The sequence below is a fragment of the Rhodococcus sp. ACS1 genome, assembly GCF_002300155.1.
In the GTDB taxonomy this organism is placed as follows: domain Bacteria; phylum Actinomycetota; class Actinomycetes; order Mycobacteriales; family Mycobacteriaceae; genus Rhodococcus_F; species Rhodococcus_F koreensis.
Window position 1 is genome coordinate 344,918 of the sequence record NZ_NSDZ01000003.1, and the last position, 56,215, is coordinate 401,132.

At 67.6% G+C, this 56,215-nt stretch carries 45 protein-coding genes and 2 pseudogenes (1 of these 47 only partly in view); 21 read left to right on the forward strand and 26 right to left on the reverse strand.

Translation table 11 applies throughout. The features are described 5' to 3' along the window. A protein-coding gene (locus CJ179_RS12120) for a FadR/GntR family transcriptional regulator (RefSeq protein WP_095861651.1) crosses the window boundary here: on the reverse strand, positions 1–579 show its 5' portion. It extends 237 nt beyond the left edge of the window; 579 of the gene's 816 nt are visible here — the first part of the coding sequence; it begins with the start codon at positions 577–579; its stop codon lies off the left edge, out of view. Between the two features lie 845 nt (positions 580–1,424). On the opposite strand from CJ179_RS12120, the gene CJ179_RS12125 reads away from it, so the two are divergent. Continuing rightward, positions 1,425–3,755: a LuxR C-terminal-related transcriptional regulator gene (locus CJ179_RS12125; protein ID WP_095861652.1), complete on the forward strand. Its 2,331-nt coding sequence runs from the start codon at positions 1,425–1,427 to the stop codon at positions 3,753–3,755. A gap of 122 nt (positions 3,756–3,877) precedes the next feature. Here CJ179_RS12125 and CJ179_RS12130 read toward each other — a convergent pair whose 3' ends face one another. The 8 genes and pseudogenes from CJ179_RS12130 to CJ179_RS12165 all read right to left on the reverse strand — a co-directional run bounded on the left by CJ179_RS12130 (position 3,878) and on the right by CJ179_RS12165 (position 9,944). After that, on the reverse strand, positions 3,878–4,567 hold the full coding sequence (locus CJ179_RS12130) for a bifunctional 2-polyprenyl-6-hydroxyphenol methylase/3-demethylubiquinol 3-O-methyltransferase UbiG (RefSeq protein ID WP_257015454.1): 690 nt from the start codon (positions 4,565–4,567) through the stop codon (positions 3,878–3,880). Between the two features lie 56 nt (positions 4,568–4,623). Beyond that, positions 4,624–5,853: a cytochrome P450 gene (locus CJ179_RS12135; RefSeq protein WP_095861653.1), complete on the reverse strand. Its 1,230-nt coding sequence runs from the start codon at positions 5,851–5,853 to the stop codon at positions 4,624–4,626. Positions 5,854–5,927: 74 nt separating this feature from the next. Beyond that, positions 5,928–6,773 (reverse strand): DUF4097 family beta strand repeat-containing protein, encoded by an 846-nt coding sequence (locus CJ179_RS12140; RefSeq protein ID WP_095861654.1) that lies wholly within the window; start codon positions 6,771–6,773, stop codon positions 5,928–5,930. A 299-nt stretch (positions 6,774–7,072) separates the two neighbouring features. Beyond that, a pseudogene (locus tag CJ179_RS12145) lies at positions 7,073–7,951 on the reverse strand (FAD-dependent oxidoreductase). A 56-nt stretch (positions 7,952–8,007) separates the two neighbouring features. After that, entirely contained in the window at positions 8,008–8,301 is a 294-nt protein-coding gene (locus CJ179_RS12150; protein WP_072946740.1) for a putative quinol monooxygenase, read from the reverse strand. Positions 8,302–8,547: 246 nt separating this feature from the next. Further along, the gene (locus CJ179_RS12155; protein WP_095861655.1) at positions 8,548–8,793 is read right to left on the reverse strand and encodes a hypothetical protein; all 246 of its coding nucleotides are present in this window, start codon (positions 8,791–8,793) and stop codon (positions 8,548–8,550) included. A gap of 88 nt (positions 8,794–8,881) precedes the next feature. Beyond that, the gene (locus CJ179_RS12160) at positions 8,882–9,211 is read right to left on the reverse strand and encodes a branched-chain amino acid transporter permease (RefSeq protein WP_072946742.1); all 330 of its coding nucleotides are present in this window, start codon (positions 9,209–9,211) and stop codon (positions 8,882–8,884) included. Then, on the reverse strand, positions 9,204–9,944 hold the full coding sequence (locus tag CJ179_RS12165) for an AzlC family ABC transporter permease (RefSeq protein ID WP_371851583.1): 741 nt from the start codon (positions 9,942–9,944) through the stop codon (positions 9,204–9,206). The genes CJ179_RS12160 and CJ179_RS12165 overlap by 8 nt, the downstream gene beginning before the upstream one ends. An 80-nt stretch (positions 9,945–10,024) precedes the next feature. On the opposite strand from CJ179_RS12165, the gene CJ179_RS12170 reads away from it, so the two are divergent. The 6 genes from CJ179_RS12170 to CJ179_RS12195 all read left to right on the forward strand — a co-directional run bounded on the left by CJ179_RS12170 (position 10,025) and on the right by CJ179_RS12195 (position 16,286). Beyond that, a complete protein-coding gene (locus CJ179_RS12170) occupies positions 10,025–10,465 on the forward strand; it encodes an Lrp/AsnC family transcriptional regulator (RefSeq protein WP_005254660.1) in 441 nt (146 codons plus the stop codon). 49 nt (positions 10,466–10,514) lie between these two features. Continuing rightward, entirely contained in the window at positions 10,515–11,489 is a 975-nt protein-coding gene (locus CJ179_RS12175; protein WP_095861656.1) for a histone-like nucleoid-structuring protein Lsr2, read from the forward strand. Between the two features lie 167 nt (positions 11,490–11,656). Further along, complete coding sequence (locus tag CJ179_RS12180; RefSeq protein WP_095861657.1) at positions 11,657–13,024, forward strand: hemolysin family protein; 1,368 nt, start codon at positions 11,657–11,659, stop codon at positions 13,022–13,024. Continuing rightward, positions 13,017–14,030, forward strand: coding sequence for a hemolysin family protein (locus CJ179_RS12185; RefSeq protein ID WP_095861658.1), 1,014 nt, complete (start codon positions 13,017–13,019; stop codon positions 14,028–14,030). The genes CJ179_RS12180 and CJ179_RS12185 overlap by 8 nt, the downstream gene beginning before the upstream one ends. Positions 14,031–14,085: 55 nt before the next feature. Then, complete coding sequence (locus tag CJ179_RS12190) at positions 14,086–14,616, forward strand: hypothetical protein (protein ID WP_174705544.1); 531 nt, start codon at positions 14,086–14,088, stop codon at positions 14,614–14,616. Between the two features lie 218 nt (positions 14,617–14,834). Further along, positions 14,835–16,286, forward strand: a complete 1,452-nt coding sequence (locus CJ179_RS12195; RefSeq protein WP_095861711.1) for a PepSY domain-containing protein — start codon at positions 14,835–14,837, stop codon at positions 16,284–16,286. 30 nt (positions 16,287–16,316) lie between these two features. Here the strand turns inward: CJ179_RS12195 and CJ179_RS12200 are convergent, their stop codons facing one another. Continuing rightward, complete coding sequence (locus CJ179_RS12200; protein ID WP_095861659.1) at positions 16,317–16,985, reverse strand: AIM24 family protein; 669 nt, start codon at positions 16,983–16,985, stop codon at positions 16,317–16,319. A 21-nt stretch (positions 16,986–17,006) separates the two neighbouring features. After that, positions 17,007–17,483 (reverse strand): Lrp/AsnC family transcriptional regulator, encoded by a 477-nt coding sequence (locus CJ179_RS12205; protein WP_072946749.1) that lies wholly within the window; start codon positions 17,481–17,483, stop codon positions 17,007–17,009. A 135-nt stretch (positions 17,484–17,618) separates the two neighbouring features. Here CJ179_RS12205 and pdhA point away from each other — a divergent pair, with 135 nt between their 5' ends. The 5 genes from pdhA (at position 17,619) to CJ179_RS12230 (ending at position 22,900) form a co-directional block, all read left to right on the forward strand. After that, entirely contained in the window at positions 17,619–18,755 is a 1,137-nt protein-coding gene (pdhA, locus tag CJ179_RS12210) for a pyruvate dehydrogenase (acetyl-transferring) E1 component subunit alpha (protein ID WP_072946750.1), read from the forward strand. Positions 18,756–18,758: 3 nt separating this feature from the next. Then, the gene (locus CJ179_RS12215; protein WP_095861660.1) at positions 18,759–19,763 is read left to right on the forward strand and encodes an alpha-ketoacid dehydrogenase subunit beta; all 1,005 of its coding nucleotides are present in this window, start codon (positions 18,759–18,761) and stop codon (positions 19,761–19,763) included. After that, positions 19,760–20,983: a dihydrolipoamide acetyltransferase family protein gene (locus CJ179_RS12220; RefSeq protein ID WP_095861661.1), complete on the forward strand. Its 1,224-nt coding sequence runs from the start codon at positions 19,760–19,762 to the stop codon at positions 20,981–20,983. Before CJ179_RS12215 ends, CJ179_RS12220 begins: the two co-directional genes overlap by 4 nt. After that, positions 20,984–22,357 (forward strand): dihydrolipoyl dehydrogenase, encoded by a 1,374-nt coding sequence (gene lpdA / locus CJ179_RS12225; protein WP_095861662.1) that lies wholly within the window; start codon positions 20,984–20,986, stop codon positions 22,355–22,357. 108 nt (positions 22,358–22,465) lie between these two features. Next, entirely contained in the window at positions 22,466–22,900 is a 435-nt protein-coding gene (locus CJ179_RS12230) for a VOC family protein (RefSeq protein WP_095861663.1), read from the forward strand. Between the two features lie 12 nt (positions 22,901–22,912). On the opposite strand, the gene CJ179_RS12235 is transcribed toward CJ179_RS12230, so the two are convergent. Continuing rightward, complete coding sequence (locus CJ179_RS12235) at positions 22,913–23,752, reverse strand: nucleotidyltransferase domain-containing protein (RefSeq protein WP_095861664.1); 840 nt, start codon at positions 23,750–23,752, stop codon at positions 22,913–22,915. Between the two features lie 38 nt (positions 23,753–23,790). On the opposite strand from CJ179_RS12235, the gene CJ179_RS12240 reads away from it, so the two are divergent. Beyond that, positions 23,791–24,186, forward strand: coding sequence for a VOC family protein (locus tag CJ179_RS12240; protein WP_095861665.1), 396 nt, complete (start codon positions 23,791–23,793; stop codon positions 24,184–24,186). 9 nt (positions 24,187–24,195) lie between these two features. On the opposite strand, the gene CJ179_RS12245 is transcribed toward CJ179_RS12240, so the two are convergent. Continuing rightward, entirely contained in the window at positions 24,196–25,341 is a 1,146-nt protein-coding gene (locus CJ179_RS12245; RefSeq protein ID WP_095861666.1) for an aromatic acid exporter family protein, read from the reverse strand. 275 nt (positions 25,342–25,616) lie between these two features. Here CJ179_RS12245 and CJ179_RS12250 point away from each other — a divergent pair, with 275 nt between their 5' ends. Next, the gene (locus CJ179_RS12250; protein ID WP_373560138.1) at positions 25,617–27,980 is read left to right on the forward strand and encodes an arylsulfatase; all 2,364 of its coding nucleotides are present in this window, start codon (positions 25,617–25,619) and stop codon (positions 27,978–27,980) included. A 50-nt stretch (positions 27,981–28,030) separates the two neighbouring features. Here CJ179_RS12250 and CJ179_RS12255 read toward each other — a convergent pair whose 3' ends face one another. Further along, the gene (locus CJ179_RS12255) at positions 28,031–29,143 is read right to left on the reverse strand and encodes a M48 family metallopeptidase (protein WP_095861668.1); all 1,113 of its coding nucleotides are present in this window, start codon (positions 29,141–29,143) and stop codon (positions 28,031–28,033) included. Positions 29,144–29,364: 221 nt separating this feature from the next. Between CJ179_RS12255 and CJ179_RS12265 the strand changes: the two genes are divergently transcribed. Both CJ179_RS12265 and CJ179_RS12270 read left to right on the forward strand, forming a co-directional pair. Further along, positions 29,365–31,821, forward strand: coding sequence for a pyruvate dehydrogenase (locus CJ179_RS12265; RefSeq protein ID WP_095861669.1), 2,457 nt, complete (start codon positions 29,365–29,367; stop codon positions 31,819–31,821). Between the two features lie 17 nt (positions 31,822–31,838). Next, the gene (locus CJ179_RS12270) at positions 31,839–33,011 is read left to right on the forward strand and encodes an FAD-binding oxidoreductase (RefSeq protein WP_095861670.1); all 1,173 of its coding nucleotides are present in this window, start codon (positions 31,839–31,841) and stop codon (positions 33,009–33,011) included. Positions 33,012–33,052: 41 nt separating this feature from the next. On the opposite strand, the gene CJ179_RS12275 is transcribed toward CJ179_RS12270, so the two are convergent. Further along, the gene (locus CJ179_RS12275; RefSeq protein ID WP_095861671.1) at positions 33,053–36,517 is read right to left on the reverse strand and encodes a serine/threonine-protein kinase; all 3,465 of its coding nucleotides are present in this window, start codon (positions 36,515–36,517) and stop codon (positions 33,053–33,055) included. Positions 36,518–36,633: 116 nt separating this feature from the next. Beyond that, a complete protein-coding gene (locus CJ179_RS12280) occupies positions 36,634–37,884 on the reverse strand; it encodes a LuxR C-terminal-related transcriptional regulator (RefSeq protein ID WP_095861712.1) in 1,251 nt (416 codons plus the stop codon). A 191-nt stretch (positions 37,885–38,075) separates the two neighbouring features. Here CJ179_RS12280 and hxlB point away from each other — a divergent pair, with 191 nt between their 5' ends. After that, positions 38,076–38,657 carry a 6-phospho-3-hexuloisomerase gene (gene hxlB / locus CJ179_RS12285; protein WP_095861672.1) on the forward strand — a complete coding sequence of 194 codons (582 nt, stop codon included), beginning with the start codon at positions 38,076–38,078 and terminating at the stop codon, positions 38,655–38,657. A 42-nt stretch (positions 38,658–38,699) separates the two neighbouring features. Beyond that, positions 38,700–39,329, forward strand: coding sequence for a 3-hexulose-6-phosphate synthase (hxlA, locus tag CJ179_RS12290; RefSeq protein WP_095861673.1), 630 nt, complete (start codon positions 38,700–38,702; stop codon positions 39,327–39,329). Between the two features lie 128 nt (positions 39,330–39,457). Here the strand turns inward: hxlA and zwf are convergent, their stop codons facing one another. Next, positions 39,458–41,002 (reverse strand): glucose-6-phosphate dehydrogenase, encoded by a 1,545-nt coding sequence (zwf, locus tag CJ179_RS12295; RefSeq protein ID WP_257015455.1) that lies wholly within the window; start codon positions 41,000–41,002, stop codon positions 39,458–39,460. A 47-nt stretch (positions 41,003–41,049) separates the two neighbouring features. Between zwf and gnd the strand changes: the two genes are divergently transcribed. Together gnd and pgi are read left to right on the forward strand one after the other, a co-directional pair. Then, entirely contained in the window at positions 41,050–42,105 is a 1,056-nt protein-coding gene (gene gnd / locus CJ179_RS12300; protein ID WP_095861713.1) for a phosphogluconate dehydrogenase (NAD(+)-dependent, decarboxylating), read from the forward strand. A gap of 3 nt (positions 42,106–42,108) precedes the next feature. Beyond that, positions 42,109–43,776, forward strand: a complete 1,668-nt coding sequence (gene pgi, locus CJ179_RS12305; RefSeq protein WP_095861675.1) for a glucose-6-phosphate isomerase — start codon at positions 42,109–42,111, stop codon at positions 43,774–43,776. A 161-nt stretch (positions 43,777–43,937) separates the two neighbouring features. Here pgi and CJ179_RS52685 read toward each other — a convergent pair. The 4 genes and pseudogenes from CJ179_RS52685 to CJ179_RS12325 form a co-directional block, all read right to left on the reverse strand. Further along, a pseudogene (locus CJ179_RS52685) lies at positions 43,938–44,264 on the reverse strand (LysR substrate-binding domain-containing protein); the annotation flags it as partial. After that, complete coding sequence (locus CJ179_RS53985; RefSeq protein WP_095861677.1) at positions 44,224–44,610, reverse strand: LysR family transcriptional regulator; 387 nt, start codon at positions 44,608–44,610, stop codon at positions 44,224–44,226. The gene CJ179_RS53985 and the pseudogene CJ179_RS52685, both read right to left, overlap by 41 nt. Further along, positions 44,597–45,979, reverse strand: coding sequence for an L-serine ammonia-lyase (locus CJ179_RS12320; RefSeq protein ID WP_095861678.1), 1,383 nt, complete (start codon positions 45,977–45,979; stop codon positions 44,597–44,599). Before CJ179_RS12320 ends, CJ179_RS53985 begins: the two co-directional genes overlap by 14 nt. Positions 45,980–46,240: 261 nt before the next feature. Continuing rightward, positions 46,241–47,599: a folylpolyglutamate synthase/dihydrofolate synthase family protein gene (locus tag CJ179_RS12325; RefSeq protein WP_095861679.1), complete on the reverse strand. Its 1,359-nt coding sequence runs from the start codon at positions 47,597–47,599 to the stop codon at positions 46,241–46,243. 98 nt (positions 47,600–47,697) lie between these two features. Between CJ179_RS12325 and pabB the strand changes: the two genes are divergently transcribed. Further along, on the forward strand, positions 47,698–49,797 hold the full coding sequence (gene pabB, locus CJ179_RS12330) for an aminodeoxychorismate synthase component I (protein WP_095861680.1): 2,100 nt from the start codon (positions 47,698–47,700) through the stop codon (positions 49,795–49,797). 115 nt (positions 49,798–49,912) lie between these two features. On the opposite strand, the gene CJ179_RS12335 is transcribed toward pabB, so the two are convergent. The 5 genes from CJ179_RS12335 to glyA are packed head-to-tail and all read right to left on the reverse strand — an operon-like array spanning position 49,913 to position 56,208. Then, complete coding sequence (locus tag CJ179_RS12335; protein ID WP_095861681.1) at positions 49,913–50,506, reverse strand: sarcosine oxidase subunit gamma; 594 nt, start codon at positions 50,504–50,506, stop codon at positions 49,913–49,915. Continuing rightward, the gene (locus CJ179_RS12340) at positions 50,499–53,375 is read right to left on the reverse strand and encodes a 2Fe-2S iron-sulfur cluster-binding protein (RefSeq protein WP_095861682.1); all 2,877 of its coding nucleotides are present in this window, start codon (positions 53,373–53,375) and stop codon (positions 50,499–50,501) included. The genes CJ179_RS12335 and CJ179_RS12340 overlap by 8 nt, the downstream gene beginning before the upstream one ends. After that, on the reverse strand, positions 53,372–53,650 hold the full coding sequence (locus CJ179_RS12345; RefSeq protein WP_074933911.1) for a sarcosine oxidase subunit delta: 279 nt from the start codon (positions 53,648–53,650) through the stop codon (positions 53,372–53,374). Before CJ179_RS12345 ends, CJ179_RS12340 begins: the two co-directional genes overlap by 4 nt. 30 nt (positions 53,651–53,680) lie before the next feature. Continuing rightward, positions 53,681–54,934: a sarcosine oxidase subunit beta family protein gene (locus CJ179_RS12350; protein ID WP_095861683.1), complete on the reverse strand. Its 1,254-nt coding sequence runs from the start codon at positions 54,932–54,934 to the stop codon at positions 53,681–53,683. Further along, positions 54,934–56,208, reverse strand: coding sequence for a serine hydroxymethyltransferase (gene glyA / locus CJ179_RS12355; protein WP_095861684.1), 1,275 nt, complete (start codon positions 56,206–56,208; stop codon positions 54,934–54,936). The genes CJ179_RS12350 and glyA overlap by 1 nt, the downstream gene beginning before the upstream one ends. Positions 56,209–56,215: the final 7 nt, after the last annotated feature.

Consider the following 56,215-nt stretch of genomic DNA (forward strand, 5'->3'; position numbering starts at 1 on the left):
AAGGAGGGTGAAGAGATCATTCCCCGCTGCGGTAGCGATCGCAGCGTGGAACCGGTCGTTTTCCGCGCGAAAGTTCTCGTCGTTGTCGAGGAAGGCTTCCATCCCAGCTATGGAGTCCGCGATGAGCTCTCGGATTTCCTCTGACGCACCTACGGCGGCCCGCCCTGCCAACTCCGGCTCGAGAATCTCGCGGGCTGCGATGATCTGACTGAAGGGCACGGCTCGAAGCTGCAGGAACAGTCCGAGGGAGCCGGCGAGATCGTGGGCATCGGGATCCGCAACAAAGGGGCCGCCTTGGGGCCCAGCTTTCATTGTCAGAACCCCGCTCATCTCCAGGAATCGCAGCGACTCACGTAGCGTTCCGCGACCCACCTCGAAGCGGGCGACCATGTCTCGTTCGCTCTGCAACCGTGTTCCCGGCGCCAGTCGGTCATCGGTAATGTCATCGACGATGAGCTGGGCGATTTCAACGGCAGCCTTGTGGGATCGCCGGCTCTTGGTTCGCCGACGAGGGACTCGGTCTTCGTGAATACCTTTGCGGACAGGCGTGGCCCGTGAATCGTCGGCGTTAGCGGGCATGGCGTCGCCTCCGGGGGCGCACAACGATGCCAGGTGCCTGTCCAATCATAGTATTAATGGTACCGCAGGCCCATCGTGAGTTCGGTAGCGGTCCAGGGTGCTGTCCCCATCCATCGCCTCCCTACGGACCGCGGAGCGTGCGGGTACCTTCCGGCAGGTTGCGGGGATGTCGCAACCTACGGGGTGGAGACGCTCCCTGACGGATGCGGCACTGCTCCACTCCGGCCTCCGCGGTGGTGCTGATCGCGACGTTGTAGTTGGCCCTACGAACGATCGCGTCGAACCGTTATCCATGGTCTGGCAGTCATTGCCCAGGATCGACTGACTTTGAAAGCGAATCCTCATGATCGGCAGTCACCTACTCCACTACCGGCGATCCGCGGCGGAGTATTGCTGTTCAGCAACGAAAGTGGGTGAACGGCAACTTCGTCGACCTGGCGTGCTTGCCGGCGATTTCGCGCTGCTGTTGTTCCAGGGCTGACCCATGATCTGGATGTCTTCGTCAAGGCGGCTGAGCCGTACCACCCCGGAGGGAAACAAGCATGTACGCCCGCTACGCGCCAGCGCAAGGACGGTTTGGGATGGTCCTAGATTCAAGGCGAATCCCAGGACGAACGGGGTCGACGCGCCACACGAGGTCGCGCATCACCGACCAATGATGTAGGCGGGCCGATTCACACGAGATCCAACCGGCGCCGGTGGGGACAATCCGATGCGCAGGACGGAGATTTCCAGCCGAGTCAATAGGGACTGTAATTCCGGCGGGCACAGTCCGACAACCCATGCCAGGTGAAGGCGCCAACGGGTACCGTTGTGTGAAGAATCTCGACGAGAGTGACGATGGGATGGCAGCCGGCGTTCGGAGCAATTTAGGAAACTTGCCCCTAGAACTGACTAGTTTCGTCGGTCGTCGCCATGAAGTAGCAGAGGCAAGACGGTTGCTGTCCTCCTCCCGCCTGTTAACACTGACAGGAGTTGGAGGAGTCGGTAAAACAAGGTTGGCTTTGCGGGTTGCGGCGGAGGTGAAGCGCGCATTCCGTGACGGAGTCTGGCTGGTAGGACTCGGCGACCTGCGAGACCCCGTTCTCGTGCCGGACACCATCGCTACCGGTCTGGGACTTAGAGAACAATCATTTCGCCCGACGTTGACAATGCTGGCCGAGTATCTCAGGGACCGACAACTTCTGTTGGTCCTGGACAATTGTGAGCACCTCGTTGACGAGGTCGCGAAGTCCGTCGAAACACTGCTCACATCCTGTTCGGACCTGCGTATCCTGGCCACGAGCCGGGAACCGCTCGGTATCGGCGGCGAATCCGCAATGAGAGTTCCCCCGCTGGCGGTACCGGATCCGTACCGTTCAGTTTCCTTACGAAGTCTTCCGCGATACGAATCCGTGACCCTCTTCGCCGAGCGGGCTGCAGCCGCACTCCCGGGTTTCGAGCTAACTGAGGACAACCAGCTGGCGGTCGCCCAAATATGCTCCCGCTTGGAAGGCCTCCCGCTACCCATCGAGCTGGCGGCGGCGCGGCTCAGAGCGATGTCGGTAACGCAGATCTTGCAGCGTCTCACGGACCGATTCAAATTGCTAACAGGTGGCAGCAGGGTTGCGCCAGGCCGTCAGCAGACTCTGCGCCTTTCCATGGACTGGAGCTTCGAACTGTGCACCACGCATGAACGACAACTGTGGGCCCGATTGTCAGTGTTCGCAGGAGGATTCGAACTCGATGCGGCGGAGGAAATCTGCGCAGACGAATTGAATTCCGGACGATTGCTCGATCACGTAGTTTCGCTCGTCGACAAATCAATTCTCATCCGTGAGGAGCCCGGCAAGGTCGTGCGGTACCGGCTTCTAGAGACGTTGCGCGAGTACGGACGTGAGAAGTTGCAGGAGGCAGGGGAGGATTCGCAGCTTAGGCGTCGCCACCGCGACTGGTACAAAAGGATGGCGCTGCGGGCGGAGGTGGAATGGATTAGCCCGTCACAAGTGGAGCTGATAACGCGATTGCAGCGAGAGCAAACGAATCTTCGTGAGGCACTCGAATTTTCGATGACAGATCCGACTGAATCGGAGTCGGGCGTGGAGATCGCCGCTGCCCTCTATCCGTTCTGGCGTTTGCGTAGTCCTTTGGGTGAGGGAAGACATTGGCTTGACCTCGCCCTCGCCAGTCAGGGCGACCAACCAAGTACCGGACGAGTCAAAGCGCTCTGCGCCGACAGCATGTTAGCCGGAGTACAGGGGGACCTCCGCGCAGCTGCGGCTCGCATCGAAGAGGCGCGCGTCGTCGCAACCAAGATCGGCGGTGACGAGATGGGTGCGCTCGTCACCTCCGATGAAGGGCGCCTGTCGCTGTACGCCGGGGACCTCACTCATGCCGTCGCCTGTTTCGAGTCCGCTGTCAACTTCTTCCGCAAGGTCGGCAACATTCACAGAGTGATTGGCGATCTGCTCGGACTCGGACTGGCCTGCGGACTGAACGGGGACATTGAACGAGCGGTCGCATGTCACGAGGAGGTGCTTTCACTCGCCGAGCCTCGCGGCGAATCTGTGTACCGGTCATATGCACTGTGGATCCTTGGAATGCTGGTTGCACAGCAAGGTGACCCTGTTCGCGCCACCACACTGCTCGAACAAGGCCTGCAACTCACGCGAGTCGTGGATGACCCTCTTACCTCTGCATGGTGCTTGGAAGCGCTGGCGTGGATCGCTGCGGGTGATCAAAGGGCGCAACGCGCCGCCATACTGTTGGGAAGCGCCGAGTCCCTCGGGAAGAAGGTCGGCGGCCGCACCGCCATTGTTCCGAATCTTCTTCTTTACCACGAGGAGTGCGAACGCCGCACACGTCGAGTGCTCGGTGACCGGGCATTCCAATCGGCCTACGCGCAAGGCGAGGCTTTCGGCTACGAGGAAGCCCTTGCTTATGCGCTCGACGAGCAGTTCCCGACAGCGTCGCCAGCTTCAACCTCAGATTCGACGACTCTGACCAAACGGGAGCTGGAAGTAGCCGCTCTCGTTGCACAGGGACTCACAAACAGAGCAATCGCCACGAAACTCGTGATATCCCAACGCACAGCACAAGGGCACGTCGAGCATGTCCTTGCAAAACTCGGATTCACCTCGAGGGCGCAGATCGCGGCGTGGATGGTCGAGCAAACACATGACGAACAGAACTCCTAGTTCTTCCCGGGCGTTCTCGCAGCGTCACGCGTAACGACGAGACAGGTCGGGAGTTGTACGCGTTCGCCTCAGGCCTCCGTACCGCACCACTGACGTCGAACCTGCGCACCAGGTCCCCGCATTCAGCGACGACTTGACGATGGCCTGCGCGCGGAGTCTGCGGGTGCCGGATCAGAAACTGACCGCGGCGGAGCAGGAGGACGTGGTGTGGGCCGCGCGGCCTTTGGTCTCGGGGCTGGTTGGTGTGATGGTTGCCCACCGCGCCTGTGGGCGCGCAGGACCACGTCGTGGGTGTGGTGTGCGCCCGCGCCGCCGCTGATCGAGCGTTCCCGCACTTCGTTGACGTCGGTGTGCCAGCTGTCATCGAGTAGCGCTGCCACATCACCGGGTGTGACCCACTCATCGGGTTCGAAGCCGTGCTCGCGTGCCGCGGTCGCGTCGCGGATGTCGTGGTGCACGATCAGCAGGGTGCCGCCCGGTGCGACGGCGGAGATCAGCGCGCGTTCGGCGGCACGGTCGGCGGTTCTGCGCAGGGCGGGGTACTGGGCGGAGACCAGGTCGAAACCACCGGCGGGTAACTCGGCATCGAGCAGTCCGCTCAGCACCCAGGTGATGTCCACGTTTTCCCTGTCTGCGTGGGCCCGGGCCCGGTGGAGGGCGATGCGCGAAATGTCCAGCGCGGTGACGGCCCATCCCTGGCGGGCGAGCCAGAGTGCGTCGGCGCCTTCACCGCAGCCGACGTCGAGGGCGCGTCCCGGGCGTGCGCCGGTCATCTCGTCGACGAGTGCGCCGTTGGGTTCTCCGCTCCACACGCGATCGCGCTCGCTGTAGCGCGCATCCCCCGTGAGTACTTATTAACCGCCCGACGTTAATAAGTACTCACGGGCCGAAGGCACACTGGAAGTTCGTGCACGCCATAGATGTTCATGTCGGACTTGAGCTTCACCTCGCCCGCCGGGACGGCGAGTTCGAGATTCGGGAAGCGGCGCAGCAGTCCCTCGAAGCCGGCGCGCATCTCGAGGCGGGCCAGTTGCTGGCCCAGGCACAGGTGGACGCCGTGGCCGAAGGACAGGTGACCGCGGGCCTTGCGGTGGATGTCCAGGGCATCGGGGTTGTCGAAACGCAGGGGGTCGCGGTTGGCGGCCAGCAGGGAGACGACGACGGTCGATCCCTTCCCGATCGTTTCGCCGCCGAGTTCGATGTCCTCCGTGGCGTAGCGATAGAAGATGTCGGCGACGGCCAGGTAGCGCGTGAGTTCCTCGACGGCATCGGGCATCAACTCCGGGTCGGCACGGAGTTCGGCCAGCTGCTCGGGGTGCTCCAGGAGCGCGAAGGCGCCCAGTGCCAGCATGTTGGCGGTCGTCTCGTGGCCCGCGAGCAGCAGCAGGAATGCGATGCCGATCAGCTCCTCGACGGTGAGGTCGTCGTTGCGGGCCAGGTCGGACAGGATGTCCTCGCCGGGTGCGGCACGTTTGAGCGCGACCAGTTCGGCCAGGTACGTGGTCAGCGCACCGTACGCGGCCATCTTCTCGTCGAGCGCCTGGTCCTTGACCAGGAACTTGGCCGTGTTGACCTGGAAAGTCTCCCGGTCCGCGTAGGGGACGCCGAGCAGTTCGCAGATCACCAGTGACGGCACCGGCAGTGCGAACTCCTTGACCAGGTCGACCGGCTGGGTCAGGCGCGCCATCTCGTCCAGTTGCCGCTCGACGACGTCGACGATGTGCTCCTCGAGTTGCTTCATGCGTCGCACGGTGAAGGCGCCGGTGAGCTTGCGCCGCAACCGGGTGTGGTCCGGCGGGTCCATCGCGATGAACAACCCCGGGACCTGCGGGGACGGCTCGGTGGCGGCGGGCATGCCGGGCGTCTCGTACGGCACGTGCAGAATGCCGATGTCCGGGCGCGAGCTGAACCGGGTGTCGGCCAGAAGCCGGCGGACCGCGTCGTAGCCGGTGACGAGCCAGCCCTCGTGACCGTCGGGGAAGACCAGCGGACTGACGGGTCGAGCGTCGCGCAGCCGGGTGATTGCGCTGGGCGGGTCGAACGGTCCCGCATCGCGATCCATCGGGAGGCCGTGCGGGACGGGAACGGTTCGGCTCATCGGATGTCCTTCTCGTGCCGGGTGAGTGTGCTTGACGGTCATGGGTTCTCCTGTACTCCAGGGTCGGAAATGGATCAGGAACGGCGGATCGTGATGCCGCCGAACGAGGTGTGCGCACGCACCTCGGCCGTCCTGTCGGACGCCGCGGGCCGGGTGATGTCGTCCAGCGCGTTGTGTACCCGCCCGAACTTGGACTTCACGTCCAGCCGAGCGGCGGTGCCCTCGGCGATGCCGATCTCCAGGTCGCCCATCGCGGTCCCGACCTCGACCGAGCCGTGGGCCACCTCGGCGATGCGAATGCTGCCGTTGGCCGTCTTCGCCTCGACACTCGCGCCGGCCCGGTCGACGGAGATGGCGCCGTTCGCCGAGCGCACGCGGACGTCCCCGGTGACCGCGGCGATCGTGGTGTCGCCGTTGGAGTTCTTCACGACCACGGAGCCCGCGGTCTCGCCGATGCGTACCTTCCCGGAGCCGGTGCGGATCTCGGCGTTGCCCGCGACGCCGTCCGCGGTGACGTCACCGGCCGCGGTGTTCACGCGCAAGGAACCGGTCCGCTCGAGTCGGACGTTCCCGGCGGAGGTCTTGAACGTGCACTCCCCGAGCCGGCCCGTGCCACTGAGGTTTCCCACCTGCAACGAGCCGGATACCCGTGAACCGCTAGGTAATTCGATCGACACGTTCACCGACCGGGTCTTGCGGGAGAAGTCGAAGGCGCGCGCCTTCGGTCCCGTGACCTGAAGAACGCCGTCCGCGTAGTCGACGCGGACGTGCTGGGCGGCCTGGACGTCCGACTCGTCGGAGTCGTCGCTCGGATGCACATCGACGACGGTGTCGGTCCGGTCGCTCGCGGTGATCCACACATTGCCGACGCCGAGGCCGAGCGTGACGGAAATCGGTTCGGGTGTCTCGAAATTGGGCATGGTTGTCCCCTTCGTCGTGGGTAGGTGGCACGTCTCGCAGGTCGGGGACGTGGTGTAGCGGGATGCATTGGCCGCATCCTCGATCGGCTCAGCCGGTGGTGCGGTCGCGATGTCTCTCATACGAGATCAAGTGCATGGCACCACTATGGCACCATGATGGCATCAACGCAAGGCCTAAGTGGCTCACCACGGGGATGGCGCGGCACCACGCAGTGGCTATCGACTGAAAAGCTGCTGGTCAGGAAGCGGCCGGGTCAATCGGCGATGGCTGCGGCGAAGTCCTCGGAAGGTCCGGACGGTCACTGTCCGGGATCAGGCCGTGCCTGCAGCGTCGGCGCGGCGGCGGCCGGCAGCGCGTCGCGGTCGCGGTTCAACGGGGGATAGACGCGTTGGGTGTTGATGGTGATCTTCGTGGCTTTGGCCTGCGCGCCGCGCGTCACCACCTGGCGATCCCACCCCTCGGTGTACACCGCGCCGGCCGGTCCGAGGTCGAGAATCAATCGTGGCGTACCAGGGGATCCGGAGCGGCAACATCGGCTCCCCGAGTAGATCGCCGACGACGTTGTAGCCCGCGTAGCGGCCCATCGGGCGCCCGTGCTGGCACGACATCACCGACAGGTGGCCCTCGTCCACCCGCGCCGCGGCGACGTCACCGGCGGCGAACACTCCGGGCGAGCCGATCACGCGCAGATAGTCGTCGACCGCCGCGGTCGCCGCGCCCACGCCCGCTCGACCGTTGGACAGTGTGGCCAGGTGGCGCTGCAACTTCATCGCGCCGTCGTACGTGTCCACGTCGAAGTCCAATTCCCGCAGACCGGGGATGTCGGGCTTCCTTACCCGACTGCCCAGCGCCAGGACCAATCGGTTGTACCGCTGCGTGCCCCTGCCCCGTCGCCCGAGACGGTGACGGTGCGCGCCGCGGTGTCGATCGCCGTCACCTCGGCGGCGATGTGCCCGACGCCGACGGGGTCGAGCAGGTCGCTCAGCGGGATGCGGCACGCGCTGAGGTCCGCCTCGTAGTTGCGGACCCGGATGTCGTGGAAGGGCTTCGCGCTGATCACCGTGACATCGACGGTGCTGGCTGCGCCGAGTTCGTCGAGCCGCCGCGCGGCTCCCAGCGCGGCCCACGAACCGGCGAACCCCGAGCCGAGGACGAGGACGCGATCGGAATCGGTCACCCCGCCATCGTGCCAGGTCTAGGCCGCGACGACTGCCGGATCGCGATCGTGCGCGATCATTCGCCGAACAACGCCCGCTCGTCGGCGACGTCGTACTCGGCTACCGACGCCGTGAGCATTGCCGCGCCCTGCTCGTCGCTGGGGCCGCTGCTGCGGAAGGCGTCGACCGCCGCCTGCGACTCCCAGCGCTCGAAGATGTTGATGCGGCCAGGGTCGATCAGGTCGGCCGAGATGGCGAAGTCGAGGCAGCCGGCCGCGCCGCGCGCCTGTTCGACGACGCTCACGCAGCCTGCGAGGTAGGACTCGCGCTGCTCCGGTTCGACGGTGATGTGTCCGGCGACGATGACCATGGCTTCGCTCCCGGTTCGGGTAGTCGGACGCTTGTTCCGGAGTCGGGGTGATTCCGGGGGCACGGAATATCGCGGAATATCTCCGAGGACGGTACTGTTGAACACGCTGACGGTGTCGGACATACCCCGGGTACCACATTAAATTCGTCGCCGAGAGCGACCACTTGCCGAGAGGCGATATGACGGCACCGTCGCAGAAGCCGCCGGCACCCTCGGGTGCCGGCGGTTTTCGTTGTGCGGTGGACCTTACTGTTCCTTCTTGTCCTTCCCGAGGCGGGCGGCGAGCATCGCCTTGCCCAGATCGCCGCCCTTCCGGCTCACGGCCTGGGCACGGCGGAAGAAGTCGGCCAACTCGGCATCGCCGTCCATGTCGGCGTCGGAGATGTAGCCCTCGAGACGCAGAGCGTTGCTCAGTGACGCTTCGACGAACCAGATCAGGTTGTAGTCCTTGTCCCGTAGACCCGTCACCGAACCAACTTCTTGTTCACTCATCAGTGCGTCCTTCCCGAGAAACGGCCGACTGTCTTGTGGTTCCTGCCTACCCGTGTGGTTGCATCGTAGAACGTGAGGCGCGCCGGGCTCAGGCGAATGCCCAGTTCATCAGGACGACGTACAGACCGGTCCCGACGACGATCGAGAGCACCGCGTTCTTACGCCACAGTTGTACCGCGGCCGTGGCCCCCACCGCGATCAATTCGGGGATCCCGTGCGACGGCGCGGTGACGGAGACGTTCTTCAGCGAGTACGCCACCAGGATCAGCATGATCCCGGCAGGCATGTAAACACCTAGGTAGCCGACGAGTGCGGACGACCGCAACGGCATGACGATCGCGAACGGGACCGCCCGCAGGGCGAACGTGACCACCGCCATGATCGCGACGGCCGCGAGGATGTAACCGGGGTCAGGCATCGGCGGGCACCTTTCTCCGCGTGACGAAGTATCGGACGACGAGCAGGCTCACGAATGCGCCCATCGCGATCGGCAGCATGTGTTCGGCGTCGACGAGTCGCGCGGTCAGGGCGCATGCCACGGCGATCGTGGGAACCGCGAAACCGCTCTGGGCCCGGATCGCCTCGATGGACAGCACGACGAACAGTGCGGTCAGCGCGAAGTCGAGTCCGACGATGTTCTCCGGGATCCACTGCGCTGCAGTCGCTCCGAGGATCGCCCCGCCGATCCAGTACGCGTGGAGGTACAGCTGCGAGTACACCATGACCCGGCCGGTCATCGACCTCCGGTCGCCGGTGACCGACATGGCGTACGCCTCGTCGGTCAGCGCGAACATGCTGTAGAACCGGGCGAGCCGGCCCTTGACCCTGTCGAGGGGAAAGCTCAAGGCGTAGAACACGTGCCGGAAGTTCACCAGCAGCGCGGTCAGCGCGATGTAAGGGAGGGGCGTCAGGGTGGCGACCATGCCGACCGCGATGAATTCGAGGGAACCGGCGTAGATCAGCGAGGTGAAGACCATCGCCCACCAGGGGTTGAGTCCCTGCTGGACCACGAGCACCCCGAGGGCGATCCCCAGCGGAATCAGTCCGATCCCGACGGGGAGGGATGCCTGCAGGGCCCGACGCCATTCCGGCGTGTGCCGGTGGTCGGGGTCGACGACTGCGGTCGCGGCAAAGGGGGCTGGATCGATCACCACGCAAATCTATAGCAACTATCCCGGTGCGCGATTGCGAGCGAATGCCCATAATCGGCCCTGTGCGCAATAATAGTGCGATGGATGATATCGATCACGCAATTCTCGACCACCTGCGCAACGACTCCAGTCTGACCAACACCGAATTGGCGGATCTCGTGGGTCTGACTCCCTCCCCGTGTCTGCGCAGGGTCAAGAAACTCGAGGCGGACGGCGTCATCACCGGCTACCGCGCGATCGTCAGCCAGGAGGCGCTGGATCGGGGATTCCAGGTGATCGTCACCGCCGAGATCGGCGTGAACGATCAGGCGACCATCGAACAGTTCGAGTCCCGAGTCGCCGCCTTCGACGAGGTGATCGAATGCAGGAGGCTGTTCGGGATCCCCGACTATTTCATCCGGGTCGCGGTCCGCGACCTCGCGACGTACGAGAACTTCATGGCCACGAAGCTCAGCGGGCTCCCGGCGGTGTCGCGGGTGACGTCGCTGATCACGATGAAGACCATCAAGAGTGCTGACTGACCGGCCGCGAATCGGGTTTGTCCCGCGTCTGGTCCCCTATCCTGGCGATATGCCCGACGACCTGCTGATCGCGCGGAATCCGGAAGCCGGCTCGACGCTTCCCTATCTGGTGCGGGTTCCGCTGGGACCGGGCGGCATCGTCGTCAAGGCGAAGCAGCCCTGGCCCCGCGAATCCAAGGTCTACTGCCACCGGGCCGACGAATGGCCCGCCGACGCCGAAATCCTGGAGCGGCTCGAGGTTCGTTCGTGCACCCGGCGAGGCCCCGCGATCGACCTGGTGCTCACCCGTGCCCGGGAGAACCGCTCCCAGTTGGTGATGACCCGTGCGCGGGGCCGGGAGATGATCTTCTGGCAGTCGCCGCGCACCGCGAAGCAGGCGAGGCCCGCGGTCACGGTGCCGACGGCGCGGGCCCACGGCCGCGTGCTCGACATCGTCGTCGACACCGCCGAAAAGTATCCGTACACGTTCGGGAAGCAGCAGGCGACCACGGTTCGCCGACGGCTGTCGGCGGGTGACTACGCGGTCGAGGTCGGCGACGAGATCGTGGCGGTGGTGGAACGCAAGACGCTCGAGGATCTTGCGGCGAGCCTGCTGTCCGGGCGGATGACATACGCGGCGGCCGAGTTGAGCGCATTGCCTCGGGCCGCCGTGGTGGTCGAGGACCGGTACAGCCGGCTGTTCAAGCTCGAACACGTCAGCGGAGCCAGGGTCGCCGAGGCGCTGGCCGAATTGCAGGCCCGGTTTCCGGCGCTGCCGGTGACGTTCTGCGAGACGCGGCAACTGGGCCAGGAGTGGACCTATCGCTGGCTGGGCGCCTGCCTGCACGAGTGGGAATCGGCTCGGGCGACCAGCGATCTCGAAACGACGTTCGCGACGGCCCCGTCCGTGGCGCCCGCGAAAGTCGACGTGCAGCGCCCCGCGGTCGTCCGCGACTGGGCTCGGGCTCAGGGGATCGAGGTGTCGGAGAAGGGGCGGATCCCGGCAGCGGTGATGCGCGCGTTCTCGGCGGCTCATCCGCAGTGAGAGCGTGACCCTGCGCACCCATCGTCCGGAAAGGTAAAGAGCCCTTTACTATGGGTGGCTCGTACTCCGATTACAGAGAGAGCCATGACCAGCGCTTCGCGCCCCCGAAGACCCAGCCCGCCCCAGAGTGATCACCGCAGTCCCGGACGCACGACGCGGGTGACACCGTGGTGACCGTCCTGAGCATCGGCTTCGGCGTCGTCGTCGTATTACTGATCACCGCCCTGACCGGCTATTTCGTCGCGCAGGAATTCGCGTACATGTCAGTCGACCGCTCACGGCTCAAGGCCAGGGCCGAGGCGGGAGACATGGGCGCCGCACGCGCGCTGGCCGTCACGCGCCGCACCTCGTTCATGCTTTCCGGCGCCCAGTTGGGCATCACGGTCACCGGTCTGCTCGTCGGTTACGTCGCCGAACCCCTGATCGGGCGCGGTCTCGGCGAACTTCTCGGCGGCGTCGGCATCCCGACCGCGGTCGGGGTCGGTGTCGGTGCCGTCCTCGCCGTCCTGTTCTCCACCTTCGTCCAGATGCTGTTCGGTGAACTGTTCCCGAAGAACCTGGCGATCGCCCGTCCCGAACCGGTGGCGCGATGGCTCGCGCTGTCGACCACCGTCTACCTGAAACTTTTCGGCTGGTTGATCTGGTTGTTCGACCAGTCGTCGAACCTGCTGCTGCGCGCGCTGCGGATCGAGCCGGTCCACGACGTCGAGCACTCGGCGACCGCACGGGACCTCGAGCACATCGTCGCCGAGTCCCGCGACGCCGGTGAGCTGCCGCGGGAACTGTCGACCCTGCTCGACCGGATCCTCGACTTCCCCACCCGCACCGCCGGGCACGCCATGATTCCCCGCGCCCACGTCGACACCGTCCGGGCCGACGAACCCCTGAGCAGCGTGCTCGAGAAGATGGGCGCCGGACACACCCGCTACCCCGTCGTCGGGACCTCCTCCGACGACCTGCGCGGCGTCATCCACCTCCACGACCTGCTCGGCGAACAACCCGACGGGGTGGCCGCGTCCCGGGCCCGCGCGGCCGTCGTCGTGCCGACGTCGCTGCCGCTGCCCGACGTGCTGGAACAGCTGACGGCAGCCCGGGACGAGATGGCCCTCGTCGTCGACGAGTACGGCGGTTTCGCCGGCGTCATCACGATCGAGGATCTCGCGGAGGAACTCGTCGGTGAGATCGCCGACGAACACGATCCCGACGGCGACACGTCGGTGACGGGCTCCGAATCCGAGGGCTGGACGATGCCCGGCGACCTGCACATCGACGAGGTGGAGCGCGTCCTCGGACACGACCTCCGGTCCGGCGACTTCGAGACGCTCGCCGGCGCCGTCATCGCGGAGTTCGGTGGTCTCCCCCTCGTCGGGGATGTCGTCGCGATCCGATTGAACCCGGATCCGGCCGACCTGATCGCCGACGCCCATCCGCCCGTCCGCAACCTCGACGCCGAGGTGCGGGCGGTCGACAAGCACGTTCCATCCTCGCTGTTCGTGAGGCTCCGCATCGTGGAGAGTGACTCGACCGATGAGTAATCCCTGGGTCGTTCTGGTGGTCACCGTCGGGTTGATCGCGGCCAGCGCGTTCTTCGTGGCCATCGAGTTCGCACTGATCGCCGCCCGTCGCCACCGGCTCGAGGACGCCGCCCCCACCAGTCGGGCGGCGCGGGCCGCTCTGCGCAGCGCATCCGAGCTGTCGGTGTTGCTGGCGGGATCCCAGCTGGGCATCACCGTGTGCACCCTCGCACTCGGTGCCGTCACGAAGCCGGCCGTGCATCACTGGCTCACCCCGGCGTTCGAAGGGTGGGGTGCGCCGCTGTGGCTCGCGGACGTCCTCGGATTCGTCCTCGCCCTGATCATCGTCACGTTCCTGCACCTCGTCGTCGGCGAGATGGCACCGAAGTCGTGGGCGATCGCACACCCGGAGAAATCGGCGACCCTGCTGGCGATCCCGATGCGCGCGTTCATGTGGGCCACCCGCCCACTGCTGCTGGTGCTGAACCGGATGGCGAACCGGTGCCTGCGACTGTTCGGCGTGGAACCGGTCGACCAGGTCGGGGCGGGCCAGGATCCCGATGCGCTGCGTCACCTCGTCGAGCACTCCGCGACCGTCGGCACGCTCGACGAGCGGTACCACGGCCAGCTGACCAGTGCCCTGGCACTCCAGTCGCTCACCGTGCGGGACATGGTGCGGCCGAACACCTCCCCGAGCAGCGTCGCCCCGGATGCGACCGCCGCGGCGATCAAGGCGGCAGCGGATCGGAGCGGCCACCTCCGGCTGCTCGTGCGCGACGAGGACGGGATCAGGGGCGTGGTGCACGCGCGGGACAGTCTGCGGGCAGGCGCGGGAGTCACTGCCGCCGACCTGATGCGCCCGGTGCTGACCCTCGACGCGGACGCCGCCGTGTACGAGGCGTTGCACACGATGCGCGAGACCCGTAGCCATCTCGCGATCGTCACCGACGACGGGCAGCTGATCGGCGTCGTCACGCTGACGGACGTCCTCGCGCGTCTGCGCCCGGCGGCGGGGGCGTCCGCCTGACCCGTTTCGCATACCGCGGCCGGTGCCGGGATCGTGGGAGCGGTACCCTCGCGGGGTGAATTCACGGTTGGATGTGGTCGCGCGGGTGCGCGGCTCCGTCGTGGGTTCACTGTCCGGCGCGGTCAGCATCGCCGCGCACGGTATCGCCGGCGGCGGAATGCCCCCGAGCGACGGTTCGGTGGTGCTGCTTCTCGCGGCGTGCGCCGCCGTCGGAGCGTCGGTCGCCGCCATCCGGGTGGCCAGCCGCGAATGGTTGTTCGTGCTGTCGGTGCTCGCAGTGGGCCAGCTGATCGGCCACACCACGCTGGCGTTGGCGGCCGATCATGCGCACGGCCTGGGACTGTCCACTCCGATGATCGCCGCGCACATCGCCGCCATTGCGGTGGCCGCGGTGCTGGTCCGATCGGCCGAACGCGCCTGTCTGCGGGCCCTGGCGGCGCTGACGCGCATCGTTCTCGCCGTCCTGGCCCCACTGCAGGTCGATACCGGCACCTGGTCGGCGACCCCGGTCTACCGCGCGAAGCTGTCGTTGTGGCTGCTGGTCGCCGCGGGCGCCGGCACCCGCGGGCCACCCGCACTCGTCTAGTCGAACCTCTCACCGCCCTCCCGGCGCACACGGAAAGACGTGTCGCTCGCCGGTCGGGCGTGTTCTCACACGGCACCAGCAGACTCCCGGCGAGTCCCGGTGCCGATCCCTTCCCGAGTCGGAACATCCCTGACCTCGCGTTGCCCAGCGCACCCCTGACGTGCGCGGCCTCGACGGCGCTGGGTGCCCGCCTCACCCGAACTCGAATCGAGACCATCATGTCCATTCCCGAACTCGAACGCGACAAACCCGTCGCGCCCGCCCCGTCCTCGTCGGCGTCGCCGCCGCGCAGTCTCCGGCCACTGATCCTGCGTCTGCACTTCTACGCGGGGATTCTGGTGGCCCCGTTCCTGGTGATCGCCGCCGTCAGCGGCGGCCTCTACGCCCTCGCGCCGTCCGTCGAGCAGCTGGTCTACCGCGACTACCTGCATGTCGACTCGACCGGGCCCGATCTGTCCGAACAGGTGCGGGCCGCGCAGCAGGTTCGCCCGGACCTCGCCGTGGCGGCCGTGCGCCCGGCGACCGAACCGGGTGAGACGACGCAGGTGATGTTCACCGACCCCGGGCTGGGCGAATCCGAACGACTCGCGGTCTTCGTCGATCCCGCCACCGCGCAGCCGAAGGGCGAACTGGTGGTGTACGGCAGCAGTGGGGCGCTGCCGATGCGGACCTGGATTTCGCAGTTGCACCGGCACCTGCACCTCGGTGAGCCCGGACGTATCTACAGTGAGCTCGCCGCGTCGTGGCTGTGGGTCATCGCGCTCGGCGGCGTGTACCTGTGGGTGCAGCGGTATCGCACGACCCGGGCCCGGAACGCGGACGCCGCCAGGTTGTGGACGCTCGACCGGTCGAGCCGCGGCCGCAACCGTACCCTGAGCTGGCACGGGGTGGTCGGGGTCTGGATCGCGGTCGGTCTGGTGTTCCTCTCGGCGACGGGCCTGACCTGGTCGCGGTACGCGGGCGAGAACGTCGGCGAACTCCGTACCGCCCTGAGCTGGACCACCCCCAAGATCGACAAGAAACTGGACTCGGCTCCGAACACCGGCGGCGCTGCCTCGGGCGGTCACGACGGGCACGGCGCCGGGCACACTCCCGCGTCGGATCCGGGAATCCTCGACACGAACGTGGGCGAACTCGACACCGTCCTCGACGTCGCCCGGCGCAGCGGTGTCACCGGCGCCGTCGAGGCGACCGTTCCCGCGGACACGGGCACCGCGTTCACGGTCACCCAGACCCGCGAACCATGGCAGTTCTCGACCGATTCGATCGCCATCGACGGGGCCACGGGCACCGTGACGGACGTGTCGCGGTTCGCCGACTGGCCGCTCGCCGCGAAGCTGACGTCCTGGGGCATCGCCCTGCACATGGGTTTGCTGTTCGGTCTGCTCAACCAGCTGATCCTGGCCGCTCTCGCGGTGGCGTTGCTCGCCGTCATCATCCGCGGCTACGTCCTCTGGTGGCGGCGCAGTCCCACCCGCGGCACTGCCCGGGCGGTGGGCAGGCCGCCGGCGCGCGGCACGTGGCGTCGAATCCACCCGGTCGCGGCCGTGACCGGAGTCGCCTGCGTCGTCCTCGTCGGCTGGTTCGTCCCGCTTCTGGGACTGAGCCTCGTCGCGTTCCTGCTCGTCGACGTCGCGGTCGGTGCCCTCGGCCGTACCCGGGCCGGGTGATCGACAGGGGCACCCGCACAGACGCCGCGGTCAATGCGTGGGAACCGGGTGCCCCTCCGACGCCTGCACGACGACGAATCCGTTTCCGGTGAGGCACAGCTGATATGCCTCACCGGATCCTCGGCCGATCGCAGCGCCCATCTTCGCCGTCTTGCGGATCGACGAGTGCAGGCCGGTCGACCACAGCACTGCGCTCTGCATGTCGACGTAAGTGGGGGTGTCCACGTTCAGGACGACGGGGGTGCCGTACACGGTGACGGCGAGAACGCCGCGCCCGGTGAAGGTGGTGTTGAACAGTCCGCCACTGAGCATCGACGCGCCCTCGACGCGGTGGATATCCCAGCTCAGGGAACTGTCGAACGCGAGGACGTTGGAACCGTTGACGGTCACCGACTCGTCCTCGAGTTCGAGCAGGAAGATCTCGTCGGCGTCGCGGGCGAGGAACACGTCGCCGCTGCCGGACACCTTCATCAGCGACATGCCCTCACCGGTGAACGCCTTCTTGAAGAACTTCCCGACGCCGCCGCTGCCCTCGTACGAGAAGTCGACGTCACCCTGGTACGCGACCATCGCTCCCTGCCGGGCGAAGAAGTGGCCGCCAGTTCCGGTCAAGTCCACCTTGAGCATTCGGGGATTCTGGAGCACGAAGGTGCCCGGTAGTCCATTGCGTTCCGCGTTCTTCATCAGGTCGCTGCGCATGCTGCGATCGTATCCGCCGCGTCAACGAACCCATTCCGGACCGGGCCCGCTGGCTTCCTCGAAAATCAGCCACGTCTTGGTCGCCTGCACACCTTCGAGGCTCTGCAACCGTTCGAGGACGACGTGACGCAGTGCGCTGTTGTCCGGTGCGCGGACGAGGACGAGAACGTCGAAATCGCCACCCAGTAGTGAGAAGTGCTCGACGAACGGCAATGTCCGCAGCTGGGTGGAGATTCCCCGCCACGAGTCCTGCCTGATCGACAGGGCGATGAACGCGGAGGAGCCCAGGCCCGCCTTGGAGTGCGAGATGCGGGTGGTGAATCCTTCGATGATCCCGGCTTCCTGCAACCGTTCGATGCGGACGTACGCGTGGGCGCGGGAGATGTGTGCCTTCTCCGCCAGCGCTCGCATCGAGATGCGGCTGTCGGCGACGAGTTCCTTGATGATGCGTCGGTCGATCGCGTCGAGTTCGTACGTGTCCGTTGTGCCCTCGGCCATCTGTCCATCCCTGCTGTGGTCGCTCACACTCCGGTGAGACATTCTGCCCCCGACAGGCCGATTCTAGGCCATTTGTCTCTGATTCCTCCCAGTCGTTGTCGATAGGTCGTTCAGTTGCGAGCATTGACGAACACAATGCATATGGAGGTAGACGTGACGCTCGTAGAGCAGCCCCCGGCGAGGCCGTATCGGAAGTTCCTTCCCGCCGACAGTGCGGTGCAGTATCTGGATTCGGCGGGCGCGCTCACCGAGAGCGAGGCCCGGTACCCGAGGCCGAGCGACGACCGTCTGGTGGAGATGCACCGGAACATGGTGCTGGGCAGGCGCTTCGATCAGCAGGCGACGGCCCTGACCAAGCAGGGCCGGCTGGCGGTGTATCCGTCCTCGCGTGGCCAGGAGGCCTGCCAGATCGCGGCGGCGATGAGCCTGCGACCGACCGATTGGATGTTCCCCACCTACCGCGACTCGGTGGCGCTCGCCGCCCGCGGCATCGAGCCGGTCGAGATCCTCAGCATGCTCGCCGGCGACTGGCACTGCGGCTACGACCCGGCGCGGCACCGCAGTGCACCCCAGTGCACCCCGCTGGCCACCCAATTGCTGCACGCCACCGGTGTGGCGTACGGCGAACACCGCAGGGGCCGAGACGCGATCGCGCTGGCGTTCTGCGGCGACGGCGCGACCAGTGAGGGCGACTTCCACGAGGCCCTCAACTTCGCGGCCGTGTTCAAGGCCCCGGTGGTGTTCCTGGTGCAGAACAACGGATTCGCGATCAGCGTGCCGCTCGCCCGGCAGAGCGCCGCACCCACGTTGGCGCACAAGGGCGTCGGCTACGGAATCGGCAGCGAGCAGGTCGACGGCAACGACCCGGTCGCCATGCTCGCCGTGATGGACGAGGCAGCGAACTTCGTCCGGGCCGGCAACGGGCCGGTCATCGTCGAGGCCCACACCTACCGGATCGACGCGCACACCAACGCCGACGACGCCACCCGCTACCGCGACTCGTCCGAGGTGGAGCAGTGGCTCGGACGCGACCCGCTGACCCGGCTGGAGAAGTACCTGCGCGGCCGGGACCTGCTCGACGACGCGTCCGTCGACGCCCTGACCGCCGAGGCCGACACCGCCGCCGCGGCCCTGCGCGCCGGAATGAACGTCGACCGGCCCCACGACCCGCTCGATCTGTTCCGGCACGTCTTCGCCGAACCCACCCCACAGTTGCGCGAACAGCAGGCCCAGGTGCAGGCCGAACTGGCCGCCGAATCCGAGGAGCACTGAATCATGCCCACACTCACCATGGCTCAGGCCCTGAACACCGCGCTGCGCGACGCGCTCGCCGCGGACGAGAACGTCGTCGTCTTCGGTGAGGACGTCGGCACCCTCGGCGGCGTCTTCCGCGTCACCGACGGACTGACCCGCGACTTCGGCGACGACCGCTGCTTCGACACCCCGCTCGCCGAATCCGGCATCATCGGTTTCGCCATCGGCATGGCGATGGCCGGGTTCAAGCCGGTCGTCGAAATGCAGTTCGACGCGTTCGCGTACCCGGCGTTCGAGCAGATCGTCTCCCACGTCGCGAAGATCCGGAACCGCACCAAGGGCGCGCTGTCGGTGCCGATCGTCATCCGGATCCCGTTCGCCGGCGGCATCGGCGGCGTCGAGCATCACTGCGATTCCAGTGAGGGCTACTACGCGCACACCCCGGGGCTGAAGGTGGTGGCCCCGTCCACCGTCGAGGACGCCTACACCCTGCTGCGCGCCGCCATCGACGACCCGGACCCGGTGATCTTCCTCGAGCCGAAACGGCTGTACTTCTCCCGCGCCGACGTCGATCTCGCGGTGGGCGCGCCGATCGGGAAGGCAGCCGTCCGGCGTGCCGGCCGGGACGCGACCCTCGTCGCCTACGGTCCGTCGGTGACCGTCGCGCTGGAGTCCGCCGAGGCCGCCGCGGCGGAGGGTCACGACCTCGAGGTGATCGACCTGCGGTCGATCGTGCCGTTCGACGACGAGACGGTCATGGCGTCGGTCCGGAAGACCGGCCGGTGCATCGTCATTCAGGAGGCGCAGGGTTTCGCCGGTGTCGGCGCCGAGATCGCCGCCCGCGTCCAGGAACGCTGCTTCCATCACCTGCACGCCCCGGTGTTGCGGGTCAGTGGATTCGACATCCCGTACCCGGCGCCGAAACTCGAACGCCTGCACTTGCCGAACATCGACCGCGTCCTCGACAGCGTCGACCGGTTGCAGTGGAACGACTCCGCCGACACCCGTTGGGCGGTGACAGCATGAGCGGCCAAGTCTTCCTGCTCCCCGACCTCGGCGAGGGACTCACCGAGGCCGACATCGCCGAGTGGCGAGTCCGCGTCGGCGACACCGTCACCATCGACCAGGTGGTCGTCGAGGTCGAGACCGCCAAAGCCGCGGTCGAGGTGCCGATTCCGTTCGAGGGCACGGTGATCTCCCTGCACGGCGACGAAGGCTCGACACTGAAGGTCGGCACCCCACTGATCACCGTGAGCGGTACCCCCGCCGCGCACGAGCAGTACCGCGAGGAGGAACAGTCCGGAAGCGGCAACGTCCTGATCGGGTATGGCACCAGTGAGGACACCGGTCGGCGCCGGCGTCGTGTCGCCGCGAACCGCGAAATCGCGCAGGCCCCCAAGGCTTCTGCGACGCGGGTCATCTCGCCGGTCGTCCGCAACCTCGCGCGGCAGAACGACCTCGACCTGTCGCGGCTGCCGGGCAGTGGTCCCGGTGGTGTGATCACCCGCGCCGACGTCGAGCGGGCGCTCGACACCACGCCCGACTCCACTGACGTGCAGCGGATACCGATCAAGGGCGTGCGCAAGGCGGTCGCCGACAAGCTGTCCACGAGCCGCCGCGAAATTCCGGACGCCACGACGTGGGTGGACGTGGACGCCACCGAACTCGTGCAGGCCCGCCGCACGATCAACGCCGCACTGCCCGAGGACGACAAGGTCGGTCTGATGGCCCTGCTCGCCCGCTTGGCGCTCGCGGCGCTCGCGCGGTACCCGGAACTGAACTCCACAGTTGACACCGACCGCAACGAGATCGTGCGCTACGGTCATGTGCACCTGGGCATTGCGGCGCAAACCCCACGCGGGCTGGTCGTCCCGGTGATCGAGAAGGCCGACTCGCTCACGACCGTCGACCTTGCCCGGCAACTGCGGGACACCACGGCGCTGGCCCGCGAGGGAGCACTTCCGCCGTCGCGGCTGACCGGGGGCACGTTCACCCTCAACAACTACGGTGTGTTCGGTGTGGACGGTTCGACCCCGATCATCAACCATCCCGAGGCGGCGATCCTCGGTGTGGGTCGTATCGTCGACAAACCGTGGGTGGTGGACGGGCAGTTGGCCGTTCGGAAGGTGATGCAGGTGTCGCTGAGTTTCGATCACCGGGTGTGTGACGGCGGTGTCGCCGGAGGATTCCTCCGGCTGTTCGCCGACTACATCGAGAACCCGATCACCGTCCTGGGGAGGCTGTAGATGACAGGCGCGCACAGCGACGTCCTGATCCTCGGCGGCGGCTCCGGCGGTTACGCCTGCGCCTTCCGGGCCGCGCAACTCGGGCTGTCGGTCACACTGATCGAGGCGGACAAGATCGGCGGAACCTGCCTGCACCGGGGTTGCATCCCGACCAAGGCGCTGCTGCACTCCGCCGGGATCGCCGACGCCGCGCGGACCGGTGTGGAGTTCGGGGTGCGAACGACGTTCGACGGCATCGACATCGACGCGGTGCACCGGTACAAGAACGGCACGATCGATCGCTTGCACAAGGGGCTCCGAGGCCTGGTCGCCCACCACAAGATCACCGTCGTGACCGGTCACGGAAAGTATCTCGGGAACAGGACGATCGAGGTGGACGGCACCCGCTACACGGGAACGTCCGTGGTTCTCGCCACCGGCTCCTACGCCCGGACCGTTCCGTCCATCGAGCTCGGTGAGCGCATCGTCACCAGCGACGACGCCCTGAACCTCGGGTTCGTCCCGAAGAAGGCCATCGTCCTCGGCGGCGGCGTGATCGGTGTCGAGTTCGCCAGTGTCTGGGCGTCGTTCGGCGCGGACGTGACCATCGTCGAGGCACTTCCTCGCCTGGTCGCGGCGGAGGATCCCTGGTGCTCGAAGCAACTCGAACGCGCGTTCCGCAAACGCGGTATCTCCACCCGAACCGGCGTCACGGTCGCCGCGGCGAAGGAGACCGCGGACGGCGTCCTCGTGGAACTCGACGGCGGCGACACCCTCGAGGCGGACATCCTGCTCGTGGCGGTGGGGCGGGGACCGCGCACCGGAGACTGCGGATTCGCCGAACACGGCATCACCCTCGACCGCGGGTTCGTCGTCACCGACGACCGGCTCCGCACCCCCGTCGACGGTGTGTATGCCGTCGGAGACATCGTGGCCGGACTTCAGTTGGCGCACCGTGGTTTCCAACAGGGAGTCTTCGTCGCCGAGGAGATCGCCGGCCTCGATCCGGTCCCCGTGGCCGAGGATCTCGTTCCGCGGGTGACGTACTCGCACCCGGAGGTCGCGTCCGTCGGTCTCACCGAGGCCGCCGCCCGCGAACGGCACGGCGACGCGACGTCCGTGGTGTACGACCTCGCCGGCAACGGCAAGAGCCAGATCCTGCGAACGTCGGGCGGGATCAAGGTCGTCAGGGCCGGGGACACGGGCCCGGTGGTGGGTGTGCACATGGTCGGCGACCGCGTCGGCGAGCTGATCGGCGAGGCCCAGCTGACCGTCGCCTGGGAAGCCCTGCCCACCGACGTGGCTCCGTTCGTCCACGCGCACCCCACGCAGAACGAGGCGCTGGGCGAGGCGATGCTCGCGTTGTCGGGGAAGCCGCTCCACACGCACGGCTGAGCGCGGCGTCGTCGATGCGCCACCACGCGATGCGGAACGGTGCCACTATCTGATGCGGAGCAGTTTCGCTCCCCAGGTACACCGCCCAGCTACGGAGGAACTCGCATCATGGACTGGACACTCGAAGTGGTCGTTCTGCCCGTCAGTGACATCGATCGTTCCGTCGCGTTCTACCGCGACAAGCTCGGTTTTCATCTCGATCACGACACCACCAACGAGCACATGCACGTCGTTCAGCTGACGCCGACCGGTTCGGGGTGTTCGATCGTGATCGGCGACCTCCCGTCGCACACGGAGATGGCGCCGGGGTCGATGAGGGGACTGCAGTTAGTGGTCGCCGACGCCGCCGCTGCCCGCCAGGAGTTGCTCGATCGAGATGTCGAGGTCAGTGAGATCACCGTGTTCGACGAGCGTGACGGGGGAACGTTCTTCGGATTCGCCGATCCCGACGGCAATACGTGGGCGGTCCAGCAGATCAGGGCGCGGGCGGAGAAGCCGCTGATTCCGGTCGAGGCCCGCGGGCGGTTCGGGGCGGACGGCTGAGGGTGCGCGTGCTCAGGTGAGCGGGCAGGCGTCGCGGGTGTCCGCGACGAGCTGTTCGGCCAGGGTGAGAGCGGCAGTCAGTTCGTCCGGTGTCGTGCCGAGCCGGCCGAGGACGGCGTGAGCACGAGCGCCGAAGTCGGCCGGTGCGTTCGGCAGGGCGCCGGCGGCGGCTGCGGCGCCCTTCTCGCTGATGAGCCAGCGCCGGGCGTGGGCGTGCAGGGCGTGGGCGCACAGGCATACTGCGCGGAACAGGCACCCCGCCACGTACGTGGTGTCGGCTCGCGGGATTGCCTTGCGGGCCAGCGCGGTGACGAACTCCGCCTCCCACAGCTCCCGCCGCACCAGGGCGTCGCGCAGCGCGTCCGGGTAGTGCTGCATGGCGGTTCGGAACTCAGCGAGCTGTCCGGACGGATCGACGAGGATCACCGCCGACGCGAGTTCGCCGGCGTACGCGAAGTCCGCGAACCCGAACGGGTGACCGGTCTGGGCGTGGAACCCGTACACCCCCCGTTGCGAGTCCTGCCAGACCGAGGCCACCCGGTCGAGGTCGCGGTACAGCCAGTCCACCGCCCGGCCGTCGTACGACAGCCACGCCCCGCCGTCGACCCACGGACCCCATTCGCCGGTGCGGGTCGCCGACGCCCCGGCGCCCGCCCACTTCTGCGCGAGCGCGGTCAACCCGTCGGTGTCGAGCGCCCCGCGGTAGTAGACGCCGAGGTCGTAGTCGGATTCCGCCGTGTGCGTGCCGCGGGCGCGGCTGCCGCCGAGGGTGACGCCGACGACGCCGTCGACGAGGCACAACCGCCCGGCGAGGGGCCGCAACACCGCATCCTGAAATTCCACACCCCACATCGTCCACCCCGGCCCGGCGCAGCGGATAAATTCGGATCATGCTCATCCTGGGAACGACTGTGATCGGGGCACGCGACGTCGACCGCGCAGTCAGGTTCTGGACCGAGGCACTCGGATTGGCCGCGCGCCAGCCGGTCGGCGACAACGGCTTCACCAACCTGACCCGGCCCGACGGCCGGCCGGTGCTCGCGATCCAGCAGAGCGAACACGACGCGGAACCCGAACCACGACTGCACCTCGACCTGCACGCCCGCGACAGCGAAGATCAGGCCGCCGAGATCGAACGACTCGTCGGTCTCGGCGCGCAGCGGGTGCCGTGGGACCGGTACCCGGAGGAATCGGACTTCGTGGTGCTGGCGGACACCGAGGGCAACCGGTTCTGCGTCATCGACAACTCCCGTGCGCCCGACGAGTGCCGGCTCGACCTGTCCTGAGCTACGGGGCTACGCGGCTTCCGCGTACTGGGCGGGGCGGGGCAGCATCGGCCGGCAGACGGCGCGCGGGATGCCGCACACCTCGAAGAAGTCGATCACGATCGATCGGACCTGTGCGGACACGACCGCCGCGGAGAACCCGGCCGAGATCTCCTGCTGCGGCAGTGCGCGTGCGAACCGTTCGAGTTCGTCGCTGAGCTGGATTTCGTTGGGCTTCTTCGCGGGAGTCGCGAGGATCATGAGCCGCATCCGGTCGGCGAGGTGCGCCAGTTCGGAGACGGCGTCCGCCAACTGCGGGTCCACCCGCTCGCCGTCGTACGTGGCGATCAGGGCTCGCCGCACCAGAACCCGGGTGTTGCGTGCGGCGTTGTCGATCGGGTCCGCGATCGACGCGAGCCGGCCGATGCGGCGACGTCCCCGCCAGTGAATCGGCGAGATGCGCGCCACCTCGGAGCCCGAACGGAGTTCGACGCGCATGCTGTCGATGGTCGACTGCGTCGAACGGGCAAGCGCGAGAGCGTCCTCCAGTGCGGAGACATCGCCGGCGGCCAGTCCCTTCGACGTCTGCCGGAGGGCCGCGGCGACGCTGTCCAGCACCGCGGCGGCACACCGGCGCGTCCGTCGCACGGGGTCGGTGGGCAACACGGACAGCGCCACCAGACTCAGCGCACCGCCGATCAACGCATCGACGACCCGATCGAACGGGTGCGCGGCGGTCGCGGACGCCATCGCCGCGACCAACGCCGCCGACGAACCCGACTGCAGCACGATCACCGAGCCACCGTCGAGGAGCACCGCGAAAGACATGGCCACCGCCACCACGAGGCAGATCTGCCACGGGCCGTTGCCGATGTACCGCACGACGACGTCCGACACGATCGTTCCGATGGTGACACCGGCGATGAGTTCACCGGCGCGGCGGCTGCGGGCGCCACGCGCGACGCTCAGGCACACGACCGCGGCCAGCGGGGCCAGCAACGGCTGCTCGTGACCGGCCACCTCGACCGACACCCACCACGCCGCCCCCGCGGTGACCGCCGTCTGCGCAATCGGTACCAGGTACCCCGCGAAGCGAAGCAACGCGGTGCGCAGCGACGGCCATGCGGTGGAGCCGGCACGTCGGAGGAGGCCGAGTATCGAGATGAGCTGGAGCACAGTGGTACAGCTTTCTGGACGATCACACGCGGGCAGGAGCACGTTCACCGCAAATCCTGTCCTGAAATTCTTACGCGCGTGTAAAAGTGGCCCCTTTCATTGCGCAGATCACGTTCTGCCACCGGTTTTGGGCGATGCAGGTCACAGCGGGTGAACGCGGTTTGGAATCTTCGTGATTCAAACCACTCGCCGGGGTCGTGAGCATCCGTACGATTCCCCCACATGTGCGGGGAAATCCTTTCTCCGTGAGTGAAGGGATTGCGCGCGTGCCCGAAGTGGGAAGTAACGGAACCGGTGGTGTCGACGGTCAGCAGCAGATCCCGTCGGGCGCGCGAGGGTACGACGGATTCGGCGGGCGCATCGGGCGGACGAGCGCGGAGTCGACGCCGTGGTGGAAGCCGGAGACGAAGGCCCCGGCCGGCGCGCCGAACATCGTGGTGATCCTCATCGACGACATGGGCTATTCGGACATCGGGCCGTTCGGCTCCGAAATCGACACCCCCAACCTCAACCGGCTCGCCGACAGCGGCTACCGGCTGTCGAATTATCACACCACCTCGGTCTGCTCACCGGCCCGCGCTGCGCTGCTCACCGGGCTGAACCCGCACCGCGCCGGGTACGGCAGCGTCGCGAACTTCGATCCCGGCTTCCCCGGGCTGCGGATGGAACTGGCGGACGACGCGCTGAGCCTCGCCGAGATCCTCCGCGCGAACGGGTACGCCACGCACGCGGTGGGGAAGTGGCATCTCGCGCGCGACACCAACCTCGCGCCGGGGCGCACCCGCGACTCCTGGCCGCTGCAACGCGGGTTCGACAGCTACTACGGGTCGCTCGAAGGGCTGAATTCGTTCTACTACCCGAACGAGTTGATCTCCGACAATTCGGTGGTCGACGTCGAGGAGTACCCGTCGGACTACTACGTCACCGACGACATCACCGACAAGGCCGTCGCCCGCATCAAGAGCCTGCGCGCACACGACGCCGACAAGCCGTTCTTCCTGTACTTCTCGCACATCGCCATGCACGGGCCGCACCAGGCCAAGCCCGAAGACCTCGCGAAGTACCGAGGCCGCTACACCGAGGGCTGGGACGCCGTGCGACGCAACCGGTTCGATGCCCAGGTCGAGTCCGGTTTCTTCCCTCCCGGAACGCCGATCGCCGAGCGGAACACCGAACCCGGCTACGACGCCCCGCCGTGGGACGAGCTCACCGAAGAGGAGCAGTTGCGGTTCGCCCGGTACCAGGAGGTCTACGCCGCCATGGTCGACAGCATCGACCAGAGCGTGGGCCGGGTCCTCGACACCCTCGACGAACTCGGCGAAACCGACAACACCATCATCGTGTTCACCTCCGACAACGGCGGCACCGCCGAAGGCGGTGCGGCGGGAACCCGTTCGTACTTCAGTCAATTCGTGCACGGGCCGGTGCCGTCCGACTGGGTGCGCGACGTCCCGCACGACGAAGAACTGATCGGCTCGGAGAAGATCGGCGTCCACTACCCGCGCGGCTGGGGCCAGGCCTCGAACACGCCGTTCCGGTTCTACAAGGGGCAGACGTTCGCCGGCGGTGTCCGGGTGCCGTTCCTGCTGTCCTGGCCTGCCGGGCTCCGGCGCGCCGACGGCGACACCGGGCTGCGCAAGCACTACTCGTACGTCACCGACATCACCCCGACCCTCCTGGACCTCGCCGGACTCGAGACGCCGACCCATCGGAACGGGCTTCCCGCGCAGGAGCGGGACGGCGTCAGCATCGCCGACGTCCTGCGCGACGCCACGCAGCCGACCCCGCACACGGAGCAGTACGCCGAGTTCGGCGGTCACCGCGGGTTCTACCGGGACGGCTGGAAACTGCTGTCGCTGCACACGGATCCGACCCGGGTCGACGATCCGCAGTGGCAACTGTTCGACGTCGAATCCGACCCCGCCGAGACAACGGACGTCGCACACCTCTTCCCCGGGAAGGTGCGGGAACTGGCCGAGGCATGGGATCGCGCGGCCTGGCACAACACCGTGTTCCCGATCCTCAACGATCGCAAGGCCGTGCAGCGCCGGCCCGACGAGCGCCGGCTCGCGGAACCGGTGAAGATCCTCGCGGGCACACCCACGCTGGAACGGTATCGGTCCAGTGTGCTGATCCAGTACCGCGACTTCACCATCGACGTCGCCACCCATGAGATCGCCGCAGGCGAGGAGGGAGTGCTCGTCGCGCACGGCGATCCGCACGGCGGTTACGTGCTCTACGTCGAGGACGGGCGGATCTTGTTCGCGGTCAACAGTTACGGCCGCGTCGCACACACGTCGGCGCCCCTGGGCGAGGGTGTGGTCGGTGTGCAGGTGCGGGCCGAGGCCACCGAATCCGTCCGGTGGAACTTCACCGTCGCGCTCACCGATGGGGCCGGGGTGACCACCGACGTCGCCACCCTCGACGACCAGTTCCAGCTCGTGGGCATGGCGCCGTGGACCGGGATCTCGGTGGGCGTCGACGCCCGCGGACCGGTGGTGTGGGATCTGCGGGAACGGCGCGGGACGTTCCGGTTCACCGGCCGACTGCGGTCGGTCACCTATACCCCCGGACCGGTGCGGGTGCCCGAACCGGTCATCCAGGAGGTCGAGGAGCTGGCCGAGGCAATGGCCGACTGACGGGAAGGCCGGGCGCGCGTTGCTGTGCCCGGCCTAGCGTCGGCTTCCGGTCAGTTGTCGCCGTCGCTCTTGTCGTCGGAATCCCGCGTGCCCTCGGAATCCTTCTTGCCGTCGGAGTTCCGGCGCCAGTGGGTGAAGCGTTCCTTGATGTCCGCCGCGACGTCGCCGACACCATTGCCGACGGCGTCGACGGTGGTGCCCAGTCCGCTGCCGATCTCGCGGAGCATGCGGATCAGCGGGTCGTTGGAGGCGTCGAAATTCTGCTTGTACGTTTTCGCGGCCTTGCGGAACTCTTCGCTGATCTTGGCGTCGTCGTCCTCGTGCCGGCGTGGGTACTCTCCTCGCAGGATTGCCGCGTAGGCGCCGCTGTCCACCCATTTCTTCAACTCGGCGGCCCGCAGCACCGAGAACGGGTGGGCGAGCAGTTCGATGTTGAGGAGCTTGAGGACGCCGTCGCGGAGGTCACCGCTGGCGTCGTACTCCGCGGCCTGGGCCAGGAAGGCGTCGGTGTCGATCTCACTCACCCGGGAACCGCCGGCCAGCTTCAGTTGCACGCGGAGGGCGGTGTGGACGTCCTGACCGCACAGCAATCCGGCACGGTCGCCGGACAGTTCGGACTTACGCTGCCATTCCATGAGCGCGGCGATGATCGCCCGCAGCGCCCACCCGCCGATGGGCATCCAGCCGATGGTCCCGGCCAGCCGCATCAGGTGCATGAGGATCGTGCGATACACCGCGTGCCCGGACAGGGCGTGACCGAGTTCGTGACCGATGACGAACCGCTGCTCTTCGTAGTTCATCACGTCGAGCAACCCGGTGGTGACCACGATGAACGGCCGGTCCATGCCGATGGTGAAGGCATTCACCACCGGGGTCTGCAGCACGAACAGCTCAGGTGTCTCGTCGGCACCCAGGATCCGCACGCAGTCGCTGCGGAGGTCGTGGAGATCGCTGAACTGCCGTTCGTCGACGCGCACCGACGTGGCCAGGTACATCAGCCGGTGCTGGCGCTCCTGCAGCAGACCCGAGATGGTCCGGAAAACGGTGTCGAACCCCTTCAGCGTGCGCAGGGTGACGAGCGCCGCCCGGTCCGCGGGGTGCTCCCACGCACGCGAACTGATGTCCGGGAACGCCGTGCGAACGCGGTCTGGTGTGGTGGTCAAATCGATCCCCCTGAGTTGGTGTGCGCGGTGAACAGCCCTTCCGGTCAGGGTAGCGCCGGGCGGTGGCGACGGCGGTCGTGCTGGGCATTTTGCCAACCGTCGACCGCGGCGTCCGCTCTGTGAATGCGCAGGATGCTTAACTTTGGTCACCGGTATTGCTCAAAGTGCGTTCCGATGGTCGACTGTTGTGAGAGATCTGCACATGAGACCTCGAAGATGCGGTGAGGCCGGTTCCCACAGGTCCGCCTGCCCGTCACCGCCGATCCGCCTCGCTCACGAACTGGGCCGAGGAGGATCGGATTCGGTGCCCGGAACTCACAGGCAAGGACGAAACCATGAACGACGCCCGCACGATCGATGCCCACACGAACCAACTCGCCCCGCGCTCGAGCACTCCGGAAGCACTCGTGGAGATCGAGCAGCGGGTGTTGTGGTTGGCGACGTCGATGATCCATCACGCCAACCGGGTTCGGCCGAATCCGACGGGGTTGAAGGTGGGTGGGCATCAGGCGTCGTGTGCGTCGATGGTGTCGATCATGACGTCGTTGTGGTTCGAGCAGTTGCGGCCGGGGGATCGGGTGTCGGTGAAGCCGCATGCTTCGCCGGTGCTGCACGGCATCAACTACCTGCTGGGGGAGTTGGACGAGAAGTATCTGACGACGTTGCGGGAGTTCGGTGGCCTGCAGTCCTACCCCAGTCGGGCGAAAGATCCGGATCCGGTGGACTATTCGACCGGGTCCGTCGGGATCGGTGCCACGGCCCCGATCTGGGGTGCCATCGCCCGACGCTACGTCGACACCACCATCGGCGGTGCCGGGACGGGACGACAGTACTCACTGGTCGGGGATGCCGAACTGGACGAGGGCGCGGTGTGGGAGGCGATCCTGGACACTTCGGTGTCCGAGCTCGGGGAGATCGTGTGGATCGTCGATTTGAACCGGCAGTCCCTGGACCGGGTGGTCCCGAACATCGCCGCCGGCCGGCTCGAGGCGATGTTCTCCGCCGCCGGGTGGCAGGTGATCACCGTCAAATTCGGGACCCTGCTCGAGTCACTGTTCACCCGGGCCGGTGGTCCGGCGCTACGCACCCGGATCCTGGACATGCCCAACCCCGAATACCAGCGGCTGCTGCGCTGCGACGCCGAGGAACTGCGTCGTCGTTTGCCCGGCGACGGCCCCGACGCCGCCGCGATCGCCTCGCTGATCGCCGAGTTGGACGACGGCACCCTGCTGCGGGCGATCCGCAACCTCGGCGGCCACGACCTCGACGCCCTCCGCGCCGCCTATGCGCAGATCGACGACACCCGGCCCACGGTGATCATCGCCTACACCATCAAGGGCCGCGGCCTGCCCACGCAGGGGCACCCGCAGAATCATTCGTCGTTGCTGACGGTGGAGCAGTACCAACAGCTGGCCACCGAACTGGGGATGGATCCGAACGATCCGTGGGCACGGTTCGCCGCGGACAGCACCGCGGGCCGGGTGTGCGCGGCCACCGCGGAGACGTTGACGCGCAAGAAGGTCGAACTCGCCACACCGCCCGCCGTCCCCGCCGACATCGGGCGCACCCCGTCCGGGACGTCCACGACCCAGGCAGCGCTCGGGCGGGCGTTGCTGGATCTGTCGCGTCAGGCCCCGGACGCGGCGAAGCGGGTGGTCACGGTCAGCCCGGACGTCTCGTCGACGACGAATCTGGCGGGCTGGTTGAACAAGGTCGGGGTGTGGTCGCCGAACGAGCGCCGCAACTGGTTCGACGACGACGCCGAGACGATCATGCACTGGCGGGAAAAGCCCACCGGGCAGCACATGGAACTGGGGATCGCCGAAACCAACCTGGTCGGGTTGATGGGGGAGCTCGGAGCCACCTGGAGTCGGTGGGGTCAGCCGCTGTTCCCGATCGGGGTGATGTACGACCCGTTCGTCGAACGTGCCCTCGAGCCGTGGTCGTACGGGATCTACGCGGGCGGGCAGTCGATCCTGGTCGGCACTCCCTCCGGCGTCACCCTTGCCGCGGAGGGTGGGGCGCACCAGTCGATCAAGACGCCGTCGATCGGGCTGGAGCAGCCCGGGTGTGTGAGTTTCGAGCCGGCGTTCGCGATCGACGTCGAATGGACCCTGCTCGACAGCATCTCCCGGCTGGGACGGCCGGACGGTTCCTCGTCGTACCTGCGCCTGTCGACCCGCCCGGTCGATCAGACCCTCGCCGCCGTGCCCTCCGACCCCGCGGCCCGGGAACGCCGCCGCCGGCAGGTCGTCGCCGGCGCCTACACGCTGCGGCACACCGACAAGCCGGTGGTGACGTTGGTCGGGGTCGGTGCGATGATCACCGAAACCCTCACCGCCGCAGACCGGTTGGCCGAGCAGGGGATTGCCGCGGATGTGGTGTGTGTGACCAGCCCCGGACTGCTGTTCGAGGCGGTCCAGGCCCGCCGCGGACTCGCCGACGGTCCCTCGTGGATCCTCGACCAGGTGTTCCCCGCCGACCGGGCGGCACCCATGGTGACCGTCCTGGACGGGCACCCGCACACCCTCGCGTTCCTGACCGGCATCAACAACGTGCCCGGTGCCGCGCTCGGGGTCAGCAAATTCGGGCAGGTCGGGTCCCTCGACGACGTCTACCGCTACCACGGCATCGACACTGACAGCATCGTCCGCGCCGCCCTCGACCTCACCGACTGAAAGCTGCCGTGTCCGTCATGGATTCACGGTGCGCGTGGGATGACGACCCGGTAGTGGCGGCATGGTCGGGGTTGCCGCGGTTGGAATCACGCCTGACCGCGGATGCGTGCGTCGTCGGACTCGGCGGTTCCGGTCTCGCCGCTGTCGAGGAACTGACAGCCCGCGGGCTCACCGTCGTCGGCCTCGATTCGGGTCGCGTTGCCTCGGGCGCGGCCGGACGGAACGGCGGATTCCTGCTGGGTGGTCCGGCGGCGTTCCTGCATTCGTCGGTCGCCGCGTGGGGTGCGGTGTCGGTGGACCTGTACCGGGCGACGCTCGCCGAACTCGGCCACCTCGCCGACATGCTGGGTACGGATGTGATCGCGCGAACCGGGTCGATTCGGCTGGCCGGACTTCCCGGCGATCCCGTCGGCGACGCCGAAGCCGCCGAGCGGGCAGCAGAACTGGAGGATTGTCACGCGCTCGCACAGGCACTGCGGGACAATGCGATAGCCGTCGAACCCTACGACGGGGAGCTGGGGCAGGGGATATTCCTGCCCGACGACGCGGCGACGAATCCGTCGCGCCGAGCATTGGGTCTCGCGTCGATACTGCGCAATTCGGCCAGTCTGTACGAGAATTCGCCGGTCACCTCGCTCGAGCCCGGAGTCGTGCACACCGGGCACGGCACGGTGAGCGCACCGGTGATTCTGGTCGCCGTGGACGGGAGACTCGAGCAGGTACTTCCGGAGCTGGCCGGCCGAGTCCGCACCGCGCGACTGCAGATGCTCGGCACCGCACCCGGACTGCCGCCGCGGCTGCCGTGCCCGGTGTACGGGCGGTGGGGCTACGACTACGCGCAGCAATCCGCCGACGGCCGATTGCTGGTCGGCGGTGGCCGCGACCTGTTCGCCGACGCGGAGTGGACGTCCGACACTGAGCCGACCCGACCGGTGCAGTCCCACATCGAGAGGGTGGCCGAACGGATGGCCGGGCGGCCGGTGTCGGTGACGCGGAGATGGGCGGCGTCCGTCGGCTTCACTCCCGACGGTCGCCCCCTGTGCTGCGAGGTGCGGCCCGGCGTCTTCGCGGTCGGAGGGTACAACGGAACCGGCAACCTGGTGGGGCCCGTGGCCGCCCGGGCCGCGGTCGCGCTGGCGCTGGACGGAATCGCGCCGCCGAGCTATCTGGTTGCGTCGGCGGCCGACTGAACCCGATTCCGCGCCTCACCGCCGACCCGTGATGCGCTCCGTCAGCCGAACGAGCCGAGTACTCTGTCGACGAAACTCGGTGTGATCTCCGGATGCTCTTCCACACCAACCGTACTCAGTCGTTCACGGAGGGATCGGAGCGCGGTGACCGTCTCCGGTCCGCCGTCGGGGAGGAAGCGGATCAGGCCGTGCCGGGCACAGTGCGCAACGACGGGCAGTAGCGCCTCGTGGGCATCATCCGCCCGCCCGGCCGCCCACAGGCACGTGGCGAGCAGCCGGCCGGCGTGAAGTCGCGCCATGGCGCGTTCGGTTCCATCGAGGGCACGCAACCAGTCGCCGGCCCACTCGCAGGCGATGCGGATCTGTTCGGCGTCGCCACTGCGGACGAGCAGCAGGATTGCGGCCTCGTCCTCCAGTTCGGCGGTGACGCGTTCGATGCCGTCCACCGGTTCCCGGCGCGTTCCGCGGGTGACCGGGACGAAACGGGGCCGAGGCGGCAATCCCAGCCGCACCCGTTCACCGTCCACCGCTGCCCGCAGTCGAGGGAGGGACAGGATGTGCGCGGTGCGGATGCCTTCGTCGAGTAGGGATCCCGCGCCTGTGTGGTCGCCGCGTACCGATCTGATCCGTGCGCCCAGGCAGTAATGGCGAATCATGAAATCGGACGCACCACCCAGTGACGCGGCGTCGGAGGTCTCGCCGAGTAGCTCGGCCGCCTCCTCGATCCTGTCCTGCAGATAGAGTTCCTCGGCGAGCAGCGCACGGGTGAGTCGCGCGTGCTGGGATTGGGTGTTGCCGGCCTCCCGCACGAGATCGAACGCCCGGTGATACAGCTCGCTCGCCCCGGCGATATCGAGCTGCTCCGCCCTCGCCATGCCGGCGAAACAGTACCCGTACGCCACGGAGTAGGGCCCGGTGGTCTTCCGGTGGTACGGGGCAGCCCACGTCTGCCTGTCGTACGCCTCGTCGAAATGGAACTCGTACGTGTCGACGATGGTGGCGATCAGTGCCGCCAACGACACCACGAACGGATGATGGTCGTGGGCGTGGGTCAGGCATTCGGCGACAAGGTCTTTGACACCCGCCGCATGATCGGCGGTGATCCTGATATCGGCCTGCAGGACGTTGGCTTCCACCTGGAGCTGGGCGCGCTCGTCGTCGGGAAGGTCGAGAGTGTCGAGTAGCTCCAGCGTGCGGCGCCGTGCGTTCGCTGCGACGTCGAGCCGTTGCAGCTCGGTGTTCGCCCACCCGATCGTCAGCTGCAATCGGGGACTGGACAGCACCCAATCGGCGGGCAGCTTGTCGATCAGGCCGAGCAGCGTCGACATCTGCGACCGGTCGAGGAGATACAGGCTGTCGTCTTCGAGGAGCCGGACCGCGGCGGTTCGGTCACCGGTCGCGAGTGTGTGGTGGAGGGCCTCTCCGAGGAGGTGCCGTTCCCGGAACCAGGAGGCCGCTCGCCGGTGCAGCGCCGCGATCCGGTCGGGGTGATCGCGCTCGAGACGCTGGCGCAGGATCTGAGCGAAGAGGTGGTGATAGCGGTACCACCTACGGTCCTCGGCCGCCCGGCCGAGGAACAGATCGCGGGCGACGACCTGCTCGAGCCGCGCTGCGCCGTCGGGGACGTCGGCGAGGGCCGACGCCAATTCGCCGCACACCCGTTCCGGAACTGCGGTTGCGAGAACGAAATCGAGGAGGTCGGGTTCGAGTGCGTCGAGGACGTTCTCCGCGAGATACTCACCCAGGGTGTCGGTTCCGGCGCGGAACCGTTCGAGCAGAGTGTCCGGGCCGCCGGATTCCCGCAGGGACAGCGACGCCAATTGGAGCGCCGCGATCCATCCGTCGGTCGAGGCTCGGAGCTCCTCGACGTCGGAGTCGGTCAGGGGTGTCTGCATTCGTTCGGCAAAGAAGTCCCTGGATTCGGCGAAGTCGAATCCCAGTGCTGTGGAATTGATTTCCTTGAGTTCGTCGTGCACGCGCATGCGACTCAACGGCAGTCCGGACCGGCTGCGGCTGGCCACGATGATCTGCAGGTGGTGGCAGCCGTGGTCGAGGAGGAATTCCATCACCGCGATCGATGTCGGCGCGGTGACCCGATGCCAGTCGTCGATCACGACGACAAGTGGATCCCCGCTCTCGTGCAGTCGATTGATCAGCGAGGTGAGCACGAATCGCTCGACCGACTGCCCCTGCTCCTCGAGTGCCTGCCCGAGATCGCCGACCACTTCCGCCCGCACCCGCCGGATCGCTTCGATCAGGTGCGAGAGAAACCACACCGCATTATCGTCGTCCGAGTCCACCGTCAGCCACGCGACAGTGACTGCGGCGGCGACGAGTTCGTCCCGCCACTGCGCGACCAGACTGCTCTTGCCGAACCCGGCGGGACCGTGGACCAGGGTCAGCCGGCAGCCCCGGCTCGCCCGGAGTTCGTCGAGCAGGCGGTGACGCCGCACCAGTTTCCGGGTGGTCGTGGGCGGCCGGAACTTGGTCAGCGGGACCGGTGGCGTCCGTGGCGTCTGCACCGGGTAGGGACGCGGTGTCGGCTTCGGTGCGAGCGGTGGCGCGGCCTCGGTGGCCTCGGCGTTCTTGCCGGGTGGCTGTCGCGGGGTTCTCTGGGCGGGCACATGCATGTGGTCGACTGCCATCCCGTGTGTGCGTTCGGTGACGCGTAGTTGGTCGCCGAATTCGGCGGCGCTGCCGGGACGTTTCTCCACGGACCGGGCCATCGCCCGTTCCAGTGCTCCGCACACGTCGTTCGGGATGCCGGTGTCGCGCAGGTCCGGGACCGGCTGCGAGGAGATCCGGAGGAACTGGGCGACGACCTGTTCACCGCTGCGGCGTTCGAACGCGGCATGTCCGGTGAGTGCGCAGAACAGTGTTGCTCCGAGGCTGTACACGTCGGAGGCGACGGTGGGCGGGCGGCCCTCGAGCACCTCGGGCGCGGTGAATGCCGGGGAACCCGTGATCGACCCGGCGGCGGTCTCGAAGCCACCGGACACCCGGGCGATACCGAAATCGGTCAGTTGCGGTTCGTTGTATTCGGTCAGCAGGATGTTCGCCGGTTTGACGTCCCGGTGCAACGTGCCCGCACGGTGAGCGGTCTCGAGTGCGCCCGCGATCTTCACCCCGAGCCGAACGGTCGATTCCCACCCGATCGGACCCGTCGTGCGAATCTGTGCGTCCAGGGATCCGTGTTCGTGATACGGCATCACCAGGAAGGGGCGGTCACTCCGGGTGATGCCCACCTGATACAGATCGACGATATTGGGGTGCCCGGACATGCGGCCCATCGCGCGTTGCTCGCGCACGAAGCGGGCGAGATTCTCGCGATCGAGGTCGGTGGTGAGGACCTTGACGGCAACGGTGCGGTCGAGATCTTCCTGCACACAGCGATAGACGACCCCGAACCCGCCCCGTCCGATCTCCACGGCGTCGTCGAAGCCGGCGGCGGACAGTTCCACCGCGATATCCGGCTCGCGCTGCGTGGCCCACCGATCATCCGCCATAGGCTTGCACCACCTCTGACACGCTTCCCCCAGGATAGTCCGCCAACCCGCGCGGCGACCCGAGACGGACGACCGCCGATCCGGATTTTCCGATCCCGAGGTGGGAGCGCCTCCCGCTACCGTCGCGCGCCGGTGACCATAGCTGCGTCGGGCGAAATGCCCGCGCGAATTCCGATCGCACCGGCTTCGCCGCGGTTGGTGACGTCGAGTTTCTGCAGCACGCTGGCGACGTGGAACTTGACCGTGCTCTCGCTGATGCCCAGTTCCGAGGCGATGGCCTTGTTGCGTTTGCCGACCGTCAGATGCGCGAGGACCTCGAGTTCCCGGGGATTGAGGGTGGACAACAGGTGCTCGTCCGGGCGTGCGGCCGGGGGATCCAGCGGAATCACGAGCGACACCCGGCTACCCCACCCGGCGATGCTTTCGATGTCGACGCGCCCGCGCAGGGTGTGCAGCCGCCCGGCCAGTTGCCGGGTGAGGGCGCTGCCGTCGATCGCTCCGGAGCCCTGATCTCGGACCTCGAGCAGCACGTTGTCGCCGTCGCAGTCCCACGCGACCCGCAGCCGGGCCAGCACCGGTTGCGCCCCGAACGCCAGGACGATGGTGCGGACCATCGCCCTGGCCGCATGCGCGATCTCGCCCGGAAGCGGTCGCCCGTCCGCCGGGGGTTCGACGTAGTCGATCTCGACCTCGCAATGCCGCAGCAGCGGACGTACTTCTCCCTGTAGCCGGGCGAACGCGGTGGTGACCGCCTCCTCGGAGAGGGCGCGGTCGGCATCGCCCGCCGATCGCAGCGCGATCAACGCCGCCGACGCCGTCTCGCTGGCGGTGATGCGGGAGCGGCGATCGTCGAGGTCGTTCGATCGCAGTGTCCCCAGGATCGAGGACAGGGTGGCGTCGTGAATCTCGGTGAGTTCGGCTATGGTGCGGGCCCGTTCACTGGACGCGGCGCGGGACTCGGCGAGGTAGTCGGGGCTGGCCTGGGCGACCTGCTGACGGATCGAGGTGGCGACGATCCCGAACAGCGCCACGATCAGGTCCGGGTCGGGCGGCTCGGGTTGGACCCGCTTGGGTACGACGACCAGCAGGGTGTCGGTGGCATCGCGCACCACCCAGAGCGGGCGCCGGGCCCCTCCGAGAATCTGGACCCCGTCGAAAACCGTGCCGAGGTCGGCCGACTTCTTCAGGGCGTCGAGTTCGTCGATGGTGACGCGGTCGACGATCTCCCGGTTCCCGGCGACCTTCCGTGGTCGCCCGGTGCATTCACACGTGAAGATCACGAGCGCGTCATGCGACCACAGTGAGGTCAGATACCGGGAGAAACGCGCCGCGATGTCCGGCAGCGGGCCCGCGATCACGGCGCGCATGTCCGCCCACGACTGCGCTTGCTTCCGATCGGTGTCCTCGACGCTTACCACGGCATCCACCGTAGGGCCGATCGGTGTGCGGCGGCACTGGCCATCCGGCCAGCGCCCACTCGTCGAGCGACCGGGTGCCGTCGGGGTGCGGGCTCGGCAATCTTGTCTCCACGACCGGACCCGCTATACCGAGGAGGATCATGACCGTCACCATCGAAGACACTCGAACACGGTTCGACGATGGGCGCCGCATCGTGCTGGACGAGAACGAACGGCTGCTCAATTCCGTTGCCGCCGAACAGTGGGACCGTGCCGGCGCGTTGATCACCTCCGCCCGCGCGGTGTTCGTGATCGGCAACGGACGCAGCGGCCTGGCCGTGCAGATGGCCGCGATGCGCCTGATGCACCTCGGCCTGCGCGTCCACGTGGCCGGTGAGGTCACCGCCCCCGCCGTCGGATCGGGCGACGTCCTGATCGCGGTGTCGGGGTCCGGGACCACCGCCTCGGTGATCGGGGCCGCCGACACCGCCCGGAAGGTCGGCGCCTCCGTCGTCGCGGTCACCACCGCCGCCGAGTCGCCGCTCGCGCTGCGGGCCGACGAGATCCTGGTGCTCCCGGCGGCCGACAAGCAGGACCACAGCGCCGCCATCACCGCGCAGTACGCGGGCAGCCTGTTCGAGCAGTCCGTCCTCCTCGCCTTCGACGCGCTGTTCCAGGCGCTGTGGTCGCACGCGGACCAGACCGCCGAACGGCTGTGGGAACGCCACGCCAACATCGGCTGAATTAGCACCACCCCTGAACCCCCCAAGAAACAGGAGAAATACATGACGAAGCTGCAGGTAGCAGTCGACCTTCTCACCACCGCGGACGCGCTGGCGCTGACCAACAAGGTGGCCCCCTACGTCGACATCATCGAGTTGGGCACGCCGCTGATCAAGAGCGCCGGCCTCGGTGTGATCAGCGCTGTGAAGGCTGCGCACCCCGACAAGGAGGTCTTCGCGGACCTCAAGACCGCCGACGCCGGTTTCCTCGAGGCCGACCTCGCGTTCGCGGCCGGCGCCGACCTGGTCACCGTCCTCGGTGCCGCCGGTGACGCCACCATCAAGGGTGCCGTCGAGGCCGGTCAGAAGCACGGCAAGAAGGTCGTCGCCGACCTGATCGGTGTCGAGAACCGTGTCGAGCGGGCCCGCGAGATCGCCAAGCTCGGTGTCGCGTTCGTCGAGATCCACGCCGGCCTCGACGAGCAGGCCCAGCCCGGGTACTCGATCCAGACCCTGCTCGACGACGGCAAGATCGCCGGCGTCCCGTTCTCGATCGCCGGTGGCGTCAAGGTCGACACCATCACGGCCGTCCGCGATTCCGGTGCGGACGTCGCCGTCGCCGGTGGCGCCATCTACAGCGCCGCCGACCCGGCCGCTGCAGCGAAGGCCCTCAAGGACGCACTCGCCAAGTAGTCTTCCGGCACCCGAAATACCCTGAGCAGGATCGCTGCTCAGGGTATTTCGCGTGTCCGGGAACTGCGGGGGACAGGTGAGCGGCAAAGCGTGCCGGGGCACACTTTGGCACTCACGTGGGGCTGAAACTAGAGCGTGCGCCACACCCGGCCGGAGCGGCTCAGGATGTCGTCGGCGGACGCGGGGCCCGAGGTGCCTGCCGGGTAGGTGTCCGGCCGGCCGGCCGTGGCCCAGTGCTGTAGGAGGGGGTCGATGATCCGCCAGGAGTGCTCGACTTCCGCGCGGCGGGGGAACAGTGTCCCGTCCCCGCGGAGGACGTCACCGATCAGCCGCTCGTACGCCTCCGGCGCCGGGTCGAACACCGACCGGAAGTCCATGCCCAAGCTCACCGGCTGGATCTGCATGCCACCCCCCGGGCGCTTGGCGCCGATGTGCAATTCGATCCCGTCGTCGGGTTGGACGCGGAAGACGAGGACGTTCGAGACCCCGGCGGCGCGGGCCGCGGGCGACCCGTGAGCGGGTGGCGTGAACGTGACCGCGATCTCGGTGGTCCGGCGCGCCAGCCGTTTTCCGGTGCGGATGTAGAACGGCACTCCCGCCCAGCGGCGAGTGGTGATCCCGACGGTCAGGGCGGCGAAGGTCTCGGTCGACGAGTCGGCAGGGAACCCGTCCTCCTCCGTCAGACCGGGCAGCCGAACGTCGTCGTCGATGCCGGCCCCGTACTGGCCGCGGGCCGACGTCTGATCCAGGGGTCCGAGTAGTTCGGTGGCGGAGAGGATCTTGACCTTCTCGGCGGCGATGCTGTCGGCGTCGAAGCCGACGGGTTCCTCCATGGCGATCAGCGCCAGCAACTGGAGCAGGTGGTTCTGGATGACGTCGCGGGCGGCGCCGACGCCGTCGTAATACCCGGCCCGTCCGGTCACCCCGACACTCTCGGCCATCGTGATCTGCACGTGGTCGATGTGCCGGTTGTTCCACAGCGGTTCGAACATCCCGTTCGCGAACCGCAGCGCGAGGATGTTCTGTACCGTTTCCTTGCCCAGATAGTGGTCGATCCGGTAGATCGACGACGGTGGAAAATATTGTGCCAGTGCGACCTCGAGCGCCCGGGAGCTCGGCAGGTCGTGACCGAACGGCTTCTCGACCACCACCCGTCGCCACCCGCGTGCGGGCCGATTCAACCCGACGACCGCGAGCCGGCCGCACACGGTGGCGAAAGCGGAGGGCGGGACCGACAGGTAGAAGACGTAATTGTCCGGCTTGCCGCGGCGCTGATCGAGGACGGCCAACAGTGAAGCCAGCTGCGTGAACCCGCCCGGATCGTCGAACGACCCCTCGACCAGGTGGATGCGCTGCGTCAGGGCCTGCCAGACCGCGGGGTCGAACGGCCGCCGGGCATGAGCGATCACCGACTCCCGCAACACCGGCTCGCTGTTCGCGGCGTCGCGGGCGAATCCGACGAGATCGAACCCCGCGGGTAGCTGACCACAATGAGCGAGATCGTAGATTGCGGGAACCAGTTTCTTGCGGGCCAGATCACCGGTGATGCCGAAGATCACCAGCGAAGACAAGTCGGCCACCGGGCCGATGTCACCGATCACCAGTTCCCCGCCGACGCGGCCACCGGCCTCGCTTGTGAGCGGGACGCTCTGCTGCACTTCAGACACGATCACTTCTGCTGCACTCCGTACATTCGCTCCTCGACAGGCGCATTCGGACAATGCGTCGGCTATCAGTGTCGGAGCGGCGAGCGGAGAAAGCACTTGGCCGGGTGACCAGTAGCGGCTCCCCATCCGGTCAGGTGAACCAGGCGTCGCGCGGCACTACACATAGAGCAGGTACTCGACGGATCGACGGCGAAAGTGAAACGGTCACGATGAAACTCGGTGTGGTAGGGCTCGGTCGGATGGGATCGAACATGCGCGAACGTCTGCGTGAGAAGGGGCACGACGTCGTCGGCTACGATCCGAATCCCGATGTCAGCGACGTCCGCAGCCTCGAGGCCCTCGTCGAGGCCCTTCCCGCACCGCGGGCGGTGTGGGTGATGGTGCCCGCCGGCGCGCCCACCCGCCAGGTGATCGAGCAACTCTCCCGGCTCCTCGCCCCCGGCGACGTGGTCGTCGACGGCGGCAACTCCCGGTTCACCGACGACAAGGTGAACGCAGCCCTGCTCGCCGAACACGACGTCCGCTACGTCGACTGCGGAGTCTCCGGCGGCGTCTGGGGACGTCAGAACGGGTACGCGCTCATGGCCGGTGGCCACGAAGACGACATCGCCCGGCTGCTACCGATTTTCGACGCCCTCCGTCCCGAAGGGGACCGTGCGGACTCTTTCGTCCATGCCGGCGGCATCGGAGCCGGGCACTACGCGAAGATGGTGCACAACGGGATCGAATACGGGCTCATGCAGGCGTACGCCGAAGGCTACGAACTCCTCGCGGCCGAGGAGTCCATCGCGGACGTCCCGGCGGTGCTGCGGGCCTGGTCGCAGGGCACCGTGGTGCGCTCCTGGCTGCTGGACCTCCTCGTCCAAGCCCTGTCCGAAGACCCGGGGCTGGGCTCGATCTCCGGGTACACCGAGGACTCGGGTGAAGGCCGGTGGACGGTCGAGGAAGCGATCGCCCACGCCGTCCCCGCCCCCGTGATCTCCGCGGCACTGTTCGCCCGGTTCGCGTCCCGTCAGGACGACTCCCCGGCGATGAAGGCGGTCTCCGCGCTGCGCCGGCAGTTCGGAGGGCACGCCGTCCGCAGCGCCGAGCCTGTCGAGGTCGCGTAACCCGTGACCGCGACGTCCGTATCACCGAGCATCACAGCGTTTCTCGAATGGCAGCGCCTGCAGGACCACTACGGTGAGATCGCCTCGGTGCATCTGAGGGAATTGTTCGGCGCCGACCCCCGGCGCGGCAGGGATCTGACGGTCACCGCCGGTGATCTGTTCATCGACTACAGCATGAGCCGCATCGACCGCGACACGCTGCCGCTGCTCGTCGCGCTGGCCCGTGCCGCCGGTCTCGAGGACCACCGCGACTGCATGCTCCGCGGAGACCCGGTCAACACCACGGAGAACCGGCCCGCCCTGCACACCGCGTTGCGGCTGCCCGCATCTGCGGAACTGTCTGTGGATGGGCGCGACGTCGTCGCCGACGTGCATCGAGTGCTGGACCGGATGGCCACCTTCACCGACCGGGTGCGCAGCGGCCGGTGGCGGGGAGCCACCGGCCGGCGCATCACCACCGTCGTCAACATCGGGATCGGCGGATCCGACCTCGGCCCGCGGATGGTGTGCCAGGCGCTGCGCCCTTACTCCCACCCCGATCTGTCGGTGCGGTTCGTCTCCAACGTCGATCCGGCAGACCTGCTGGCTGCCCTCGACGGCCTCGATCCGGCGACCACCCTGTTCGTCGTCGCGTCGAAGACCTTCACGACGATCGAGACCCTCACCAACGCCACCGCGGCCCGGTCCTGGGTCATCGGCGCGCTCGGGGAGGACGCGGTCGACCGGCATTTCGTGGCCGTGTCCACCAACGCGGCGAAGGTGGCCGAGTTCGGCATCGACCCGGCCAACATGTTCGAGTTCTGGGACTGGGTCGGTGGCCGCTACTCGATCGGCTCGGCGATCGGCCTGCCGGTGATGCTCGCGATCGGACGAGGTGCGTTCGGCGACTTCCTCGCCGGCATGCACACCGTGGACCGGCATTTCGTGACGGCGACGCTCGAGTCGAACGCACCGGTCCTGCTCGCTCTGCTGGGTTTCTGGTATGCGAACTTCTTCGACGCCGAGACCCGGGCGGTCCTGCCCTACGCCAACGACCTCGCAGCCCTGCCCGCGTATCTGCAGCAACTCGCGATGGAATCGAACGGCAAGTCCGTGCAGCTGAACGGGACGCCGACCGACGTCTCCACCGGGGCGATCTGGTGGGGTGAGCCCGGCACCAATGGGCAGCACGCCTTCTACCAGCTCCTGCACCAGGGCACCCGCCTGGTCCCGGTCGACTTCCTCGGATTCGCCGAACCGGCCGCCGACCTGCCGCTGAGCGACGGCAGCGGCAGCATGCACGACGTTCTGGTCAGCAACCTGCTCGCCCAGCGCAGAGTGCTCGCATTCGGCCGTACCCCGGCGGATCTCGCCGCCGACGGGATCCTCGAAGACCTGATTCCCCACAAGGTGATGGCGGGGAACCGTCCGTCGACCACGATTCTCGCCCCCGAGCTGAGTCCCGGCGTGCTCGGCCAGCTGATCGCGCTCTACGAGCACCAGGTCTTCACCGAAGGTGTGCTGTCGAACATCAATTCGTTCGACCAGTGGGGCGTCGAACTCGGCAAGGATCAAGCCCTGCAACTACACCGGGCAGTCGGTGGGGGCGGGGTCGCCGAGAGTGTGGACAGTTCCACCGAAGCGATCGTGCAGTGGTACCGGGCAATCCGCGACGGCTCCCCCCGAATGTGAGCACCGGCGACCACCGGCCCCTCGTGCCCACCACCCACCTCCTGCGCAGTCGTCATGACGACGTGCCGGAGGAAGCGGTGTTGCGGATTGTAGTTGTGGACCCGATGCCACCACATGCGCTGGACCAGGGGTGCGAGGCGGACGGGGCACGGGCGGCTCACCAGCCCACGACTGTCGACGGCGGCGTCGAACAGGCGTGTGGGGACCAGTGCCAGACGGTCGCTGCCGACAACCAGAGGCGGCACCGTCAGATACGTCTCCGTGCTGACCTGCACCCAGGGTTCGATCCCCCTCAGGCGCAACAGTTGCGCCGCGGAATCTGCCGGGGTTCGACTGTGCCGGAAGAGCACCCACGGGAGGGCCTGTAGGTCGTCGATCGAGGGTCCGTGCGGTGCGGACGGGTGGTGCCGGTCCATCACGATCACCCATTCGTCGTGGAACAGTTCCTCACTTGGCAGGTCTCGACCGAGGTCTTCCGGCACCAGCATCAAGTCCAGTGCGGTCAAGATCTGCTCCGCCTGCGGCAGATGATCCGGTGCGGCAGGGACGAACCGCAATCGCGCGTTCGACGCCGTCCAGCACGAGTCGAGTGTGCAGGCGCAGTTCCATTCCCAGGGGCGTCAGCTGAAACCGATTTCCGACCCGCCGCAGCAATTCGTCGTCGAAGTGCCTGCGCAGTCGGCGAAGGGCTGCCGAGATGGCCGGCTGCGAGACTCCGAGTTGCTCGGCGGCCCGGGTCGCGTTCTGGTGATACAGAACTGCGTCGAGCGTGATGAGCAGGTTCGTCAACGCGGAACGGGTGAAGTAACTTGCCTTCCGGTCAGCACTCGACATAGTTGACGGGAACGTTGACCGCGAGGCCGCCGGTGGAGGTCTCCTTGTACTTCGAGAGCATGTCGGCGCCGGTCGAGCGCATCGTCTCGATCACTTGGTCGAGACTGACCCGGTGGGTACCGTCACCGCGCAGCGACATCCGGGCGGCGTTGATGGCCTTGCCCGCCGAGATCGCGTTCCGTTCGATGCACGGAATCTGCACCAGACCTTCGATCGGATCGCAGGTCAGGCCGAGACTGTGCTCCATCGCGATCTCCGCCGCGTTCTCCACCTGTTCCGGTGTGCCGCCCAGGATCTCGGCCAGACCTGCCGCGGCCATCGACGCCGCCGAACCCACCTCGCCCTGGCACCCGACTTCGGCGCCTGAGATCGAGGCCCGCTCCTTGTACAGCGACCCGATGGCACCGGCAGTGAGCAGAAACCGGATCGCGGTGCCGTCCGGGTCGGCCTTACCCGCCGGGGTGTAGTGCACGGCGTAGTGCAACACGGCGGGAATGATGCCCGCGGCGCCGTTGGTGGGCGCGGTGACGATCCGGCCGCCCGAGGCGTTCTCTTCGTTGACCGAAAGCGCCACGAGGTTGACCCAGTCCTCCGCGAATTCCGGTGCACGATCCGGATCTTCGCCATCCAGACGCAGGAACCAGTCGCGGGCGCGTCGGCGAACCCGCAGTGCACCCGGCAGGTATCCGTCGCGGGAGATGCCACGCTGCTCGCACTCGACCATCACGTCGCGGATGTGCAGCAACCCGTCGTAAATTTCGATGGTGGACCGCGACTCCCGTTCGATCGACAGCATGAGTTCGCTGATGCTGTATCCGTAGCGGTCGCACAGTTCGAGGAGTTCCTTCGCGGACCCGTACGTCAGGCCACGGGACGCCGCGGTGGTGGTGTCGGTGCTCTCCGCCTCCGTGACGACGAAGCCGCCGCCGACCGAGAAGTAGGTCTCCTTGTGGACCTCGACGTTCCCGGCGGCATAGGCGGACAGGGTCATCCCGTTGGGGTGGAACGGCAGAAAGGTCAACGGACGCAACACGATTTCGTCCTCGGCGAGCGCGATGTCGCGGGATCCGCCCAGCGAGATGTGGCGGGTGCTGCGCATGATCTCGAGCCGCTGTTCCATCTTCTCGGTCTCGATCTCCTCGGGACGGTAGCCCTCCAGTCCGAGCAGCACGGCCGACATCGTCCCGTGCCCCGCGCCGGTCGCCGCGAGTGATCCGTACAGGTCTACTCGCACGTCGACGACTTCGTCGAAAGCGCCGAGCGTGTGGAGGTCGGAGACGAATCGCGCGGCGGCTCGCATGGGTCCGACGGTATGCGAACTCGACGGGCCGACGCCGACGGAGAACAGGTCGAACACGCTGATGGTCATGGAATCACAATCCTGTGTCTGTGCACCTCGGGGGCACGCGGTGGAAGCAGGGGAGGCAGCAGGAAGAACTGCGCGCTCAATCCGCTTCGCCGAGTTCCTCGGTGTACTGAGCGGGAGTGAGGAGGTCTTCGCAGGACAAAGCCGACCCGCCGGAGCGGCAAATCAGCAGATTGATATATCAGTGATGTACCACGGTAGGTCAGGTTGGGGGTGTGGTCAAGTATTGTCCGGATAACTTCCGGAAAGTGTCCGTCGACGGTGTCAGCGGTGTGCGCTCCGCGCCGGTTCGAGCACCGACGTGACGGCGCTGAGAAGAAGGAACGAGCCGCTGACGACCACCGGTGCGTCGCCCGCGACCAGTCCCGCCATCGTCACCGCCTCGATGGGGCATTCGACGGCGATGGAGCGCAAGCCGTGCGCGCGAGCGCGTTCCGCCACTTTCCGTGCGGGCATGCAGGAGGCCGCGCCGGTTCCGCCGCCGGTCTCGCGGAACTCGGTGGCCACGATCCCTGCCGCAGAGGGCGCGAGTGCGGCAAGAGCGGCGTCGATATCCTTGTCGTCCTTGAAGGCGAGGACCCAGGTCGAGGGCTGCCCCGGATAGAGGTCCTGCAGCGTCGACGTGAGGGCGGCAAGCTTCACCGCGTTGTGGGCACCGTCGAGCACGAGCTGCTGTCCGTCGACGGTCGTGCGTCGCTCGAACCGGCCGGGCAGGGTGGCATCGGCCAAGCCGTCTCGAACCCTGGCGGGGTCGAGAGACCAGCCGTCGCGGGCCGCGAGGAACTCGGCGGCGCGTAGCGCGAGAGCGGCGTTGACGCCCTGGTGGCGGCCCTCCAGGCCGAGTTTCATCGGCTCGCTGTCGTGCAATCGAACGTGCGTGCCTGCGGCGGAGATGTCGCAGGAGATCGCCCGATCGTCGAGCTGATCGAGCACGCACCGACGCTCCTGCGCCACGGTGGCGATTGTGCGCCGCACCTCACGGGAGGGGTGGCGCAGGGCGATGCCGTGACCGCCGCGCGGAAGGATGCCGGCCTTGTGCCGGGCGATCGCGGATTCGGTGTCTCCCAGCATGTCGGTGTGATCCAACCCGATTCGGGTGATCACGGCGAGTTTGTCGGGTCGGCGGATGGTGTTCGTGGCGTCGAGCAGTCCGCCGATACCGGTCTCGATGACCGCGTAGTCCACTGGCACGCTCGCAAAGTGGGCGAACGCAATGGCATTGGCCACCTCGAAGAATGTCGGCATCCCGACGTCCGAATCGGCCATGCCCTCGGCGACCGGGGCGATGCGGTCGACGAGGTCGAGGAACGCGCACTCGGTGATCGGTGCGCCGGCGACTTGGAAACGCTCCAGTATCGAACGGACATGCGGCGACAGGTGCGCGCCGACCCGCCAGCCGTGGGCGTCCAGGATCGACGCCAGGAAGGTGCTCACCGAGCCCTTACCGGCAGTCCCCGCCACGTGCACCGTGCGCACCGCATCCTGAGGCGTCCCCAACCGGTCGTAGAACTCGCCTGCGCGGGCGAGGCCGCTGCTCTTTGCTCCCCGGGGCAGTCGGTAGAGGTAGTCGGTGGCGTCACGGAAGGAGCGTCCGGGATGCAGACGTGGAATCGAGTGGGTCATGGCCGTACTCCCAACTAGTGATATACTAGTAGTTAATACACGGTATACTAAAAGTATTCCACCGATCCGTCCGTCGCATCGAAAGCGGAGGTGTATGGATGGTGCAGTCTGTCAGAACCCTGTTGGTCGACAACTACGACTCCTTCACATACAACCTGGTCGAACTACTCACTGCCGTCAACGGGGTGCGTCCGACCGTGGTACCGAACGATGCGCCGTGGGAATCGATCGACTTCTCGGCCTATGACAACGTAGTCATCTCGCCGGGTCCGGGCACGCCGACCGAGCCGTCCGATTTCGGGATCGGCGCCCGCGTCATCGCCGAGGCAGGGTTGCCGGTCCTCGGGGTCTGCCTCGGACACCAGGGCCTGTGCGCGTTGTTCGGGGCCGACATCGTGCGGGCGCCGCAGCCCGTGCACGGCAGACTCTCGCCGATCGTGCACACCGGCCACGACCTATTCCGCGGACTCCCGTCGCCGATGAACGTGGTGCGATATCACTCGCTCGTTGCGGTGGACCTGCCCGACGTCCTCGAGGTGCTGGCATCGACGGCAGACGGTCTGGTCATGGCGGTGCGGCACCGGAGCAGGCCGCTCTGGGGAGTCCAATTCCATCCCGAATCGATCTCCAGCGAATACGGGAAGGAACTGTTCGCCAATTTCCGGGATCTCACGGCACCGAGTGCGGTCGAACCGCACACCCAGTGCCGGGAACGCGAACAGCTTCCGCCACCTCGCGGCCACCAGCCGTGCTTTGCCGTCGAGTATCGACGGATAGACCGCTACCCGGACCCCGAACAACTGTTCCATGCCCTGTTCGGAAGCGGTCCGGGAACCTTCTGGCTCGACGGCAGCGCCCAACCCGAACCGGGCTCCCGCTTCACCATCATGGGGGACTGTTCCGGTCCCCACGCCGAGTACATCACCTACGACGTCGACGCCTCGATAGTGCGCATCAGCCGGAAGTCGCTGCCCGACAAGCAGATTGCGGGATCGCTCTTCGACTACCTCGACGCACAACTGCGCCTTCGCGCGGTGGAACCGGACCGCACTCTTCCCTTCGACTTCAACCTCGGCTACGTCGGCTACCTCGGTTACGAGCTGAAAGGGGAGACCGGCGGAGTTCGCGCACACCGGTCCGGGCATCCGGATGCGGCCCTGATCTTTGCCGACCGGGCCGTGGTGATCGATCACGATCAACGGTGTGTGTACGTCATGAGTTTGAGCACCGCCCCGAACGACAAGCGCAGCAATGCGTGGTTCGAGACCGCGACCGCCGCAATCGAAAGCCGAGACGCGGCCGTCGACCCGGTGTGCCCACCGGCTGTCTCGGAGCGGCCGACGGGAGCGGAATTCCAACTGAGGAACAGCGAGGCGGAGTACCAGTCGCTGATCGGCGAGTGCCTCGAACTCATCAGCGCCGGCGAAACGTACGAGGTATGTCTCACCAACAGGGCAACCGTCGAGTTCGGCGTCGATGCACCACGAATCTTCACCAATATCAAGCGACTACACCCGGTGCCGCATGCTGCTCTGCTGTCGTTCCCGGAACTGTCGGTGGTCAGCGCCTCCCCGGAGCGGTTTCTCCGGGTCGGGGCCGACCGGACAGTGGAATCGAAACCGATCAAGGGAACACGCCCGCGCGGCGCCACGGCCGACGAGGACGACACACTGCTCCGTGCTCTCGCCCGGAGCGAGAAGGACCGGGCCGAGAATCTGATGATCGTCGACCTGGTTCGCAATGATCTCTCGAAAGTGTGCGAGCAGGGGACAGTCCACGTACCGATCCTCTTCGGAATCGAGACGTTTACATCGGTGCACCAGATGGTGTCCACGGTTCGGGGCAGTCTGCGCCGAGATGCGACTGTCGTCGACGCGATTCGGGCGCTGTTTCCGGCGGGATCGATGACCGGAGCCCCCAAGATCAGGACCATGGGGATCATCGACGAACTCGAAGGGACCGCGCGCGGAGTGTATTCCGGTGCGATCGGATATCTCTCGTTGTCGGGTACCGCCGATTTGTCGGTGGCGATCCGAACGATGGTGGTCACCGACACGCACGTTCACTTCGGCGTCGGCGGAGCGATTACCGCCCTGTCCGATCCGGCGGAGGAGTACGAAGAGATCTTGGTCAAGGCGGCGTCGTCGTGCAAGGTACTCGGAGTCGAGGATCGGCAGTCCGTCGGAATCGGTGTGTGAACGCGCTTGTCACTGCCTCGCGCATCACCTCGGGACGTGAGGTGGTGCGAACCTTATTGCAGAGATCGGCCCGGGGGACGCCGTCATGTCGCCCCCCAGGCCGAGAACTGTCGCGTTACACGGGATCGACGCCGAATTCCTCGGCGGCGTCGATGAGCCAGTCGGCGAGGTAGCGGGCGAACGAGGCCCGTACCAGGATGCGGTAGTCGGTGCCGGTGTCGTCGAGTGCGGTGAGGACGACGCCGGCGAGTCCGAGCATGGTCTGCACGGCGGTTCCGGGGCGGAACACGGTGGGGTGCAGGTCGATCGAGCAGCCCTTGGCGAGGATGTCGCGGGCGTGGGTGCCGTGCAGCCGCAGGGTGGTGCGCTGTCCGGAGACGTCGATGGCTGCGCCGCCGTGCGGGGTGACCGCGGTGCGGAGTTGGGTTTCGAGGGTTTCGGGGGACTGGGTGCGGGTGGTGATCAGGAATTCGTCCGGGCCGAGCCAGATCGCGGTGGCGGTGTCCCCGGTGGTGGCGGTGGATGCGGTGGTGGGCAGGTCGACGCCGAGGACGGCGGCGGCGGCGGCGGCACCGGGTCCGGTGGGGTTCACCCAGAGGTCGATCATGGTGGCGAAGGGTTCCTCGGTGATGCGCACCGTGTCGGGGAGGTGCGCGAAGGTGTGGTTCCAGCTGTGCAGGGGGCTCAGCGGGGTGAGGGTGTCAGCCATCGCGGCGTGCTCCTTCGGGGTCGACGAGGACGGTGCCGGTGACCTGCACGGCGACGAGGTTTCCGTCCACCGGGACGTGCAGGGTGTCGCCGATTCGGGTGTGGCCGCCCTTGACGAGGGCGAGGCCGAACGGGCGGCCGAGTTCGGCGCTCATATAGCTGGAGGTGACGTGCCCGAGCATCGGGACGGGCGGCGGTGGCAGGGTGCCGTCGGGGCGGTGTTCGATGATCTGCGCGCCCTCGGGCAGCACGGTGTGCTGGTCGAGGGGTAGCAGGCCGACGAACTGTTTGCGCAGCGGGTTCTGGTTTTCCTGCCGGGTGAAGGAGCGTTTGCCGATGAAGTCGGCCTTCTTCTTCGACACCGCCCAGCTCATGCCGAGGTCCTGGGGGGTGACGGTGCCGTCGGTGTCCTGCCCGATGATCGGGTAGCCCTTTTCGGCGCGCAGGACGTGCATGGTTTCGGTGCCGTAGGGGGTGATGTTGTGTTTGTCGCCGGCGGCGATCAGGCGGGCCCAGACGGCGGGGGCGTGCCAGCCGCCGACGTTGACCTCGTAGGCGAGCTCGCCGGAGAAGCTGACCCGGGCGATGCGCACGTGGACGCCGGCGAGGGTGGTGTCGCGCCAGGCCATGAACGGGAACGCGTCGTTGGTGACGTCGAGGTCGCCGAAGACCTCCCCGATCACGTCGCGGGAGCGCGGTCCGACGACGGGGAAGGTGGCCCAGTGTTCGGTGACGGAGGTGAGCCGGACCTGCAGGTGCGGCCATTCGGTTTGGAGCCATTCCTCCATCCAGTCGAGGATTTTCGCGGCGCCGCCGGTGGTGGTGAACACCTGGTAGCGGTCCTCGGCGAGGCGCATGATGGTGCCGTCGTCGATGACCATGCCGTCGACGCCGCACATGAGTCCGTAGCGGACCATGCCGACCTTGAGGGTGCTCATCATGTTGGTGTAGAGCATGTCGAGCAGCACCCCGGCGTCGGGTCCCTGGACGTCGATCTTGCCGAGGGTGGAGCCGTCGAGGATGCCGACGCCGGCGCGGACGGCGGCGCATTCGCGGAGCACGGCGGTGTCCATGTCCTCGCCGGGGTGTGGGTAGTAGCGGGGGCGTTTCCATTGGCCGACGTCCTCGAACACGGCGCCGCGGCCGAGGTGCCAGTCGTGTAGGGCGGTGACCCGTTCGGGGTCGAAGAGGGTGCCGCGGGCGCGGCCGGCGAGGGCGGCGAACGGGACCGGGGTGTAGGGGGGCCGGAAGGTGGTGGTGCCGAGGGTTTCGATCGGGCGGTGCAGGAGTTCGGCGGTGATGCCGGAGGAGATGACCCCGGAGGTTTTGCCCTGGTCGTGGGCGGTGCCGATGGTGGTGTAGCGCTTGATGTGTTCCATCGACGTCATGCCGGCGCCGACGGCGCGGGCGAGGTCGGCGACCGTGGCGTCGCGTTGGACGTCGACGAACTGGGTGTCCTGCCCCGCGGGGTCGGGGACCCGCCACAGCACCAGCGGCGGCAGGCCACCGTCGTCGGCAGAATCAGCACCGCCGGAGTTGTCGGCGGTCGATGCCACGTCCGGGGTGGTGAAGCCCAGCGCGCCCAGAATCTCCCGGCCCGCGTTCTCGCCGTCGCGCAGGCAGCCGGGGAGGTCGAGGATGCCGTTGGCGGAGCCGGCGACGGTGACGCCGTCGAGGGTCTCGCCGGGCACGAACGCACCCAGGGTGTCGTCGTACTTCAGTGTGCCGCGGGCCTGGGAGAACAGGTGCACGGCCGGGTTCCAGCCGCCGCTGACGAGCAGGGCGTCACACGCGAGCGGGATCGGGGTGCCGGTGGTGTCGTCGCGGGAGGTGACGAGGGCGTGGCTGACCCGGCCGTTGCCGCGGGTGCCGGACACGACGGATGCGGTGCGGACGGGGATCCCCCGCGTGTCGCATTCATGCTGCCAGCGGGCGGGTGCCTGATCGCGGGCCTCGACGACCGCGTTGATGCGGACCCCGGCGTCGTGCAGGTCGATCGCCGCCTGGTAGGCGCTGTCGTTGGTGGTGAACACGACGGCCTGGGCGCCGACGGTGACGCCGTAGCGGTGCAGGAAGGTGCGGGCGCCGTGGGCGAGCATGATGCCGGGGCGGTCGTTGTCGGTGAAGACGACGGGGCGCTCGTGGGCGCCGGCGGCGACGAGGATGTGCCGGGCCCGGATCCGCCAGACCCGTTGCCGGCTGACCGCGGCCGGGGCCTGGCCACCGAGGTGGTCGGTGCGGCGCTGCAGGGCGAGGACGAAGCCGTCGTCGTAGTGGCCGAACGCGGTGGTGCGCTGCAGGTGCAGCACGTCCGGGTAGGTGGCCAACTCGGCGACGGCGGCCGCGGCCCAGTCGAGGGCGGGGGCGCCGTCGATCAGATCGGTGGAGCCGAGGAGGTCGCCGCCGGCTTCGCTCTGCTCGTCGAGCAGCACCACCCGGGCGCCGGCGCGGGCGGCGGTGAGGGCGGCGGCGAGCCCGGCCGGGCCGGCGCCGGCGATCAGCAGGTCGGTGTGGTGGTGGGTGGCGTCGTATTTCGCCGAGTCCGGGATGGTCGCGAGCCGGCCCTGGCCGGGGATGCCGCGGGCGACGAGGCCGTCGAACAACTCGATGGTGGTGGCGAGCAGCATCGGCTCGGGGAAGGGTTCCTCGATCTGCACCAGGCCGCCGGTGTCCTCGGCCCAGGCGGCGGTGATGCCGCGGGGGCGGCCGAGTTTGATGCTGGTGGTGATCTGGTGGACGCCGTTCGCGAGCAGCGCGGAGCCGAGGGTGTCACCGGGGTGACCGGTCAACTCGCGGCCGTCGAAGGTGAAGGTGTGGGTGGTGGTGCGGTCGAGGCGACCGCCCTGGCGGGTGCGGAAGGGTGCGTTCACGATATCGTCGGCTTCTGCTCGGCCACGCGGTAGACGCTGTGGAATCGGTAGGTGGCGGTGTCGCGGACGGCGTTGAACCAGCGCCGGCAGCCGGCGGCATGGGACCACCGTTCGGCGAACAGGCCTTTCGGGTTGGCGCGGAAGAACACGAACTGCGCCCACTGTTCGTCGGTCAACGCGGCCGGGTCTTCGGGGTAGTCGACGTGGGCTTGGCCGCCGTAGTGGAATTCGGTTTCCTCACGCGGCCCGCACCACGGGCATTCGATCAACTGCATGCTGACTCCTGGTTGGTGTGCGGGGGTGGGTTAGTGGGCGACGGCGGCGGCGCCGTGCTCGTCGACGAGGGCGCCGGTGACGAACCGGTCGAGGCTGAACGGGGCGATGTAGTCGTGCGGTTCGTCGTGGGCGAGGGTGTCGGCCAGGCACCAGCCGAGCCCGGGGGTGGCCTTGAAGCCGCCGGTGCCCCACCCGCCGTTGAGGTAGACGTTGTCGTAGGGGGTGCGGCCGACGATCGGGGAGGCGTCGGGGCAGGTGTCGACGATGCCGCCCCAGGTGCGCAGCAGATGCGCGCGGGCGAAGACGGGGAACAATTCCACGGCGGCGGCCATCTGGCGTTCGATGATGTGGAAGGCGCCGCGTTGGCCGTAGCCGTTGTAGGAGTCGACGCCGGCGCCCATCACCAGTTCCCCCTTGTGGGCCTGGGAGACGTAGACGTGGATGGCGTTGGACATCACGATCGTCGGGTGCACCGGCTCGAGGAGTTCGGAGACCAAAGCCTGCAGCGGGTGGGACTGCAGGGGGGTGGCGATGCCGAGCATGTCGGTGAGGGTGGAGGTGTGCCCGGCGGCGCAGAGCGCGACCTGCCCGGTGGCGATGTCGCCGCGGGTGGTGCGGACCCCGGTCACCCGGTTGCCGTCGGTGACGAAGCCGGTGACCTCACAGTTCTGGATGATGTCGATGCCGGCCTGGTCGGCGCGGCGGGCGAACCCCCAGGCCACGTAGTCGTGTTTGGCGATGCCGGCGCGGGGTTGGTAGGTGGCGCCGAGGACGGGGTAGCGGATGTCGGCGGAGATGTTGACCAGGGGGCAGAGTTTTTTGACCTCGTCGGGTCCGACCCATTCGGCGTCGATGCCGTTGAGTTTGTTCGCCTCGACGCGGCGGACGCTGTCGCGGACGTCCTGCAGGCTGTGGGCGAGGTTGAGGACGCCGCGCTGGCTGAACAGGATCGGGTAGTCCAGGTCCTCCTCGAGGCCCTCCCACAGTTTCAGGGCGTGTTCGTAGATGCGGGTGCTCTCGTCCCACAGGTAGTTCGACCGGATCAGGGTGGTGTTGCGGGCCATGTTGCCGCCCGCGAGCCAGCCCTTCTCCAGCACGGCGACGTTGGTGATGCCGTGGTTCTTGGCGAGGTAGTGCGCGGTCGCGAGGCCGTGGCCGCCGCCGCCGACGATCACGATGTCGTAGGACTTCTTCGGTTCCGGGTTACGCCACAGAAAGTCCGGGTGGTCGGGCAGGTGCGCACCGGGCGGGGTCGCCGCAGTGCCGGAGCTCAGGGTCGTCATCAGTTCGTCTCCGTGAGGTCGGGGTAGAGCGGGAACGCGGCGGCGAGGGCGTCGACCCGGGCCCGCAGCGCGGTCAGGCCGGCCTCGTCGGTGGCCGGGCGCAGGGCGTGGCTGATGATGTCGGCGACCTCGGTGAACGCGGCCTCGTCGAAACCGCGGGTGGCCAGCGCGGGGGTGCCGATCCGCACCCCGGAGGAGATCATCGGCGGGCGGGGGTCGAACGGGACGGCGTTGCGGTTGACGGTGATCCCCACCCGGTGCAGCCGGTCCTCGGCCTGCTTGCCGTCGAGTTCGGACTCACGCAGGTCCACCAGCACCAGGTGCACGTCGGTGCCGCCGGAGACGACGTTGATCCCGGCGGCCCGCGAATCGGTTTGCAGCAGGCGGTCGGCGAGGATCTTCGCGCCGGCCAGGGTGCGCTGCTGGCGTTCGGCGAATTCGGGTTCGGCGGCGAGCTTGAACGCGACGGCCTTGCCGGCGATCACGTGCTCGAGCGGGCCGCCCTGCTGGCCGGGGAAGACCGAGGAGTTGAACTTCTTCGCCAACGCCGCGTCGTTGGTGAGGATGACGCCGCCGCGGGGCCCGCCCAACGTCTTGTGGGTGGTGGAGGTGACCACGTGCGCGTGCGGGACGGGGGAGGGGTGCAGTCCGGCGGCGACCAGGCCGGCGAAGTGCGCCATGTCGACCATCAGGTAGGCGCCGACCTCGTCGGCGATGGCCCGGAACCGGGGGAAGTCGAGGCGGCGGGGGTACGCGGACCAGCCGGCCATGATCAGCTTCGGGCGGTGCTCGCGGGCCAGGCGTTCGACCTCGTCCATGTCGACGAGGTGATCGTCCTCGCGGACGTGGTACGCGGCGACGTCGTAGAGCTTGCCGGAGAAGTTCAGCTTCATCCCGTGCGTGAGGTGACCGCCGTGCGCGAGATCCAACCCGAGGATGGAATCACCGGGGGTCAGCAGCGCCGCCATCGCCGCGGCGTTGGCCTGCGCCCCCGAATGCGGTTGCACATTCGCGAACCCCGCACCGAACAGCGACTTCAGGCGGTCGATCGCCAACTGCTCGATCACGTCGACGTGCTCGCAACCCCCGTAATAGCGGCGGCCCGGGTAGCCCTCGGCGTACTTGTTGGTCAGCACCGACCCCTGCGCCTGCATCACCGCGAGCGGCGCGAAATTCTCACTGGCGATCATCTCCAGGGTGCCCTGCTGCCGCGCCAACTCGGCCCCGATCGCCGCATGCACGGCCGGATCGAGATCCACCAACCGCCGAGTCAACGTCGGA

Excerpts from the sequence above, each read along its gene's own strand:
- CJ179_RS12220 (WP_095861661.1), top strand. The coding sequence starts at position 19,760 with ATGAGCGGCCAAGTCTTCCTGCTCCCCGACCTCGGCGAGGGACTCACC.
- CJ179_RS12125 (WP_095861652.1), top strand. The coding sequence starts at position 1,425 with ATGGCAGCCGGCGTTCGGAGCAATTTAGGAAACTTGCCCCTAGAACTG.
- CJ179_RS12325 (WP_095861679.1), bottom strand. The coding sequence starts at position 47,599 with ATGACCCACTCGATTCCACGTCTGCATCCCGGACGCTCCTTCCGTGAC.
- CJ179_RS12155 (WP_095861655.1), bottom strand. The coding sequence starts at position 8,793 with ATGAGTGAACAAGAAGTTGGTTCGGTGACGGGTCTACGGGACAAGGAC.
- CJ179_RS12160 (WP_072946742.1), bottom strand. The coding sequence starts at position 9,211 with ATGCCTGACCCCGGTTACATCCTCGCGGCCGTCGCGATCATGGCGGTG.
- CJ179_RS12335 (WP_095861681.1), bottom strand. The coding sequence starts at position 50,506 with ATGGCTGACACCCTCACCCCGCTGAGCCCCCTGCACAGCTGGAACCAC.
- CJ179_RS12140 (WP_095861654.1), bottom strand. The coding sequence starts at position 6,773 with ATGCCCAATTTCGAGACACCCGAACCGATTTCCGTCACGCTCGGCCTC.
- hxlB (WP_095861672.1), top strand. The coding sequence starts at position 38,076 with ATGACCGTCACCATCGAAGACACTCGAACACGGTTCGACGATGGGCGC.
- CJ179_RS12270 (WP_095861670.1), top strand. The coding sequence starts at position 31,839 with ATGGATTCACGGTGCGCGTGGGATGACGACCCGGTAGTGGCGGCATGG.
- pdhA (WP_072946750.1), top strand. The coding sequence starts at position 17,619 with ATGCATATGGAGGTAGACGTGACGCTCGTAGAGCAGCCCCCGGCGAGG.
- CJ179_RS12280 (WP_095861712.1), bottom strand. The coding sequence starts at position 37,884 with ATGCGCGCCGTGATCGCGGGCCCGCTGCCGGACATCGCGGCGCGTTTC.
- CJ179_RS12200 (WP_095861659.1), bottom strand. The coding sequence starts at position 16,985 with ATGCGCAGCGACCTGATGAAGAACGCGGAACGCAATGGACTACCGGGC.
- CJ179_RS12235 (WP_095861664.1), bottom strand. The coding sequence starts at position 23,752 with ATGTGGGGTGTGGAATTTCAGGATGCGGTGTTGCGGCCCCTCGCCGGG.
- CJ179_RS12240 (WP_095861665.1), top strand. The coding sequence starts at position 23,791 with ATGCTCATCCTGGGAACGACTGTGATCGGGGCACGCGACGTCGACCGC.
- CJ179_RS12230 (WP_095861663.1), top strand. The coding sequence starts at position 22,466 with ATGGACTGGACACTCGAAGTGGTCGTTCTGCCCGTCAGTGACATCGAT.
- CJ179_RS12275 (WP_095861671.1), bottom strand. The coding sequence starts at position 36,517 with ATGGCGGATGATCGGTGGGCCACGCAGCGCGAGCCGGATATCGCGGTG.
- CJ179_RS12215 (WP_095861660.1), top strand. The coding sequence starts at position 18,759 with ATGCCCACACTCACCATGGCTCAGGCCCTGAACACCGCGCTGCGCGAC.
- CJ179_RS12320 (WP_095861678.1), bottom strand. The coding sequence starts at position 45,979 with ATGACCATCAGCGTGTTCGACCTGTTCTCCGTCGGCGTCGGCCCGTCG.
- CJ179_RS12135 (WP_095861653.1), bottom strand. The coding sequence starts at position 5,853 with ATGAGCCGAACCGTTCCCGTCCCGCACGGCCTCCCGATGGATCGCGAT.
- CJ179_RS12350 (WP_095861683.1), bottom strand. The coding sequence starts at position 54,934 with ATGACGACCCTGAGCTCCGGCACTGCGGCGACCCCGCCCGGTGCGCAC.
- CJ179_RS53985 (WP_095861677.1), bottom strand. The coding sequence starts at position 44,610 with ATGTCGAGTGCTGACCGGAAGGCAAGTTACTTCACCCGTTCCGCGTTG.
- CJ179_RS12150 (WP_072946740.1), bottom strand. The coding sequence starts at position 8,301 with ATGGTCATCGTCGCCGGACACATCACCGTCGAACCGGAGCAGCGCGAG.
- hxlA (WP_095861673.1), top strand. The coding sequence starts at position 38,700 with ATGACGAAGCTGCAGGTAGCAGTCGACCTTCTCACCACCGCGGACGCG.
- CJ179_RS12195 (WP_095861711.1), top strand. The coding sequence starts at position 14,835 with ATGTCCATTCCCGAACTCGAACGCGACAAACCCGTCGCGCCCGCCCCG.
- lpdA (WP_095861662.1), top strand. The coding sequence starts at position 20,984 with ATGACAGGCGCGCACAGCGACGTCCTGATCCTCGGCGGCGGCTCCGGC.
- CJ179_RS12175 (WP_095861656.1), top strand. The coding sequence starts at position 10,515 with ATGCCCGACGACCTGCTGATCGCGCGGAATCCGGAAGCCGGCTCGACG.
- CJ179_RS12205 (WP_072946749.1), bottom strand. The coding sequence starts at position 17,483 with ATGGCCGAGGGCACAACGGACACGTACGAACTCGACGCGATCGACCGA.
- CJ179_RS12170 (WP_005254660.1), top strand. The coding sequence starts at position 10,025 with ATGGATGATATCGATCACGCAATTCTCGACCACCTGCGCAACGACTCC.
- CJ179_RS12345 (WP_074933911.1), bottom strand. The coding sequence starts at position 53,650 with ATGCAGTTGATCGAATGCCCGTGGTGCGGGCCGCGTGAGGAAACCGAA.
- pabB (WP_095861680.1), top strand. The coding sequence starts at position 47,698 with ATGGTGCAGTCTGTCAGAACCCTGTTGGTCGACAACTACGACTCCTTC.
- gnd (WP_095861713.1), top strand. The coding sequence starts at position 41,050 with ATGCGTCGGCTATCAGTGTCGGAGCGGCGAGCGGAGAAAGCACTTGGC.
- CJ179_RS12185 (WP_095861658.1), top strand. The coding sequence starts at position 13,017 with ATGAGTAATCCCTGGGTCGTTCTGGTGGTCACCGTCGGGTTGATCGCG.